The 56,109-nt window shown below is 36.4% G+C and carries 53 protein-coding genes (1 of these 53 cut by a window edge); 26 read left to right on the top strand and 27 right to left on the bottom strand.

Annotated features, from left to right (window positions below; translation table 11 throughout):
- Window positions 1–129: 129 nt before the first annotated feature.
- A complete protein-coding gene (locus J7604_RS13660) occupies window positions 130–381 on the bottom strand; it encodes a YtxH domain-containing protein (RefSeq protein ID WP_293896891.1) in 252 nt (83 codons plus the stop codon).
- 236 nt (window positions 382–617) lie between these two features.
- Here J7604_RS13660 and J7604_RS13655 point away from each other — a divergent pair, with 236 nt between their 5' ends.
- The 4 genes from J7604_RS13655 (at window position 618) to J7604_RS13640 (ending at window position 4,057) form a co-directional block, all read left to right on the top strand.
- The gene (locus J7604_RS13655; protein WP_293896890.1) at window positions 618–1,343 is read left to right on the top strand and encodes a hypothetical protein; all 726 of its coding nucleotides are present in this window, start codon (window positions 618–620) and stop codon (window positions 1,341–1,343) included.
- 148 nt (window positions 1,344–1,491) lie between these two features.
- Window positions 1,492–2,445, top strand: coding sequence for a methylenetetrahydrofolate reductase [NAD(P)H] (metF, locus tag J7604_RS13650; RefSeq protein ID WP_293896889.1), 954 nt, complete (start codon window positions 1,492–1,494; stop codon window positions 2,443–2,445).
- Window positions 2,446–2,454: 9 nt separating this feature from the next.
- Window positions 2,455–3,312: a hydroxymethylglutaryl-CoA lyase gene (locus tag J7604_RS13645; protein ID WP_293896888.1), complete on the top strand. Its 858-nt coding sequence runs from the start codon at window positions 2,455–2,457 to the stop codon at window positions 3,310–3,312.
- A 1-nt stretch (window position 3,313) separates the two neighbouring features.
- On the top strand, window positions 3,314–4,057 hold the full coding sequence (locus tag J7604_RS13640; protein ID WP_293896887.1) for a (Fe-S)-binding protein: 744 nt from the start codon (window positions 3,314–3,316) through the stop codon (window positions 4,055–4,057).
- On the opposite strand, the gene J7604_RS13635 is transcribed toward J7604_RS13640, so the two are convergent.
- The 7 genes from J7604_RS13635 to J7604_RS13605 all read right to left on the bottom strand — a co-directional run bounded on the left by J7604_RS13635 (window position 4,044) and on the right by J7604_RS13605 (window position 14,305).
- Window positions 4,044–4,850, bottom strand: coding sequence for a DUF4249 domain-containing protein (locus tag J7604_RS13635; RefSeq protein ID WP_293896886.1), 807 nt, complete (start codon window positions 4,848–4,850; stop codon window positions 4,044–4,046). The genes J7604_RS13640 and J7604_RS13635 overlap by 14 nt on opposite strands.
- 5 nt (window positions 4,851–4,855) lie before the next feature.
- Window positions 4,856–7,120, bottom strand: coding sequence for a TonB-dependent receptor (locus J7604_RS13630; RefSeq protein ID WP_293896885.1), 2,265 nt, complete (start codon window positions 7,118–7,120; stop codon window positions 4,856–4,858).
- Between the two features lie 135 nt (window positions 7,121–7,255).
- Window positions 7,256–10,492 (bottom strand): M1 family aminopeptidase, encoded by a 3,237-nt coding sequence (locus J7604_RS13625; RefSeq protein ID WP_293896884.1) that lies wholly within the window; start codon window positions 10,490–10,492, stop codon window positions 7,256–7,258.
- A gap of 52 nt (window positions 10,493–10,544) precedes the next feature.
- Complete coding sequence (locus J7604_RS13620; RefSeq protein WP_293896883.1) at window positions 10,545–11,639, bottom strand: DnaJ domain-containing protein; 1,095 nt, start codon at window positions 11,637–11,639, stop codon at window positions 10,545–10,547.
- A gap of 27 nt (window positions 11,640–11,666) precedes the next feature.
- A complete protein-coding gene (dprA, locus tag J7604_RS13615; protein WP_293896882.1) occupies window positions 11,667–12,770 on the bottom strand; it encodes a DNA-processing protein DprA in 1,104 nt (367 codons plus the stop codon).
- A 34-nt stretch (window positions 12,771–12,804) separates the two neighbouring features.
- The gene (locus J7604_RS13610; protein ID WP_293896881.1) at window positions 12,805–13,113 is read right to left on the bottom strand and encodes a MerR family transcriptional regulator; all 309 of its coding nucleotides are present in this window, start codon (window positions 13,111–13,113) and stop codon (window positions 12,805–12,807) included.
- A gap of 214 nt (window positions 13,114–13,327) precedes the next feature.
- Window positions 13,328–14,305, bottom strand: a complete 978-nt coding sequence (locus J7604_RS13605; RefSeq protein WP_293896880.1) for a M23 family metallopeptidase — start codon at window positions 14,303–14,305, stop codon at window positions 13,328–13,330.
- A 135-nt stretch (window positions 14,306–14,440) separates the two neighbouring features.
- On the opposite strand from J7604_RS13605, the gene alaS reads away from it, so the two are divergent.
- The 3 genes from alaS to J7604_RS13590 are packed head-to-tail and all read left to right on the top strand — an operon-like array spanning window position 14,441 to window position 19,723.
- Window positions 14,441–17,077 carry an alanine--tRNA ligase gene (alaS, locus tag J7604_RS13600; protein ID WP_293896879.1) on the top strand — a complete coding sequence of 879 codons (2,637 nt, stop codon included), beginning with the start codon at window positions 14,441–14,443 and terminating at the stop codon, window positions 17,075–17,077.
- Window positions 17,078–17,100: 23 nt separating this feature from the next.
- A complete protein-coding gene (gatB, locus tag J7604_RS13595; protein ID WP_293896878.1) occupies window positions 17,101–18,561 on the top strand; it encodes an Asp-tRNA(Asn)/Glu-tRNA(Gln) amidotransferase subunit GatB in 1,461 nt (486 codons plus the stop codon).
- 4 nt (window positions 18,562–18,565) lie between these two features.
- Complete coding sequence (locus J7604_RS13590; protein WP_293896877.1) at window positions 18,566–19,723, top strand: TlpA disulfide reductase family protein; 1,158 nt, start codon at window positions 18,566–18,568, stop codon at window positions 19,721–19,723.
- Between the two features lie 2 nt (window positions 19,724–19,725).
- Here J7604_RS13590 and J7604_RS13585 read toward each other — a convergent pair whose 3' ends face one another.
- Together J7604_RS13585 and J7604_RS13580 are read right to left on the bottom strand one after the other, a co-directional pair.
- Window positions 19,726–20,457 carry a DUF2807 domain-containing protein gene (locus tag J7604_RS13585; protein ID WP_293896876.1) on the bottom strand — a complete coding sequence of 244 codons (732 nt, stop codon included), beginning with the start codon at window positions 20,455–20,457 and terminating at the stop codon, window positions 19,726–19,728.
- Window positions 20,454–21,557, bottom strand: a complete 1,104-nt coding sequence (locus J7604_RS13580) for an acyloxyacyl hydrolase (protein ID WP_293896875.1) — start codon at window positions 21,555–21,557, stop codon at window positions 20,454–20,456. Before J7604_RS13580 ends, J7604_RS13585 begins: the two co-directional genes overlap by 4 nt.
- A 72-nt stretch (window positions 21,558–21,629) precedes the next feature.
- On the opposite strand from J7604_RS13580, the gene J7604_RS13575 reads away from it, so the two are divergent.
- The 7 genes from J7604_RS13575 (at window position 21,630) to dnaN (ending at window position 28,670) form a co-directional block, all read left to right on the top strand.
- On the top strand, window positions 21,630–22,214 hold the full coding sequence (locus J7604_RS13575) for a hypothetical protein (RefSeq protein ID WP_293896874.1): 585 nt from the start codon (window positions 21,630–21,632) through the stop codon (window positions 22,212–22,214).
- Window positions 22,215–22,230: 16 nt separating this feature from the next.
- Window positions 22,231–22,935: an SDR family oxidoreductase gene (locus J7604_RS13570; protein ID WP_293896873.1), complete on the top strand. Its 705-nt coding sequence runs from the start codon at window positions 22,231–22,233 to the stop codon at window positions 22,933–22,935.
- 224 nt (window positions 22,936–23,159) lie between these two features.
- A complete protein-coding gene (gene gldA / locus J7604_RS13565) occupies window positions 23,160–24,089 on the top strand; it encodes a gliding motility-associated ABC transporter ATP-binding subunit GldA (protein ID WP_293896872.1) in 930 nt (309 codons plus the stop codon).
- A gap of 24 nt (window positions 24,090–24,113) precedes the next feature.
- Window positions 24,114–24,842, top strand: coding sequence for a gliding motility-associated ABC transporter permease subunit GldF (gene gldF / locus J7604_RS13560; protein ID WP_293896871.1), 729 nt, complete (start codon window positions 24,114–24,116; stop codon window positions 24,840–24,842).
- 7 nt (window positions 24,843–24,849) lie between these two features.
- The gene (gene gldG / locus J7604_RS13555) at window positions 24,850–26,505 is read left to right on the top strand and encodes a gliding motility-associated ABC transporter substrate-binding protein GldG (protein WP_293896870.1); all 1,656 of its coding nucleotides are present in this window, start codon (window positions 24,850–24,852) and stop codon (window positions 26,503–26,505) included.
- Between the two features lies 1 nt (window position 26,506).
- The gene (locus J7604_RS13550) at window positions 26,507–27,466 is read left to right on the top strand and encodes a DUF4340 domain-containing protein (protein ID WP_293896869.1); all 960 of its coding nucleotides are present in this window, start codon (window positions 26,507–26,509) and stop codon (window positions 27,464–27,466) included.
- Between the two features lie 79 nt (window positions 27,467–27,545).
- On the top strand, window positions 27,546–28,670 hold the full coding sequence (dnaN, locus tag J7604_RS13545; RefSeq protein ID WP_028979481.1) for a DNA polymerase III subunit beta: 1,125 nt from the start codon (window positions 27,546–27,548) through the stop codon (window positions 28,668–28,670).
- 59 nt (window positions 28,671–28,729) lie between these two features.
- Here dnaN and J7604_RS13540 read toward each other — a convergent pair whose 3' ends face one another.
- The 4 genes from J7604_RS13540 to J7604_RS13525 form a co-directional block, all read right to left on the bottom strand.
- Entirely contained in the window at window positions 28,730–29,440 is a 711-nt protein-coding gene (locus J7604_RS13540) for a YebC/PmpR family DNA-binding transcriptional regulator (protein ID WP_293896868.1), read from the bottom strand.
- Between the two features lie 340 nt (window positions 29,441–29,780).
- The gene (murA, locus tag J7604_RS13535) at window positions 29,781–31,088 is read right to left on the bottom strand and encodes a UDP-N-acetylglucosamine 1-carboxyvinyltransferase (protein ID WP_293896867.1); all 1,308 of its coding nucleotides are present in this window, start codon (window positions 31,086–31,088) and stop codon (window positions 29,781–29,783) included.
- A 3-nt stretch (window positions 31,089–31,091) separates the two neighbouring features.
- Entirely contained in the window at window positions 31,092–31,841 is a 750-nt protein-coding gene (locus J7604_RS13530) for a DUF4290 domain-containing protein (RefSeq protein ID WP_293896866.1), read from the bottom strand.
- A 39-nt stretch (window positions 31,842–31,880) separates the two neighbouring features.
- Window positions 31,881–34,139 (bottom strand): ATP-dependent helicase, encoded by a 2,259-nt coding sequence (locus J7604_RS13525; protein WP_293896865.1) that lies wholly within the window; start codon window positions 34,137–34,139, stop codon window positions 31,881–31,883.
- 308 nt (window positions 34,140–34,447) lie between these two features.
- Between J7604_RS13525 and J7604_RS13520 the strand changes: the two genes are divergently transcribed.
- Both J7604_RS13520 and J7604_RS13515 read left to right on the top strand, forming a co-directional pair.
- Window positions 34,448–35,164, top strand: coding sequence for an HAD family hydrolase (locus J7604_RS13520; RefSeq protein WP_293896864.1), 717 nt, complete (start codon window positions 34,448–34,450; stop codon window positions 35,162–35,164).
- Window positions 35,165–35,278: 114 nt separating this feature from the next.
- Complete coding sequence (locus J7604_RS13515) at window positions 35,279–35,839, top strand: DUF3109 family protein (RefSeq protein WP_293896863.1); 561 nt, start codon at window positions 35,279–35,281, stop codon at window positions 35,837–35,839.
- Window positions 35,840–35,909: 70 nt separating this feature from the next.
- Here J7604_RS13515 and J7604_RS13510 read toward each other — a convergent pair whose 3' ends face one another.
- The 10 genes from J7604_RS13510 to J7604_RS13465 form a co-directional block, all read right to left on the bottom strand.
- Window positions 35,910–36,071: a hypothetical protein gene (locus J7604_RS13510; RefSeq protein ID WP_293896862.1), complete on the bottom strand. Its 162-nt coding sequence runs from the start codon at window positions 36,069–36,071 to the stop codon at window positions 35,910–35,912.
- Window positions 36,072–36,084: 13 nt separating this feature from the next.
- The gene (locus J7604_RS13505) at window positions 36,085–36,801 is read right to left on the bottom strand and encodes a hypothetical protein (RefSeq protein ID WP_293896861.1); all 717 of its coding nucleotides are present in this window, start codon (window positions 36,799–36,801) and stop codon (window positions 36,085–36,087) included.
- A gap of 94 nt (window positions 36,802–36,895) precedes the next feature.
- Entirely contained in the window at window positions 36,896–38,242 is a 1,347-nt protein-coding gene (gene accC / locus J7604_RS13500) for an acetyl-CoA carboxylase biotin carboxylase subunit (RefSeq protein WP_293896860.1), read from the bottom strand.
- Between the two features lie 79 nt (window positions 38,243–38,321).
- Window positions 38,322–38,810, bottom strand: a complete 489-nt coding sequence (accB, locus tag J7604_RS13495; protein ID WP_293896859.1) for an acetyl-CoA carboxylase biotin carboxyl carrier protein — start codon at window positions 38,808–38,810, stop codon at window positions 38,322–38,324.
- Between the two features lie 64 nt (window positions 38,811–38,874).
- Window positions 38,875–39,873 (bottom strand): beta-ketoacyl-ACP synthase III, encoded by a 999-nt coding sequence (locus J7604_RS13490; protein WP_293896858.1) that lies wholly within the window; start codon window positions 39,871–39,873, stop codon window positions 38,875–38,877.
- A 14-nt stretch (window positions 39,874–39,887) separates the two neighbouring features.
- On the bottom strand, window positions 39,888–40,829 hold the full coding sequence (gene plsX, locus J7604_RS13485; RefSeq protein ID WP_293896857.1) for a phosphate acyltransferase PlsX: 942 nt from the start codon (window positions 40,827–40,829) through the stop codon (window positions 39,888–39,890).
- A gap of 9 nt (window positions 40,830–40,838) precedes the next feature.
- Window positions 40,839–41,030 carry a 50S ribosomal protein L32 gene (gene rpmF, locus J7604_RS13480; protein WP_028979491.1) on the bottom strand — a complete coding sequence of 64 codons (192 nt, stop codon included), beginning with the start codon at window positions 41,028–41,030 and terminating at the stop codon, window positions 40,839–40,841.
- Between the two features lie 17 nt (window positions 41,031–41,047).
- Window positions 41,048–41,626 carry a DUF177 domain-containing protein gene (locus tag J7604_RS13475; protein WP_293896856.1) on the bottom strand — a complete coding sequence of 193 codons (579 nt, stop codon included), beginning with the start codon at window positions 41,624–41,626 and terminating at the stop codon, window positions 41,048–41,050.
- Window positions 41,627–41,727: 101 nt separating this feature from the next.
- A complete protein-coding gene (gene pdxA, locus J7604_RS13470; RefSeq protein WP_293896855.1) occupies window positions 41,728–42,756 on the bottom strand; it encodes a 4-hydroxythreonine-4-phosphate dehydrogenase PdxA in 1,029 nt (342 codons plus the stop codon).
- A gap of 2 nt (window positions 42,757–42,758) precedes the next feature.
- Entirely contained in the window at window positions 42,759–44,186 is a 1,428-nt protein-coding gene (locus J7604_RS13465; protein WP_293896854.1) for a M17 family metallopeptidase, read from the bottom strand.
- Between the two features lie 199 nt (window positions 44,187–44,385).
- On the opposite strand from J7604_RS13465, the gene rsmA reads away from it, so the two are divergent.
- From rsmA to J7604_RS13440, 5 genes are all read left to right on the top strand, one after another.
- A complete protein-coding gene (gene rsmA / locus J7604_RS13460) occupies window positions 44,386–45,162 on the top strand; it encodes a 16S rRNA (adenine(1518)-N(6)/adenine(1519)-N(6))-dimethyltransferase RsmA (protein WP_293896853.1) in 777 nt (258 codons plus the stop codon).
- 4 nt (window positions 45,163–45,166) lie between these two features.
- Window positions 45,167–46,519, top strand: a complete 1,353-nt coding sequence (mgtE, locus tag J7604_RS13455; RefSeq protein WP_293896852.1) for a magnesium transporter — start codon at window positions 45,167–45,169, stop codon at window positions 46,517–46,519.
- Window positions 46,520–46,527: 8 nt separating this feature from the next.
- Window positions 46,528–47,463, top strand: a complete 936-nt coding sequence (locus J7604_RS13450; protein WP_293896851.1) for an NAD(P)-dependent oxidoreductase — start codon at window positions 46,528–46,530, stop codon at window positions 47,461–47,463.
- A 93-nt stretch (window positions 47,464–47,556) separates the two neighbouring features.
- On the top strand, window positions 47,557–48,027 hold the full coding sequence (gene greA / locus J7604_RS13445; protein ID WP_293896850.1) for a transcription elongation factor GreA: 471 nt from the start codon (window positions 47,557–47,559) through the stop codon (window positions 48,025–48,027).
- Complete coding sequence (locus J7604_RS13440) at window positions 48,027–48,419, top strand: HIT family protein (RefSeq protein WP_028979500.1); 393 nt, start codon at window positions 48,027–48,029, stop codon at window positions 48,417–48,419. The genes greA and J7604_RS13440 overlap by 1 nt, the downstream gene beginning before the upstream one ends.
- A 76-nt stretch (window positions 48,420–48,495) precedes the next feature.
- On the opposite strand, the gene ruvC is transcribed toward J7604_RS13440, so the two are convergent.
- The gene (gene ruvC, locus J7604_RS13435; protein ID WP_293896849.1) at window positions 48,496–49,077 is read right to left on the bottom strand and encodes a crossover junction endodeoxyribonuclease RuvC; all 582 of its coding nucleotides are present in this window, start codon (window positions 49,075–49,077) and stop codon (window positions 48,496–48,498) included.
- An 84-nt stretch (window positions 49,078–49,161) separates the two neighbouring features.
- On the opposite strand from ruvC, the gene J7604_RS13430 reads away from it, so the two are divergent.
- The 5 genes from J7604_RS13430 to J7604_RS13410 are packed head-to-tail and all read left to right on the top strand — an operon-like array spanning window position 49,162 to window position 53,924.
- Window positions 49,162–50,070 (top strand): lysylphosphatidylglycerol synthase domain-containing protein, encoded by a 909-nt coding sequence (locus J7604_RS13430; protein WP_293896848.1) that lies wholly within the window; start codon window positions 49,162–49,164, stop codon window positions 50,068–50,070.
- Window positions 50,070–51,206, top strand: a complete 1,137-nt coding sequence (locus J7604_RS13425; RefSeq protein ID WP_293896847.1) for a glycosyltransferase — start codon at window positions 50,070–50,072, stop codon at window positions 51,204–51,206. The genes J7604_RS13430 and J7604_RS13425 overlap by 1 nt, the downstream gene beginning before the upstream one ends.
- Entirely contained in the window at window positions 51,175–51,465 is a 291-nt protein-coding gene (locus J7604_RS13420) for a transporter (protein ID WP_293896846.1), read from the top strand. Before J7604_RS13425 ends, J7604_RS13420 begins: the two co-directional genes overlap by 32 nt.
- A gap of 1 nt (window position 51,466) precedes the next feature.
- Entirely contained in the window at window positions 51,467–52,717 is a 1,251-nt protein-coding gene (locus tag J7604_RS13415; protein WP_293896845.1) for an ABC transporter permease, read from the top strand.
- A complete protein-coding gene (locus J7604_RS13410; protein WP_293896844.1) occupies window positions 52,689–53,924 on the top strand; it encodes a PP2C family protein-serine/threonine phosphatase in 1,236 nt (411 codons plus the stop codon). Before J7604_RS13415 ends, J7604_RS13410 begins: the two co-directional genes overlap by 29 nt.
- Here the strand turns inward: J7604_RS13410 and J7604_RS13405 are convergent.
- Window positions 53,911–55,026 carry an O-antigen ligase family protein gene (locus tag J7604_RS13405; protein ID WP_293896843.1) on the bottom strand — a complete coding sequence of 372 codons (1,116 nt, stop codon included), beginning with the start codon at window positions 55,024–55,026 and terminating at the stop codon, window positions 53,911–53,913. The genes J7604_RS13410 and J7604_RS13405 overlap by 14 nt on opposite strands.
- A gap of 332 nt (window positions 55,027–55,358) precedes the next feature.
- Window positions 55,359–56,109: the 3' portion of a hypothetical protein gene (locus J7604_RS13400; protein WP_293896842.1), read on the bottom strand. It continues 110 nt past the right edge of the window; 751 of the gene's 861 nt are visible here — the last part of the coding sequence; its start codon lies off the right edge, out of view; it ends in the stop codon at window positions 55,359–55,361.

Genomic DNA, 56,109 nt, shown 5'->3' with positions numbered 1-56,109 from the left:
TAATTCTAAACTTGCTTAAGTTGACGGCTATGTCCTTTAGGAGAAGGACATTAAATGAAGTCATTTATCTTTCAAAAAAAAGGCTGTCCCAAAATATGGAACAGCCTTTTTTTGATTTTTTAAAATCGATTATGGGTTTGTTTGAGCTTGAGCTTGCTGACTGTAGTCATTGATCAAAGAAAATGCAGATTGTTTCAAGTTGTTCAGTTTTTCAACTCCTTTCTGCACTTGACCATTCACATCGCTTTTTAACTGAGATGCTTTGTCAGAGATGTTTTTTCTGGTAACATCTCCTTTTTCTGGGGCTAATAAAATACCGGCAATCGCGCCCGTCGCAGCTCCGGCAAGGAAACCCAAGAATACTTTCACATTTTCATCCATAATTACATTCGGTTTTGGTTGTACATCCAGTTCCTTTATTAATATATAAAGTGATTTTGAGCGAAATATGTTTCCTGTAAGGGAAAAATTGACAATGAATTTATTTGAAAATTGTACTTTTTTTACCTTGTAAGGGATAGATGTTTGTATTTTATAGATGAAAATCCTATATTTTGTGTATCAAAAGTAGCACTGTTATACTTCCCATATAACAGTGGAAAACTAAACCGCCAAAAATGTTTTCCCAAAGTATTGATCATTTGCGACTTGAATGGCTCATTAATTTTTATAATAAATTAACGGAGCTAAAAGATTTACTGGTAATTTCAGATGAAGAGCTGAATTCTATCCGGAATGATCTGAAAATGTATCAGTTCTCTTTGAAAAGGATAGAGTTTTCGAAGAAGCAATTTCGAAGAAATAACCTTGTAAAAGATTTTTATGCTTATGGTGAAAAAGTTGAGGTGCAGGGCGCTTTAACCGATTTTGATGATATGGAGGTTCCACATAATGTAGAACCGGGCATTTTTAGAAGAATTTCGGATTATATAGAGTACTTGAAATCTAGGCCACAGTTTTGTCGTCAGATTGATCAAAGTCTGGCATTGTTCAGGTTTAAAGTCCTGTTTGACATATCTGTGACACTAGAGCCTCAGCTTCAAGTTTTCCTGGATGGTGGAAGGCCATTGATAAGATTGATGAATCGAAAAGCTGATTCCCTTGATTTATTTGTTGATAGAAAGGATGGAAGAGGCTTTGTTTTTTTAGCTAATTATACGCTTAAAGATTTTATAGATACTCATCCTATTCCTCCAAGTTCTTCCATGGTTGTATGGCAGTATATTGCCATATTCAAAATAGGAGAAGATCAGGTTGGGAATTTTTCTGATCCCATTTCCATAAACGTACAAAGAGAATATCCTCAAAATAAAGATGGGAACCTGGCGCCTGGCTTGTTTTAAAAAACTCATTTCCATCCTAAAATCATTGTAAAAACGCTAGGGTGTTAATTGATTTTTTAAAAATGATTAAAAGCTTAAACCTTTTGCTATTTATTGGTTAAACTCTTCGATAAAATAAGTATTTTTGAGCTATCACTTATCTAAGAAGATGAAAGTCGTAGAACACCTGAAAAACGCTAAAAAGACTCTTTTTTCTTTTGAAATCCTTCCGCCTTTAAAGGGTCAGGATATCCAGTCTCTTTTTGATGGAATTGATCCTTTGATGGAATTTAAACCTCCATTTATAGATGTTACCTATCATAGAGAAGAGTTTGTATTTAAGAAAAGAGAAAATGGGCTTCTTGAAAAAAAATCTATTAGAAAAAGACCCGGTACTGTAGGAATTTGCGCAGCTATCATGAATAAATACAAGGTAGATGCGGTACCTCACATTATCTGTGGCGGATTTTCAAGGGAAGAAACTGAAAATGCACTCATTGATCTAAACTTCCTTGGTATCGACAATGTACTGGCATTAAGAGGAGATGCTATAAAGTCAGAGGGTACATTTATTCCTGAAGCTGATGGACATCATTATGCCTCTGACCTAATTAAGCAAATAAAATGTATGAATCAAGGGGTATACCTTGATGATGATTTGCAAAATCCAGTTCCTTCAGATTTCTGTATTGGAATAGCAGGATATCCGGAAAAGCACTTTGAAGCACCCAACCTTCAGACAGATATTAAATATTTAAAGCAAAAAGTAGAGCTGGGGGCAGAGTATATTGTTACTCAGATGTTCTTTGATAATCAAAAGTTTTTTGATTTTGTGAAAAAATGCAGAGAAGAAGGAATCACCATTCCAATTCTTCCAGGGCTTAAACCAATAACTACCCAAAAACAAATCACGATTCTGCCAAGCATATTCCATATGGATATTCCAGTTGAATTGTCTGAAGCAATCAGCAAATGCAAAACTGCGGATCAAGTGAAAGAAGTTGGAATAGAATGGACAATTCAGCAATCCAAAGAGCTGATGGAGTTTGGCGTCCCTGTTTTGCATTATTATTCTATGGGGAAATCTGATAGCGTAAAACAAATAGCTTCTGCTTTATTTTAAGATAATTAGATGTCTGTGGTAAAAATTATAGAATGCCCCAGAGATGCGATGCAGGGCATTAAGGAGTTTATTCCTACTGAACTTAAGATAAAATATATAAACCAGCTTCTAAAAGCAGGGTTTGATACCATTGATTTTGGAAGTTTTGTTTCTCCTACTGCTGTCCCTCAGATGAGCGACACTGCAAAGGTACTTGAACAGCTTGATTTGTCAGGGTCTGTTTCAAGGTTGCTTGCAATCATTGCAAATGTTAGAGGAGCACAAGATGCTTCCACTCATAAGGAAATAAAATACCTGGGTTTTCCTCTTTCTCTTTCTGAAACTTTTCAAAAAAGAAATACTAATAAGAGTATAGAAGAAGCCTTTGCTCAGGTGAAAGAAATACAATCAATCTGTGAGATAAATAAGAAAGAGTTTGTGGTTTATCTTTCAATGGGCTTCGGAAATCCTTATGGAGACCCTTATGATGTAGAATATGTAAAAGATTTTACAGGAAAGCTTTTTGATATTGGGATAAGGATAGTATCATTATCCGACACAATTGGGATAGCAAAGAAAGAAGATCTTCAATATTTATTTACTTCTTTAATTCCTGCATTTCCAGAAGTGGAATTCGGTGCACATTTACACGCATCACCTTTTAATGCAGTTGACATGGTAAAAGAAGCCTATAAAGCTGGCTGCAGAAGATTTGATGGGGCTCTTAAAGGTTTTGGCGGATGCCCTATGGCAAAAGATGATCTGGTAGGTAACATTCCTACTGAAAAAATGCTTGAATATTTTTCCTCTCATAACATAGAAACAGGAGTTGATTTTAAAGCACTTGAAGATGCTATGGCAATAGCATCACAGGTTTTTCCACAATAGTATGCGCGCAGTTGAAGTAAATCTTTTTGTACCCTGTTCTGTTAATCACTTCTTCCCGAAAACCGGATTTAACACCATCCGATTGCTGGAACATCTGGGCTGTAAAGTCCATTACAAGGAAAATCAAAAATGCTGCGGTTTGCCCTTCCTTAATACAGGAGCCTTTGATGAAGCAATGGAGTTTGGAGTAAAGTTTCTGGAGGAAAATTCATCATCTGTCAACTATACTGTGATTCCATCCGGTGCCTGTCTCAATATGGTACGGAATAATTATAAACTATTCTTTGACAGCTCTTCTCATAGGAATGACTATAAAAATTCGAGAAAAAAGACATTTGAACTTAGTGAATTTATTATCAATGTTCTTAAAGTAGAAAATGTTAAAGGGGCCAATTTTTCTGCAAGAGCTGTATACCATGATTCTTGCACAGCACTTAATTTTTGTCAGATTAAAGATGCTCCCCGAAAATTGTTAAAGTGTATCAATGGTCTTGAGCTGCTGGAATTTAATGAGAGCAGCTGTTGTGGTTTTGGAGCAAACTATTCATTGTGCTCCAGCAAAGCTTCTCAGAATATAGTTGGTAAAAAGGTGGAGGAAGCCTTGGCTATGAAGGCAGATTATATCATCTCAACAGACTACTCATGTCTGAGTCATTATGCAGAATATGTCAGCAAGTATAAAAAATCACTGAAGGTGATTCATCTGGCAGATCTACTCGCTGAATCGTTGCTTATTTCACAATGAGTTCTTTCTGCGAGGGTTGCAATCCTGTAATTATTCCAATCCCTCCGGTTACATTTGACATGATTTTTGATGGTTGTGCAAAGGGATTTCCATTTGAGTCTGAAGCATTTTTGGTTGAAGTGACAAAGTCATAGTACTCTTTGCTGATATGAAAGAGTTGAATTATAACTTTGCTCCCCTGAAAGAATATATAATTTGAACCAATGCCTCCTTGTTCGGTTTGAATGGCGTCATCATTAAACACCAAATCCCATTTGCCTTCTCCATCTAAGGAATCCTGTATTCCAATTATTCTATAATAATCTTTAGTTGCAGGATCGTCCTGGAACTTTACTTGAATTGCTGCTTTATCCGGATCATCAGTAAGAAATGAAATCGTATCAATTTCAACCGGGTGCATAATGGTTGTTCTTCCTTCTATAATTCTGCCGTTTTTGTCTTTTATAGATACATAAAAATCACTATCAAAATCCAGTGGTACTACAGTATTTTCGTCAGTGGAATAATTGTAATATTTTTTATTTACCGGATTTAATCCAAATGGCTGTGGGGTAGGGTAGTATACTTTACCTGCGTGCACCACCTCCACTGTAGCACCTTCTATTGGAGTAACCTGAGGTGGATCAAAATAACCAGCAGATTCAGTGAGCAACAAGCGGAATGGCTTTCCTGGCACAAGATAAAATTCCACTACTGGCTGACTAGTATAAGTTGGCAGCTCAACAGTTATATTTTTCTCCCTGTTACAAGAAAATAATAATATACAAATGGTAAAGTAAGCAAGCAGTCTCATATAAATCAGAACTTAAAATTATATGTCAGACTTGGTATAATCGGAAATAATGAAACCTGTTTTGCCTGAAATTTTGTAGTGACTCCAAATTCATTTTGGATTTCATCAAAATATATGAAATAGGCATTTTTACGATTGTATACATTATAAATGCTGAAGGTAAGGTCTGACTCTCTTCCTTCTTTCTTTGGTTTAAACTTATAAATCAATCCTAGGTCCATCCTGTGATAAGAAGGCATTCTGAATCCGTTTCTTTTGGAATAAACAGGAATTACCTTTGGTGTAGTGCCTTCAATATCCTGCATAACGAATCGACCATTAGGCAATGAAACGGCGTTCCCGGTACCATATACCCAGGTGCCGCTAATATTCAACCTTTCTGTGAGTTTGTGGACGATTACTATAGAAACATCATGTCTTCTGTCATATCTCGCAAAGAATTTTTCTCCTTCATTAATATATGGAAATTGCTTCCATGTCCATGACAACGTATATCCAACCCACCCTGTTGTTTTTCCCTTTCTCTTTTCCAGGTATATTTCATTTCCATAAGCCCATCCTTTACCAAACACAAACTCCTGATCAAGATTAGGATTTGAATAAATCATAGCTCCGTCTTTAAAGTCTATCTGTCTCTTCATCCATTTATAGTAAACCTCATCTGTTAGATAGAACTTATCTCCAATAATTAATGAAAGACCTGTTGCGACCTGATCTGAACGCTGAGGTTTTACAGTACTATTGGATGGATACCAGATATCAGTTGGAAGACTTGCTCCTGAATTAGATATTAAATGGATGTATTGATACATTCTTGCAAAGCTTCCTTTCCATGAAACTTTTTCGCTTATAAGATATCTGAATGCAACTCTGGGTTCAATGCCCCCGAAATAATTAGATTTATTCTTAAATAAAGACAAGCGAAGTCCGGCGTTAAATTTCCATCTGACACCTACATCAAAATCATCGGATGCATAGATCGCTCCTTCCTGAGATGTAAACACAGAGCCAAGGCCTAGCTGAACTGTACCATCATCAGTACCGGCTCTTAGTCTTCCGACAATATATCGGTGGTAGCTTGTATACAGGCCGAATTTGATATTATGCTTTTCAGAATGTTTGTAAGTAAAATCACTCTGGATTGTATAATCTCTCACCATGGAGCTTAGTTTAAAGGAGAAATCCTTAAACCTGTTTTTGATATTGTATCGGTAGTCTGAATATATCACCGAAGTTGTCACTTTAAGTTTATCAGAAAAAATATGGTTCCAGCCTCCTACACCTACTGAATTACCCCAGTTGAACGTGAAGTCCAGACTATTTTGATTGTACTTAAAAACATCCCGTCCAAAATATCCTGTGAGGTAAAAAGAATTCTTTTTGTCTAATGTATAATTCACTTTTCCATTCAGATCATAAAAGTAATAGGCAGGGATTGGATCATAAGATTTATTGTTTTTATTCATTCTGTTGAGCTGACTTGTAAATACATCAAAGTAAGTACGTCTCGCAGAAATGATATAAGATGCTTTATCTTTTTTTATCGGTCCATCTACTGTAAGTCTGGATGCAATCAAACCGATGCCGCCTCTGACAGAAGTTTTAGTCTCACTACCTTCATTAAGCTTTACATCTACTACCGAGGATAATCTTCCTCCGTATTGTGCTGGAAAGTCGCCTTTGTATAAATCTATGCTTTTTACGGCGTCTGTATTAAATATACTAAACAAACCAAAAAGGTGATTAGGATTGTAGACGACAGCATTATCAACTACAAAAAGGTTCTGATCAGGTCCTCCACCTCTCACATATAGGCCTGAAGTTCCTTCACCACCTGATTGGACACCTGGTTTAAGCTGAAGAATTTTTAATAGATCAGGTTCTCCAAATAAAACCGGTACCTGCTTCGCATCTTTGGCAGTTAAGGTTATTTTACTCATTTGAGTGGAGTTGATAGCCTCTTTATGAGGATTTCCTTCGATTACTATTTCTTTTAGATGTTCATCATCATCAGCCAGCAGAAAATCTACAGACATATCCTGGCCAAGATTAATGATTATTACTTCTTTCTTGTATCCAAGTTGTTCAACAATAAGGGTAATAGTATCATAAGGAATTGAAATGCTGTAAAATCCGTTTTCATCTGTCATAGTACCTGCCTGGGCAGAAGGAGCAGAGACCACCACACCAATGATAGGTTCGTTGGTTAACTTATCTTTTATGGTTCCTGATACTGTATATACATTTTGAGCATACAAAGCATTCAGCATGCTGAAAAATAAAATCGTTAAAAGAAAAGTAAATTTGCAGAAATTATTCATCCCACTATACGATTACGGCCCTAATTACAAATAGTTAGCCATGTTTCATAAAACCCAAGGCTCTACTGATACATACTAAGTCTCTTAAAACGCTCTGTTAATGCCTATTACGTATCTGAATTTAAAGTAATCAGACACTGCAGGGGGCGTGTTTACAAAAAAGGGCATATCAAACCTTAGGGTAACAGGCTTCATATCATACGGCCCGAATTTGAATGTAACAGCAGACCCTATACCAGCATCTAACCTGAATTTTCCGAAATAGTTTTTCGAAGCAGAGCTTGTATTAAGAATACCCATATCGGAGAAAAGGTAAGTGTCTACCTTGAAATTTTTAGTGAGTCCTTTAGCCGGAATTTTTATGTATTTATCAAAGTCAATTTCTGCATTAAAGGCTGCTCCCGAATTTCCATAGTAGTTGTAAATCAGTACTTCTTGTCCGTTAATGGTATGAATTTCAGGTGCAAGATACCCAGCAAAACCTCTGAGGTTTAAACCTCCTCCCATTTGAAAGTGATTGTAATTCTGTCCATAACCTAACCAATCGTTTGGCACAAAGCCTCTTGCCTGGGTAAATCTGTTATCCAACATTTGTTCCTGATTAGCACTTGCCAAGTATAATGTTGATTCCAGAGGCAAATCGCCTAAGCCTATTTGTCCAAAAACTCTTGTTTTGAATTCAAATTTCTTAAGTGTGAATCTGTTAATGGAATTTAGCTGAGCATAAGAATAATTATAGTCAGATCCCACTGATGGTATTCTTACATTGAATGTATATTCTCCATTGCCTTTTTCATAAGTATAGTAATGAAAGTATCCCATATTCACCGTTGCATTTACAAGGCCAGATGTGAAATCTCCCTGAAAGCGTCCCCATTGTTCAGGATAAAGTCGGTATACAAAATAATTATCAGTGGTAATTAGATATTTCGTATTGATAAAGAGTTTTGAATACTTTGAAGCTCTCTGATCAGGCTCACGGATTACTTTTTCAAGTCCTGCATTCAAATTAGCAATGCCTGCATTATAGTATAAATTAGTATTGGCACTTAGGCCTTTCCAGATCAAAGAAAGGTTTCTTTTTAAATAAATATCAGCTGCAACCCATTGATGTTTAAGATCAAGATCTTTTTCGGATCTGCCCTGCGCTAATCCTGTATTAAACCAGGCTCCTGCCGAATACTGGAACTTTCCAAAGTAACTTCCTTTGAAGTATGGTCCTACCTGCAGACCATCAAAACTATTGTACCAGACATCAGGTCTCAATGTATTTTTCTGCACAGCCCAGCTTGTAACATTCGGAACTCTATGTTCAAATTCAAGTATTTTAATTCCGCCTTCTCCGGCTTTATTATCTGTAAGGTCAATATCCGCAAGATAATGTTTAGGATCTATCTCAATGGTTTTTATTGGTGCAGGAAGTTTTATGGAAGCCTTATAAGTAGGGTTTAATAAACCCCAACCATACCATTTCGGAAGAATAGTTGCATCGGTTTTTTTTACGAACCAGTTATTAGGTATATGGTAATTATGAATACTTCCGTCTGAAGCTTTAACCGTGAAGTCTAAGGGCATTTGCATACTTCCTTTTCTTCGGAATTTTATCTCATATTCATTGTCCTTACTGATTCTTTTTACATCATCAATGCCGTAATTTATATACTTGGTAGTCTCCATCCATTGATCAAAGAACCAATTGAGGTCAGTCTGTGTGTATTCAGTAATAGCATCACGGAAGTCTTCAGGGTAGGGATGCGCGAATTTCCATTTGTTAAAATAATGCTTCATTGCTCGTGAAAACAGATCCTCGCCCAGTACATAGCGAAGGTTGTAGAGCATGGTTCCTGTTTTGTAATATACAAGGCCATAGTTTCCTCCATGTCTTATTGCTCCATGGAAGTCAGAGCTATGTGTGTTAAGCGGATCATCATAGCCTTCCACAACATGGTTCAGATATGGATAGTATAGATTTTCATACCTTGTGTCGGAAGAGTCAACATGTTTGGTGATGTATTTATTCTTGCCGATCCTTGCTCTCTTTTCTCCAACAATTCTGTCTAATGACCATACTGTTAAGAATTGTGTAAACCCTTCATCCATCATTGCTCTATAGGTTTCGTTAGACCCTACCATTCCATAGAACCACATATGTCCAACCTCATGTGCCAATAGACTTTGATGTTGCGGATAAGTACCATTGTCCAGTGTAAGCATTGAATACTCCATACCATCTTTAGCGTCTGCTACAACTATTTTGGGCCATGCATACATTCCGAAATCCTGGGAATATACTTTGATTACATTAGCGGTGAAATAGGCGGATAGCTGCCAGCCGGAAGCATGAGGTTCCTGTGCAATGGCTATTACCCTGATTCCATTCCACACCAATTCTCCTATTCTATAAAGTGGGTCTGCTGTAAAAGCGAAATTGTGTACATTCTTTGCATGATAAACCCAAGTTTTGAATTTCCCTTTTTCTCTTGGAATCACAATAGAAGGGGCCTCATTCATAGGTTTTTTAGCAAAATTTTTCAGATCAAGCTTTTGTCTGAGCGTGTCTGGTAAAACTTCTTTTTCATTGAGAAGGGTGCCTGTAGCCTCTAGCACATAGTTGTTGGGGAGCGATAATTTTATATCGAATGCTCCGAAATCAGCGTAGAATTCTTTGTCAAGGTGCTGTTCTGTCTCCCATGCGAATTTATGGTCATATACTGCAATTGCAGGATACCAGTGGACAGCATCGAAGTGTTTGAAGCCAAACGTTTCATAAAGCTTCATCCTTCTTCTCATGGTGCCTGAAGGGTCAAAATATGTTTTGAAATTCATTGTCACAATAAGCGAATCACCTGATTTAAGGGGCTTATTGAGAGCTACTTTCATGATTGTATTATCAATGATAGTCTTTACTTCTTCTCCGTCAACTCTAACACTATCGACCACAGTTCCTAGTCCTTTGGTTTCAGTAGGCCCAAATTTTACCTTAATGTCATTTTCAATATTTAAAGCATGATAATAGGATCCGGGAATGAAGGCATTGTTATGTAAATGGAAATAAAGCTCTTTTAACTCGAATGGAGAGTTATTGTAATAAACAAGTTTATAATCGGGACAGACCAGTACATTATTGGAATCATCAAGAAAGACGTCCATGTAGTAATGTACATCTTGTTGCCAGTATCCGGGAGTTGGAGGGTTGTTTTTCCAGTAATAAGGATTTTGTTTACTTCTGTAGGGAACATTTGGAGATTGATGAGCAAAATCCTGGGAAAAACTAAGGGTAAATGAAAAGACCGAAAGAAGAGTTAGTAAAAAAACGCGCATAAACTTTAATTCAATTTGGAAAAGTTAAAAATAGGAAAAAGGACTAATTTGTTTAGTCCTCTTCATCATTTATCTTAAGACAATACCTGCGATGTAGTTTTTTGGCCTGTCGCACATCATATTCGAGAGCTTTGGTAAAATCGGAGCAGGCATTGGTGGAATCTACAATTCTTGAGTAAGCCAACCCTCGGTAATAATGAGCTATTCCGGGATTTTGCTGCTTTTTAATCATGTCAGTATAAATACTTATAGATTTTTGATGCTGATCAAGTTCCTGATAGCAGTTGGCCAAATTAAGGAGAGCCATTTCAGACTCTGGCTGATGTTTCAGGAATTTCAGATAATCAGGGTATGCGGATTGACAATCACCCTTGGCATATTGGAGTAACTCTCCTCTGTATAGATAACTACTATCTTTAGCAGGATTTCTTTTGATCGATTCATTAAAATCTTCAAGGGCAGCAGAATTTTTTTTGATTTTAGCATTAGCTTTTCCGCGTTCATAATACAGATCCCATGAAGGGTTTTCTGTATTTTCAATTGCTTTTGTAAGATCTAAAACAGCTCCTCGATAATCCCCCAGCATATGAAGCCTTAACAAAGCTCTTTTCTGAAAAGCAGGGGCATAGTCTTCGTCAAATGATATACTTTCTGTATAGGACTCTAAGGCTTTTAACCATTCTCCATCTTTTTCATATTGAATAGCTTCCTCATGCGTTTTTGCTGCCATTCTGTTATTCATATAATGATAAAAAAGAACAGAAGCAACAACCAGCAATATCAATGCCAGTCCGGTGTATAAATATATTCTTACTTCTTTATTTGAAACCTTAGATTCTTGAGTTGTGGCAGGTTTAGGACGTGGCTGTCTGCTGGTCCTTTGTTTTGAAGAACTGTTGGTAGGGGCTTTCGCAGGTTTTTGAGGTGGGGTAAAGTAATAATGAAGTTTTAAATCGTATAGTCTTCTTTTTTGTGGATCTGAAATGGTCTGATAAGCAGAATTGATCTTTTTGAACTGATCTTCATAGTATTTATCACCCTGATGTTTATCAGGGTGATATTTCTTTGCCAGACTTTTATATGCAGCTTTGATTTCTTCAAAAGAGGCAGAGTTTTTTACACCCAAAGTCTCGTAATAATTTTCCATCGGGAAAATATACGAAAGAAGACCATATCAGACTAATTTATATTTCTTCCCCGGTAATGATTTTACCTTATTACTGAATTCAAGATTGAGTAGGAGAGAGGCCATCTTACTTACAGGGATCTGACTTTTCCAACACAATTCATCTATATGAGTTTCGCCGTTATTGATTAACAGCTGAAATATTTTCTTTTCATCATCAGTAAGATCTTCAGGAATTTCAGGTGTTTTATATTTTGGTTTGGGTAAAATGGAGATATCCCAATTCATGAGCTCTATGATATCTGATGTCTTTGATAAGATTTGTGCTTTGTGTGATTTTATAAGGTTATTGCATCCAAGGGAATATTTGTTGTTGATATTTCCTGGTACAGCCATTACTTCTCTGTTATAACCATTGGCAAGGTCAGCGGTAATCAAGGCTCCTCCTGAGCTGGAAGCTTCAACGACTAATACAACATCACTCAGGCCCGCAATTATTCTGTTCCTCGCAGGAAAGTATCCGGGTTCAGGTTTTGTATCAAAAGGATATTCGGAAAGTATACCGCCGGACGACTGCATTCTATTTGCCATTTCTTTATGAACAGCGGGATAGACTATGTTTACTCCAGTTGCCATCACTCCGATGGTAGATAATCCATTGTCCAGAGCGGATTTATGTGCAAAGCTGTCAATGCCATAAGCTAACCCGCTAATGATTTGAACATTCTGTTCCTTCAATTCGGAAATGATTTTTTCTGTCATTTCCTTACCATATCCTGTTGCATTTCTAGTGCCTACAACTCCAACAGTTTTTGGAAAATTTAATGGTCCTTGACCTTTGTAATAAATGAGTGTAGGAGCGTCCAAAATGGTTTTCAGCCGTTCAGGATAATCCTGATTGGTGTAAAAAAGAATATTAGTTTCTGTTTTGATGGCAGTTTCTATTTGTTTCTCGGCTTTGGAAAAGATATCAGACTGAATGATAGATTGTGCAATATTTTCTCCTATGCCAGGAATCTTAAGCAATTTGCCCTTTTTTTCTCTGAATACTTGTTCAGGATCGCCACAGTAGCTTACCAATTGTCTGGTAAGTTGATTACCAATACCGGGAACGAGGCCTATAGCGACCTCATAAACATTTGCATGAGTCATTAAAAATTTCTTATAGCTGTTGAACTGAAAAATTTTAAGGCAGGCTTTTCTTCAATTCTATTAGAAAAGCTTTCACCTTTTGAAGAGACTCAATAATCTCTGTCTTTTCTTTGGCTTTTGTGCCATGAATTTTAATATAGTCTTTGGCCCCCTGTAGCGTATATCCTCGCTCTTTTACCAGATGAAAAACAAGCTTGATGTTTTCTATATCATCTTTGGTGTATTGCCGGTTTCCTTTTCTGTTTTTTCTGGGGGTAATAATGTCAAACTCTGTTTCCCAAAAGCGTATCAGAGAAGCTGCAACTCCAAACATCTCGGCAACCTCACCGATTGTGTAATACATCTTATCCAATTTTTTGTCCTGGTAAGTCAAATGCTTCTGGTTTTGAGTGGACTATTAAATTCAAAAGTAGAAATAAAATTTCACTTTTTTCAAAGAAAGCAAATACCTCTAATGATTAATTATTTCAGTTGTAAATTCTTATATGCAAGATATCCTAAAAAAATAGGGCATTGAGAGGATACTCCCAATGCCCTGAAATTTATAATATTTACAATTATGATAGTGATTGATTTTCAACAGAAGCAAGCTCCAATATTTTTTGATATTCAGCAGGTGAAAGATCTATATAGAAATAGTGAACCGGATTTACCTTTTTACCATTGTGAATGACTTCATAATGCAGGTGAGGGGCAGTGGAAGATCCCGTGTTACCTGAAAATCCGATCAATTCGCCTCTTTTTACTCTTTGACCAATTCTCACATTGAATCGGTCAAGGTGTGCATATTTAGTAACATACCCATATCCATGATCAACTTCAATTTCATTCCCATATCCACCTGGGTTAGAAGCTACTGTTTTTACAACCCCATCTCCGGTAGAATATATTGGTGTGCCTTTTGGTGTTGAAAAATCACAGCCAGTGTGAAGTTTCTTAACTTTATAAATTGGATGAATTCTATACCCAAAGCCTGATACTAGTCTAGTAAGCTCTTTATTGGAAAGAGGTTGAATTGCCGGGATGCTGGCCAGCATCAAAGCTTTATTTTTTGCCAGTTTTACGATTTCATCATAAGACTTAGTCTGGATATACATTTTCTTTTTAAGGTTATCCAGCTTGGCAACAGTTGAAATAATCAGCTCTTCCCTTTTTAAGCCTCTGTCCAGTAGTTGTTTATATTTTGTAATACCAGTCAATTCTGTATTTCTTACAGAATAAGGAATAGGTTCTGCTTCGAAAATAACCCTGTAAATATTGTCATCTCGTTCTTGCAGAGCGTTGAGCATTTTATTCGCCTGATCTATTTCCTGATTGAGGAGGTCATAGTAAAGAGAAAGCTCTTCATTCTCTCTTCGCAATAAAGTTTCATGCGGAGATTTGAAATATTTGGTGTACACATATACCAAAGCCACCGCAAAAATGAAAGAGACAAAGAGAAACCCCAATGTATTAAGTATTAAGTCCCAGGTAGATACCTTAAGACGCTCATACTTGCAGGTTTCCGTGTCGTAATAATATTTTATTCTGGCCATTACTGAACTTCTGAGATTTATACTAAATTTGCGCCTTCAGATAACGGTGAATCAGGTGAAAATTATGCCTGATTTGTCGACGAAAAGCTTAAAATTATAAAAAAAGTATAAATATTTAAAGGTCTTTCCTAATTAATGGATTCCAAAAGCATAAGACAGAAATTTCTTGATTTCTTTAAGGAAAGGGGACACCACATTGTTCCATCTGCTCCAATCGTTAATAAAAACGATCCAACCCTAATGTTTACTAATGCAGGTATGAATCAGTTCAAGGATATTTTCCTTGGAAATCAGCCTGCTAAATATAAAAGGATAGCCGATACTCAGAAATGCCTAAGAGTAAGCGGTAAGCACAATGACCTGGAAGAGGTTGGTATAGATACCTACCACCATACCATGTTTGAAATGCTTGGAAACTGGTCTTTTGGAGATTATTTTAAAGAAGAAGCTATTAAGTGGTCTTGGGAGCTACTTACAGTTGAGTATAAACTTCCTAAAGAAAGAATTTATGCAACTGTATTTGGAGGAGACAAAGGTGAGAATCTTGAGCCTGATAATGAGTCTCTTGAGCTGTGGTTGAAATACCTTCCCAAAGAAAGAATACTTTATGGTTCCAAGAAAGACAATTTCTGGGAAATGGGAGATCAGGGACCATGCGGACCTTGTACAGAAATCCATATAGATTTAAGGACTGAAGAAGAAATTAAAAAAGTGCCAGGACGGGACAGAGTTAACAACGATGATCCAAGAGTGGTTGAAATCTGGAATAACGTTTTTATTCAGTACAATAGAAAAGCTGATAAGAGCTTGGAGCCACTTCCTGAAAAGCATGTGGATACAGGTATGGGCTTTGAACGTCTTGTTATGGCCATTCAGGCAAAGACTTCGAACTACGATACTGACGTGTTTCAGCCAATGATCAAATTCATCGGGGATGCTTGTGGCAAAACCTATGGAAAAGATCTGAAGACTGATATTGCTATGAGAGTGCTTTCTGATCACATCAGAGCAATATCTTTCACAATTGCTGACGGTCAGTTGCCAGGTAATGCAAAAGCTGGTTATGTAATCAGAAGAATTTTGAGAAGAGCAGTCAGGTATGGATATACTTTCCTTGGTTTCAAAGAGCCGTTCCTTAACAAAATGGTGCCTGTGCTTGCAAACCAGTTTGCAGAGGTTTTCCCTGAGTTAAAAGCTCAGCAGGATTTTGTGCAGAAGGTAGTTCTTGAAGAAGAAATTTCATTCCTTAGAACGCTTGAAATTGGCTTGAAAAAGCTTGAGCAAATAAGAACAAACATAGAACAGTCCAAAGGTGAAAAAGTCATAGACGGAAAAACCGTATTTGAATTGTATGATACTTTCGGATTTCCAGTTGATCTTACTGCGCTTATTGCAAGAGAATATGGTCTTGAAATAGATGAGACCGGCTTTGAAAAGGAAATGGCAGTGCAGAAAGAAAGATCAAAGAAAGATGCCGTTAAAGAGACTACTGACTGGGTGCTTGTTAGGGACGAAGAAGGTGTTGAATTTGTTGGCTATGATCATTTGCATGCGAAATCAAAGATTGTAAAATACAGGAAAGTTACTGCCAAAGGTAAAGACCAATATCAGGTAGTACTTGATACTACACCTTTCTACGCGGAAAGCGGTGGACAAGCAGGAGATACGGGAGTGCTTCAATCTGGCAAAGAAAAGATTCAGGTCCTTGATACCAAAAAAGAAAATGACCTGATTATTCATATCATTGATAAGCTCCCTTTAGACGTTAAAGCAGACTTTGAAGCGAACGTTGACGAGAAGAAAAGGCTCCTTACTGAAAATAATCACTCTGCAACTCACCTGTTGCATGCGGCTTTGAGAGATGTACTTGGAACTCATGTTGCACAGAAGGGGTCATTGGTAAATGAGAAGGTATTAAGATTTGACTTTTCTCATTTCTCTAAAATGACTCCTGAAGAGATTGAGAAAGTTGAGAAGATAGTTAATGCCAAGATCAGAGAAAATATTCAGCTGAATGAAAGACGTAACGTTCCAATCAATGAAGCTAAGTCTCTTGGTGCAATGGCTTTGTTCGGTGAGAAATATGGAGAGTTTGTGAGAGTAATTACTTTCGATCCCTCTTATTCAGTTGAATTGTGCGGAGGTACTCACGTATCTGCCACTGGTAAAATTGGCTTGTTTAAGATTGTTTCTGAAAGTTCTGTAGCGGCAGGTGTAAGAAGAATAGAGGCAATTACTGCAGATGAAGCAGAAAACTTTGTAGATTCACAGCTTTCAATTATTGAGAAATTAAAAGAAGTACTCAAGAATCCTAAAGATATATTAAAAGCTGTCGAAGAGCTTTCTGCTGAAAAAACAAAGCTTCAGAAACAGATTGAAGAGTATGTCAGCAAAGAAGGTCAGGGAATTAAAGAGGAACTACTTAAAAAAGTGGAAACAGTTGATGGTATCAATGTCGTCATTTCCAGAGTAGACCTCTCTTCAGCTGATGCTTTAAAACAGTTGGCTTATGATGTGAAGGCTAAAGTAGATAATTTATTCCTAGTTCTTGCTGCCAAAATCGAAGATAAGCCTCAGATAGCAGTAATGATCTCTGAAAATCTTGTTGCAGATAAAAAGCTTCATGCAGGTAACCTTGTTAAAGAGCTTGCAAAAGAAATTCAAGGTGGAGGTGGAGGACAACCTTTCTTCGCGACAGCAGGAGGAAAAGACCTTGCTGGACTTGATAAAGTTTTAGTGAAAGCAAAAGGTGTCCTTAAAGAAAAAGTATAAGTAAAATTCAGTAGTGCTTTAAAATGGATAAATCAATCATAGAAAAATATCAACCGGTAATCGGTCTTGAAATACACGCACAGTTAAGTACTCAGAGTAAAATTTTCGCTTCGGACTCTACAGAGTTCGGAAGTATGCCAAATACAAACGTGAGCGTGATCACTCTGGGACACCCAGGAACATTACCATTGCTAAATAAAAAGGTTGTGGAATATGCAATCAAAATGGGTTTGGCTAGTGGCTGTGAAATCAACAGAGTAAATTTCTTTGATAGAAAAAATTATTTTTATCCAGATCTTCCGAAGGGGTATCAGACTACTCAGGATAAGGCACCTATCTGTAAAGGTGGGGAGGTTGTGATTCGTATGAAGGACGGAGAGAAAGTAATTCGTCTTAATAGAATCCACATGGAAGATGATGCTGGTAAAAACCTTCACCTTGCAGGAGAAACAGATACGCTTGTTGATTATAACAGAGCTGGGGTTCCTTTGATTGAGATCGTTACAGAGCCGGATATCCGTAGCTCGGAAGAAGCATTTCAGGTAGTAACAGAAATCAGGAAACTTGTTAGGTATCTTGAAGTTTGTGACGGTAACATGGAAGAAGGCTCAATGAGGTGTGATGCCAACGTTTCTGTGATGCTGAAAGGAGCAACTCAATATGGAAAGAAAGTGGAGATTAAAAATATGAACTCCATTAGAAACGTACAGAGAGCCATAGATCACGAAATCGAGCGTCAGATCGAGCTAATAGAAAAAGGCGAAGCAATTTTCTCTGAGACAAGAATGTTTGATGCTACTACTGGCAGCACTTATGGAATGAGAACAAAAGAGGAACTGAACGACTACAGATATTTCCCAGAACCAGATCTTCAGCCTTTGAATATATCAGATAAATGGTTAGCGGATATCAAGGCAACTATGCCTAGCTTACCAAATTATTTGTACAAGAAGTTTACAACTGAATTTGGCCTTCCTGAATATGATGCTCAGGTATTAACAGATGCTAAAGAAATAGCATTGTATTTTGAAGACCTATGTAAGCATACTAAAAACTATAAAGCAGCTTCTAACTGGATAATGGGGCCGGTGAAAGGTTATTTGAATGAATTAACTCTTCATATAAATGATTTCCCATTATCAACTCAAAAAGTTTCTGAGTTAATTGCAATGGTAGAATCAGGAAAAGTAAGTTTTGCAGTTGCTAGTCAAAAGATTTTCCCAGAAATGATTAATCAAAAGGGAGGGTCAGCTCAGCAAATAGCTGAAAAAATGAATTTGATTCAGGAGAGCGATACTGGAGCTTTACAACCTTTGATTGATGAAGCTATTGCAAAATATCCAAATAAAGTAGCAGAATATAAAGCAGGTAAAACAAACCTTTTAGCCATGTTTATGGGAGAGGTTATGAAACTTACCAAAGGTAAAGCTGATCCTAAAATTACAAGTGAATTATTGAAAAAGACACTGGATAATCTTAATTAATCTTATGAAGGTATTACGTTTTCTGATAATCATAGCGGTTGTTTTTGGGTGTTCAGAGAAGAAGGAATCTGAAAAAAAAGAAGGTGGTTTTTCTTTTGAACTATCAGGAACAATTAAAAATGGCGGTGGTAAGAAATTATACCTTGATAAACTTGAAAATCAAAGCTGGATCCATTTAGATTCGACAGAAATCGGATCTGATGGATCTTATAAATTTGAGGGTGCTCTTGCTGAGCCTGATTATGCTCTGTTGCAGGCGGATACTCAAAACGTTCTACTTATTATTGACGCTCCAGTTATAAAGTTTAATTCCGATTTGACAGATTTGCCAGGAAATGCATCTGTAGAAGGATCGAAAGCAACAGCGGAATATCTGACTTTTTTTAATCAGATGAGTGAGCTTCAAAAGTCACAGAACAAGTTACAGCAAAAGGGAATGTTATTTCAGATGAAGAAGCAGGAAGACTCTATTCCTGCTATTATGGCTGAATTGAAAGGCCTTCAAGAAAAGGTCCGTAAATTAACAATAACATCTATAGATTCAGTTCTACCTTCGCTATCTGTGTTTTCCATGGTTAACTATCTTGATTTTCAATCAGAACTTCCCTTCTTAAAAAAGGTAGCTGATGAAATGAATAAGGCTTATCCAAATTCAAAATACACAAAGCTCCTCTCTTCAGAAGTGCAAAAGGCTCTTGCTATGAAAAAGCAAGAGGAAGAAAAGGAAAAACTAAGTAAAGTTGGCGTTGGTAAAAAAGCTCCGGAAATCGCACTACCTAACCCAAATGGAAAAATTATCAAGCTTTCTGATTTTAAAGGTAAGTATGTAATGATAGATTTCTGGGCCTCCTGGTGTGGTCCTTGTCGTATGGAAAACCCACATGTCGTTGAGCTTTATAAAAAATATAAGGACAAAGGCTTTACTATACTTGGTGTTTCTTTGGATGAAGACAAAGAGAAATGGAAGAATGCAATTATGAAAGATGGTCTTGTATGGGAACAAGTTTCGGATCTTAAAGGTTGGGGCTCTTCGGTGAACCCTGTTTATGAAGTACAAGCAATTCCGTTAACTTATTTGATAGATAAAGAAGGTATTATCATTGCGAAGAACTTGCGAGGACAGGATCTGGCGAACAAGTTGGAAGAGCTATTCGGTAAGTGATTTTATTGTTTGATGAACTCCCCGGCTCCTTGTTTGTAAATTGTAACTATTTGGGGATTGCCACTATAGTAAACATTCCCTGTACCTTCAATTGTCGAGTAAAAAGCGCTATCTGAGTATACATAACTCATCCCCGGTCCCTTGTTTGACATTGAGACATATTTACAACCAGGAGTATTCACTTTTAGTTGACCCGATCCAAGATTGATAGCATGAAGTCGATGTAGCTTTCCATTAATAGTTATGTTCGCAAGCTTATCCATATCTATCCACAGGAACTCTAGGTCAACATTGAGGTTTACATCGGCATTGGAGTAATTGTGTAAAAACAATTTGTCTTTCTGTATAACACCTTCATTACTCACAGTGCCATATCCCATAACAAAAATATCTTTATATTTAACTGCATCAATATAGACCTTTATATCCTTCTTGTAGCTTCTAACCCAGTTACAGGTATTGGTATTTCTTATTCTAAGATTGATTCCGTCGTTGTCGCTGGTTATTTTTTTTAGCAAATTGTCACCTGCTTCAACTACTAACGTATCTCCAAGATTGTTCTTAAAAATGAGGTCTATATTATCTTCAACAAAGATGTAGTATACCCCTTTGACAATCCTTCTTTCCTGCACAATTTTGCCTGTGCTCTTTACACAGTCCCAGCTATCTTCTTTATTGCATGACAATAGAATAGCTGAAATGATTGCAATATATAGTAAGCCTGGTTTTTTCATTTTAATGTATAACCAACTGTCCATTCAACTATCTCTGCCTGGCCAAAGTGAGCTTTGAGTGCTACTCCGGCGCTGATAGCTTCAGTGAAATTATATTTGACAGTATAACGTTGATAAAAAGGTTTATATCTTTTTAATGGGTCAAAAACATAATAACCACACTGACCAACGAAGGATACCTGACTTATAAAATAATGAAATCCCAATGCAACCCCATGCCTCATATAATTTCCATTAACCAGTTTCTCATCAAAGGTACCTCTCTTAATTTCAGCTTTTGCAGAATAGTCATAGATGAAATCATAGCCAAGGTTGAGACATGTGCGTGAATTGATACCAAGATCATAATAAGCAGAAAATACTCCTGCAAAATACCTTGATCCTCCGATAGGTTTTATCTCTTTAAATCCTCCACCAATTGAAAGATTTAAAGAATTAAATCTTCTTTTTCGTTCTGACTCAGGAGCATCAAATGTTACTTTCTTTTTAGAAGTGAAGCCTAGCCCTGCATAAACTGCAGGTATATTCATTCCAAGGTTAGGGATCTTCATTGACCCATTACTTAAATGAAACAAGCCAATTCCAGCATTGAAGATTAATCTTTTAGAGAGTGTTGTACTGAAGTTTATGGCTCCATTAAGGCAATAATTAAAGGTACTTCCCGTGATATTGTTTTTATTATTTGTTATGATGTCAAACTTCCGGAATACGATTCCCGGACCTATACCTATCCTCCATCTGAGCTCACTTTTGGGTGATCTGAAAAATGCTTTCCCATAATATATTATTAAACCCAAAGCATCACCTACAGGCTTTTTCGGATCGAAATGCAGGTAGTTTAATGAATATCCTACCACAGGATAATTATTGGTTACCTGCCAGCCCTTGCTTCCATCTGTTTGAATTTTGAAATCCAGTTCAAGTTTTAATGGTCTTTGATTGGCCAGATGGCCGATATCATCACCATGCTGCATGAGAAATCCATAATGATAATTTAATGAAAGCGCATATTTTGAAGCAGGTGCTTTATCTTGAGCAGACGCAACGAAATAATGGAGGGAAAAAATGATGAGCAAAAAGTGAAATTTCAATAAATGCATTCTATTTTCGCAAAATTAATAATCCAAAATTATCATAAATTCATATTACTTTAGAAGAATAATCTAAATAAAATGAAAGCTGTAGCATCTGATAAACCTGAAAAAGCAATAGTTGTTTTGGTTGCCATGACCTTTGTGCTATCAATCATTTTGAATGAAAGCAAAAGGTTTGAGTATATTACCTGGGCTCCATTGCTTGCTGAAATTTTGTTGCTGGGGTATTATATATTTATTATCAATGATTTAAAGATCAAGGCACTCATGTTTGGTATGGCCGTTTTCCAGGCTGGATTTGCATTGGCACTTCTTCAAATCGAAACTGCAAAAATCCTTTTATATATTGGTTTGATTACCTATTTGATTTTGTCAGGTATGTTTATTTTCAAGGCAATTAAAGATAGCCTGAAATTCAAGAACTTTGAGATGATGGTCTTCCTTATGGGCTTATTCTTATTATTTCCTGTGGCTTTAATTTTTTTTATGGAAGTTCAGAATTTGCTCCTGATACTTTGTTTCGGACTTGCTTTTGTTTCTGCCACTATCATATATAATGATAATCTCTGGGAGCGGTTTTCAGAAGGTGAAAGAAAGATCGTCATATTTCAGTTGTTAAATTCGGTTGTAATCATTTCAGGAATATCATTGAAGAATTTCTAAGCAAAAAAAGTTTAATATGAATTTAAAAGATAAAGTTGCTATTGTAACGGGAGCGAGCAAAGGTGTTGGTCTTGAGGTAGTAAAGGTTTTGTTAGAGGAAGGAATGAAGGTTGCCGGATGGAGTAGAACAGCTCCGGATTTTAAACATGATCATTTCAAATTTTATGCTACCGACGTTGGAAACATAGATTCTGTAAATGGATCATACAATGCAACTATAAAAGATTTTGGAGAAAATATAAGTGTTCTGATTAATAATGCAGGATTGGGATACGCTGGTCTGATTGAAGAAATGCCTGTTGAAGAATGGAAAGAAATGTTTGATACCAATGTGCATGGAGTCTTTTTCTGTTCTCAAATGGTAGTTCAAAAAATGAAAGAAATGGGAGAAGGGCACATCGTGAATATTGCATCCATCGCGGGTAAAGAAGGAATAGAAAAGTTTGCCGGGTATTGCGGGACTAAATTTGCCGTCAGAGGTATCTCACAAGCTATGTATAAAGAACTAAGGGATTACGGTGTGAAAGTAACTTGTATTGTTCCAGGCTCTATTCATACCAATTTCTTCGATACAATAGATTCCATTAATGTGCATCCGAATATGATGAGGCCTGAGGATATTGCCGAAGCTGTTCTTTATTCTTTGGAAACATCAGAAAATTTCCATCCTGTTGAACTGGAATTCAGACCATTAATGCCAAAAGGCAGGAAGTCCATTTAAGGAGCGGGAGAACGAAAGACTTAAAGCATAAAGTGAAAAGTTGAAAGTCAAAAGTTTGAGGCCTCTATAAATTTCGGTGTCATATTTTGATTGAAAAAAGTTGTCATCTTAAAACTTAAATCTATTATGTATTCGTTCTTAAAAGAAATCCAAACTTTAAGCTTTGTGCTTTCCGCTTTAAGCTTGAATTCAATAAATTTGCAAAAAGATAACATACAGTCATAGTGAGTTTAAAGGTACAGGAGTTAACTAAAATTTACGGCGAGCAGAAAGCTGTAGACCATATCAGTTTCGAGGCCGGTAAAGGAGAAATACTTGGATTTCTTGGGCCGAACGGAGCAGGTAAATCTACTACAATGAAAATTGCCACTTGTTATATACCTCCGACCTCAGGAGTTGTGACGGTGGCAGGATATGACGTTGTGGAATCTCCTTTGGAGGTGCGAAAAAATGTGGGGTATCTGCCGGAGCACAATCCTCTTTACCTGGACATGTATGTACACGAATATCTTGAATTCATAGGTTCGCTTCATTCTTTAAAAGGAAGTAAGCTTAAAGGAAGGGTACAGGAGATGGTAGAAATGACGGGGCTTACTTTAGAACAGAATAAGAAACTTGGAGCTTTATCAAAGGGCTATCGCCAAAGAGTTGGACTTGCTCAAGCTATGATTCACGAGCCACAGGTGCTTATACTGGATGAGCCTACCACCGGTCTGGATCCTAACCAGATTCTTGAAATCAGAAATCTTATTAAGAATATAGGTAAAGAAAAAACGGTTTTGTTTTCTACACACATTATGCAAGAGGTGCAGGCTCTATGTGATAGAGTGGTGATCATCAATAGAGGGAAAATTGTTGCCGATAACCGTGTTAGTGAATTGAAAGGACTTCAGGCTTCTGGTAAGAAGATTATCGTTGAATTTTCAGGTGAAATAGAAGTCGAATATTTAAAGTCTTTATCCGGTGTGAATGAGGTGAAACAAACAGCTGGAGGGAAATATGAATTGCTCTCCTCCGGTGAAAATGATGTAAGAGGAGCTATTTTTAAACTTGCATCTGAAAGGAATTGGACTCTGATTGGCTTAAATCAAGAGGAACATTCTCTTGAAAATATCTTCAGAGACCTTACTGGGAAGAAAAATGATTCCATATAATTTAAATTTTAACCTACAGGTTTTGTGTTAAGTATCTTTAGAAAAGAAATAAACAGTTTTTTTAACTCACTGATAGCCTACCTTGTCATCAGTGTGTTTCTTACATTAATAGGATTGTTTCTCTGGGTTTTTCCGGAAAGCAGTGTCTTTGAATTTGGCTTTGCAGATTTGGAAAGCCTTTTTGCATATGGGCCTATTGCCTTTCTGTTACTAATCCCTGCAATTACCATGAGAACTTTTGCTGAAGAAAAAAGAGAAGGAACCATGGAGTTATTGTTGACCAGACCTGTAAAAGATTGGGAGATTATCTTGGGTAAGTATTTGTCAAGTCTGGCTTTGGTATTGTTTAGCTTAATACCAACATTAATATATTATTACTCAGTTTATAATCTTGGAAATCCGGTTGGCAATATTGATTCAGCAGCTGTTTTTACTTCTTATATAGGGCTATTTTTGCTAGGTGCAGTGTTTACTTCAATAGGGATATTTGCGTCGGCTATCACTAGAAATCAGATTGTAGCCTTTATAATTGCGGTATTACTTTGCTATACTCTCTATGATGGAATGGCCAGGGCTGCATCGGTGAACTTCTGGGGAGCACAAGCTAATATCCTTGTAAAGCTTGGATTAAGCTATCACTATGAAGCATTAAGCAGAGGATTGATAGATTCCAGAAATGTTCTGTATTTTCTAAGTATAATTTTTATTATGCTTCTTTCAACGAGATTGGTTTTAGGCAGCAGAAAATGGTAAGCAGGTTATGAATTTAAAGAAGTTTGATATTATACGGTTCCTGTTGCTTATAGGAACTGTCGTATTTATAAATATAATTTTTTCAGAGCATTTCTTCAGGCTGGATCTTACTCAGGATAAGAGGTACACTATTAGTCCATCCACAAAAGAAAAACTTAAGAATCTTAATGAACAGGTATTTGTTGATGTCTTTCTAGATGGAGACTTGAACCCTGATTATTCTAGACTTAAAAGGTCAATAAAAGAAACGCTTGAAGAGTTCAAAGCTTATTCAGGTGACAAGATTGTATACAGGTTTACAGATCCGAATGCCATTGAAGATAAAAGATTACGTGAGCAGTTCTATTCTCAGTTGATTCAGAAAGGTATACAATATAAGTATGACCTGGTGCAGCAGGGCGGTGCAAGAGAAGAAAAGATAGTATTTCCTTCTGCTCTTATTTCAATGGGAGATAAAGAAACTCCGGTAATGTTTCTGAAAGGAAGCAAGATATTGCCCATGGATCAGCAACTGAATCAGTCTGTGGAAGGAGTGGAGTATGAGTTGATGGCAGCTATCAGAAAGCTTAACAATGAAGTTACCAAATCAGTGGCTTTCACTGAAGGTCATGGTGAGCTTTCAGCAGGGGAGACAGGTGATATTTCTACTGCCTTAAGTGAATATTATAATGTAGAAAGAACTGCTATTACAGATTCAACAAAATTGAGTAATTACAAAGCTTTGGTAATTGCAGGACCAACCAAACCTTTTTCTGAAAAGGAAAAATTTATACTTGATCAATATGTAGTAAAGGGAGGAAGAATATTATTCTTTATAGATCAACTAAATCTGAATAGAGATAGTCTCGTGTCTGGAGTTACTTATGGTTTTTCTTACAATCTAGGCCTGGAAGATTTGTTATTCAAATATGGAGTAAGGATTAATGATGATCTGATACAAGATCTTAATTGTGCATTGCTGAAAGTTGAAGTTCCGGGAGGACAATCAGAAATGGTATCCTGGCCATATTTTCCTATCTTTTATAATTTCGGTAAACATCCTGTTGTTAAAAACCTAGATGCTGTTATAGGCAGATATGTGAGCTCTATGGACACTGTAAAAGCACATGGAATAACAAAAACTCCATTGATTTTTACTTCGAAAAATTCAAGGCTTATTAAAGCGCCACTTCCTGTTGATTTAAATGAGGCAAGAAAAAATCTTGATCCGAAAGACTTTAATGCAGGAATGTTACCAGTCGCATACCTTTTAGAAGGTAACTTTGAATCAGTTTATAAAAACAGACCTTCGCCTATAGCTGGAGTGCAGGTAGTTAAACAGGATAGCTCTAGTAAAATCATAGTAGTGTCTGATGCGGATTTTATCAGAAACGAAATTGAGAAAACGAGGAATCAGCCTATACCATTGGGATATGATCCTGATTTGAAATATTTGTTTTCGAATAAGGAGTTTATAATGAACGCAGTAGACTATCTTATGGATGAGCCTATTGTTGCTGCAAAAGGCAAAGAGATACAGCTTAGGCCACTTGATAAAAATAAACTCGCTGAAGAAAAGACTTACTGGCAGATTGTAAATCTTGTGGCGCCTATTGTGCTTCTTGTCGTTTTTGGAATCAGCAGATATTATTTGAGAAAGAGAAAATATACAAGCTTTAGATAAAATGAGGGAGTTGAAGAAGTTAAGTCCATATATCTTTTTATTTGTAATAACCGGATTGACAGCCTTGTATACATTGCTGGGAGAAAGAGGTTCGGATTCTTTTAATAAAGAGAAGCAATCTGTTGGGATAGCTGATACTACGGCTATTACATCCGTTACACTGCAGGCAAATAACAAGACTACAAAATTGAAAAAGGAACCGAATGGTAAGTGGTTGGTAAATAACAAATATGAGGCAAGAGAAAAATTGATAAGCTTATTATTTTTCGGATTGAATAAAATTGAAGTAAAGAGGCCTGTAGCAGATAATAAAAAGGAGGGAGTAGTTAAAAACCTTAAGCAAGACGGTGTGAAGGTTTCGGTAGAATCTTCAGACAATAGAGATGTGTTTTATGTATTGTCCAATGAAAATGATGTGAACAGTACTTACTTCCTTGCAGAAGGCTCTTCTGATCCGGTAATTGTGTTTGTGCCTGGAGTAAAGGGAGATCTTTCTGAGTTGGCAAGTCTGCAAGAACAGGACTGGAGATCCAGGGTTTTATTTAACAGCAGTCCAAGAAGTCTTCAAAAAGTATCAGTAAGTTTTCCCGCAGCTCCTTCAGAAAATTTTACAATAGTTTCTAAAGGAAATAAGTTCGAAGTCGAAAATCTTCCAGCACAGGATAGCTCTAAAATCCACAGGTATTTGATGTTGTATGGTGTAACAAATGTGGATAAGTACATAGTGGATGGTAAAGATACTATTGTAAATCAGCTTCATAATGGCAAGCCGTTTTCAACAATACAAGTGGATGATATTGTGGATAACCTAAGTAAAACTGTTGATATTTATCTTGACCCATGGAAACAAGGTAAGATTTATGCCATTATCAGAAATACAGGAGAGTTGGTAACGTTGAATCCTGAGCTGACAAACTATCTGCTTGTAAAAAAATCTTTCTTTGCTCCTTCAAATAAGTAAGAGGGTTTTTTTAGAATTTGGTTTTTTATAATTAACTTTATCCCCTTCATATTTTACTAGAATAGGATAAAAGAGCTATATGAAATTTGTTGTTTCTTCAACTGCCCTTCTTAAACAATTGACTGCGATCAATGGGGTTATCACTACTAATCCGGTAGTGCCGATTTTGGAAAATTTCCTGTTTGAGGTTTCTGTGGGCAAACTTACAGTGTATGCTTCAGATCTTCAGACTTCCATGATTACAGAAATTGTAGTGGAATCTAAAGAAAAAGGAAATATTGCGGTACCTGCCAAAATACTTCTTGATACGCTTAAGAATCTTCCGGAGCAGCCAGTAACTTTCACAATTGACGAAGAAACTTATAGCATTGAGATCAGCTCTGATAATGGAAGATATAAGTTGTCAGGTGAAAATGCCACTGATTTTCCAAGAGTACCGGCCGTTAAAAACGGATATGCAGTAGATGTACCATCTGATATTTTAACCAGAGCTATTGCAAGCACTATTTTCGCAGCCAGCAATGACGAGCTAAAGCCTCAAATGACTGGTGTTTTCATCAATATTTCAGATGCGAATACAACATTTGTTGCTACAGACGGACATAGACTAATCAGATACAGAAGATCAGACATTGCTTCTGAAAGTCAAAATACTCTATTAATACCAAAGAAAGCCCTTAACCTTCTTAAAGCATCTCTTCCAACTGACAATACTCTTGTTAAGATGGAGTTCAATGCATCTAATGCTTTCTTCAGCTTTGCGAATATCAAGATGATTTGCCGTCTAATTGACGAGCGTTTCCCTGATTATGAAAATGCAATTCCTGCTAATAACCCAAATAAGTTGACAATCAACAGACAGGATTTGCTTAACTCTTTAAAACGTATCTCTATTTATGCAAATAAGACTACACATCAGGTACGTCTTAAGATTGCAGGTAGTGAGCTTCAAATTTCTGCAGAAGATCTCGATTTCAGTAACGAGGCAAATGAAAGACTGTCTTGCGAATATGAAGGAGATGATATGGAAATCGGATTTAATGCGAAGTTCCTTATCGAGATGCTGAACAACCTTGATTGCGAAGCTATTGATATTAATCTTTCTGCACCAAATAGAGCAGGTATCCTGAATCCGGCTAAAAAGGATAAGAACGAAGATGTGCTTATGCTTGTGATGCCAGTGATGCTTAACAACTATGTATAAATTGTGAGTTAATAGTGTTATAAAAGAAAAGGCTGGTCAATCTGATCAGCCTTTTTTATTTATTTCATGTTGTGAAAAACATTTTGAACATCATCGTCCTCTTCAAACTTTCCAAGGAGTTTTTCGATTTCTGCTTCCTGTTCTTCATTTAATTCTTTTGTGTCAGTGGGTATTCTTTCAAAGTCTGAACTGATTACCTCATATCCTTTTTCCTCAAGAAATTGCTGGATTTTTCCATAAGCATCAAATGCTCCGTAGATTACAATTTCATTCTCATCAGCTCCTATTTCATCCGCGCCAAAATCTATCAGCTCTAGCTCCAGCTCTTCAATATCGATGTCTTCTCTGCTTTTGATTTTAAAGATACATTTTCTTTCAAAAAGGAAATCAAGAGAACCTGAAGTGCCAAGGGATCCGCCGCTTCTTGTGAAATAGCTTCTGACACTGGCAACTGTCCTTGTAGGGTTATCTGTAGCAGTTTCAACTACAATTGCAATTCCATAAGGCCCATAACCTTCATAAACTACTTCTTTGTAATCTTCCTGTTCTTTAGAAGAAGCTTTTTTTATAGCCCTTTCGACATTGTCTTTAGGCATGTTCGCAGCTTTGGCGTTCTGGATCAAAGCACGGAGTCTTGAGTTGGTAGTAGGGTCGGGACCGCCAGATTTAACGGCCATGGCAATGTCCTTACCTATTCTGGTAAATGTCTTAGCCATTTGTCCCCATCTTTTCATTTTTCGGGCTTTCCGGAATTCAAATGCTCTTCCCATCGTAATATACTTTTAAAATAATATCAGTTATTGCTATAATTCTTCTGTAAAAAAGGTAAAGATAAAAATCAAAGAAACCAGAACAAAGGTTAAACCATATAAAATTCCAATAGTGACGTCGCGTCTCTTTGATATAAAGGCAATTAAGATCGAAACTAAGATGAGTGCAAAATAAAGTACGTATGATATAGTGGTTGGAAGAAAGGTGATGAATCTAAAGTAAACGTAAGAAACAAGAATTAAGATTATGGCTATTAAGATTCTTAGTTTATTGCTTTTGATTTCCATATCATTATTAAAAAGGAGCCGATATAACGGCTCCTTTGTACAAAAAGATTATTTAAGAAATTCTTCTTATATCAGCTCCAAGTGCATTTAGTCTGGTATCAATGTTCTGATACCCTCGGTCTATCTGTTCTATGTTGTGGATGGTACTTTTACCATTCGCAGATAATGCTGCAATCAACAAAGCTACTCCAGCTCTGATATCTGGTGATGTCATCTGTATTCCTCTAAGAGGAATTTGTTTATTCAGACCTATCACTGTTGCTCTATGTGGGTCGCAAAGTATTATCTGAGCACCCATGTCTATCAGTTTGTCAACAAAGAAAAGACGACTTTCGAACATTTTCTGGTGTATCAATGCTGAACCTTTTGCCTGTGTTGCTACAACCAAAGCAATACTCATAAGGTCAGGCGTAAATCCTGGCCATATAGCATCTGATATTGTAAGGATCGAACCGTCAATGAACGTTTCTATTTCATAACTATCCTGAGAAGGAATGTAAATATCATCTCCTCTGAATTCCATTTTAATACCCAGTCTTCTGAAGATAGTCGGGATAATTCCCAACATATCGATTCTACAATTTTTAATTGTAACCTCTGAACTGGTCATTCCGGCCATACCAATAAAACTTCCTATTTCAATCATGTCAGGAAGTATAGTATGTGTGGTGCCTCCTAAAGAATCAACTCCTTCTATGGTAAGAAGATTAGATCCGATACCGCTAATTTTTGCTCCCATGCGGTTGAGCATGGAGCAAAGTTGCTGCAGATATGGTTCGCAAGCTGCATTATAAATTGTGGTTTTACCTTTTGCAAGAACAGCAGCCATTACTACATTGGCAGTTCCGGTTACTGATGCCTCGTCAAGAAGCATATAGCATCCTTTAAGATTACTTGCATCGATTTGATAAAAACTATCTCCGGAATCATAGGAGAATTTAGCTCCCAATTGTTCAAGACCGAGAAAGTGGGTATCAAGTCTTCGACGTCCGATTTTATCTCCTCCTGGCTTGGGCATTTTAGCCTTTCCGAATCTGGCGAGTAGCGGACCAAGGATCATTATAGAGCCTCTTAGTGCTGCTGCTTTTTTCTTAAAAGTATCAGTTTCTAAAAAGTCAATATTGACATTTTGGGCTTCGAACAAATAGGTAGACTCCCCAGTCTTATCTATTTTTACACCAAAATCTTTTAGTAATTCAATGAGTTTGTTAACATCAATAATGTCCGGTACATTATGAATAGTAACAGGTTCCGGAGTTAATAAAACAGCACAAAGGATTTGAAGCGCTTCGTTTTTAGCTCCCTGAGGGTAAATGTCTCCTTTAAGACGTTTACCACCAATAATTTCAAATGAAGCCATTCCTTAATTTTTTCTTCTTTTATCCTTAGAGTATTTGTTGTCTCTGTTATCCCTATCTCTATCCCCTCTGTCTCCTCTATTGTCTCTGTATTCTCTATTGTTGTCTCTACTGTTATCTCTGCCACGGAATTCTCTTTTGTATCCATTGCCATTTGAACTGCCACCACTCTGGTTGCTGTTCTTTGGCTCACGCATTTCTTTTACGTGGGAGTCGAAAAGATTATTAGCTTTGATTTTTTCAGCATTGATTGGCAGCTTGTTTTTAGACATTGTAATAAGCTGCTCTATGATAATATCGTCTGTAATGTTTTCTTTATTCCAGGTTTGATAAAATCTTTTCATAAGCTTACCTATATAGATTATAGCAGCTTCCTGATCATCTTTATCCTCCAGTTGCAATGCTTTTGCAATTAGCAATTCTATATTCTTTCCGTAATGTTTATAATAAAGGAGGTTGTTATTATAGCCAACGGTCATTGGTCTTTTCCCAAGCAAAGATTTTTCAGGCATTGGAAAAGGAGTTTCTACATCGAGTTTGAAATCAGACATGATGTAAAGATGGTCCCAAAGCTTTCCGAAATCCTGGGTATCTCTCATGTTTGGATTTATCTGTTTCATTAGCTCGATAAGCGTTTTGGCATATCGTCCTCTCTCTTCGCGGTCTGGTATGCTTATCACATAATCAACAAGCTTTTGAATATTTCTTCCGTATTCTTTTAAAACAATGCCTGTTGAAGGATCTGGTATCTCCATAATGTAGTGTTAGATTGCGTGCTTAAAAATATATTTATACTATGTAGTGTGAATTTTTAGTTTAGCGAAACTTAAAATAAGTGTCTTTTCACCATGGTCGTTAAATTCAATGATGGCTTTTCGGTCAGTTCCTGATACATCCATCGCTTTTACCGTACCATATCCAAATTTGAGGTGTTCTACTCTCATTCCCGCCTTTAACTGTGAAGTATCACTAGGTTTAAAATCCGGAGAAGGGACGTAGTTACTCTTTGGTTTACTTAAAACCGGTGAAGCGGTTTTTGGTTTAGCTTTTATAACCTGAGAGGAAGATGTTGTTGCTGCAGTTGGTGCTGCACTCGGCTCCGGTCTTGCTCTTCTGCTGATATTCAGGTATTGAGGGTCTAATTCATTTAAGAATCTGCTAGGCTCACATTCTTTCAATCTGCCGAAACGATATCTCGTAGCTGCAAAAGAAAGACAAAGATTACTTTGCGCACGTGTAATTGCTACGTAGAATAACCTTCTTTCTTCTTCCAGATCAGCTCTGCTGCTTAACATCATCTGGGAAGGGAACAGTTCTTCCTCCATCCCCACTATGTAAACACTCTTAAACTCCAGTCCTTTTGCTGAGTGAATGGTCATAAGAACAATAAAGTCATTGTCTTTGTCCTTTTCCTCTTCGATATCTGTCAAAAGAGATATTTCCTGAAGGAAAGAACCTAACTTTTTATCCTCAATATTTGGGTTGTCTACAAATTCCTTAATACCATTCAAAAGCTCTTGAACGTTTTCATACCTGCTTAGTCCTTCAACAGTTTTATCTTCGTATAATTCTTTCAGGATTCCTGAAGACTGAGCCACTTCAATTGCCGTTTCAAAGGCATCCTTGTTTTCTGCAAGGCGCATGTAATTTTTAATCTGTACTACAAATCCTTCAATGGCTGCTGCAGCTCTTCCGGGTATAACTGAATGTACATTATTCAATACATCCCAAAGTGAGGCTCCTTGCTCTTCAGCTGTAACCAATAGTTTAGATACCGTAGTATCACCAATTCCTCTCTTAGGATAGTTGATAATTCTTCTTAAAGCTTGTTCGTCATTAGGGTTAAGGGTAAACCTTAAATATGCAACAAGGTCTTTAATCTCCTTTCTTTGATAGAAAGACAAACCGCCAACCACTTTGTATTTAAGATTCATTCTCCTCAAAGCCTCTTCAAATGCTCTTGATTGAGAATTAGTCCTGTAAAGGATTGCAAAATCTTTATTCTTAAGCTGGTGAGCCATTTTTTCTTCAAAAATGGCGGTAGCGACCATTCGTCCTTCTTCATTGTCAGACGTAGCTTTGATGATTTCTATCAGCTTACCTGTTTCGTTTTCTGTAAAAACGTTTTTCTTTAGCTGGGCTTTATTTTTACCTATTACAGAGTTAGCTGCGTTAACAATAACTTTAGTAGACCTGTAGTTTTGTTCCAGTTTGTATACCTGTAATTCAGGATAATCTTTTTCAAAGTTCAGAATATTTTGAATGTCAGCTCCACGAAACGCGTAAATACTCTGAGCATCATCACCAACTACACAAATATTACGATTTTTTGCTGAAAGCTTTTTGGTTATACTATACTGACTTAGGTTTGTATCCTGAAACTCATCTACCAGCACATATTTGAAAATATTCTGGTATTTATTAACCACATCGATATGGTTTTTAAACAGAATATTTGTGTTAAAAAGCAAGTCATCAAAATCCATTGCTCCTGCTTTGAAGCATCTGTCTTGGTATAGTTTGTACAATTTCCCCATCTCTGGTCTCATAGCTGAAGCATCATCCGCCATAAAATGAGGATTGTTAAGATATTCCTGAGCTGAGATCAGACGGTTTTTGGCTCCTGAAATCCGGGCTAAAACGGTACTTGGTTTATAAAGCTTCTCGTCAAGATATTGCTCTTTGACGATTTGCTTAATTAGCGTTTTTGAATCGTCCGAATCGTAAATTGTAAAATTACTTGTATATCCTATTTTCTCTGCTTCTGCTCTTAAAATTCTGGCGAATACTGAGTGAAAGGTTCCCATCCAAAGTCCCCTGGCTTCCGGACCTACAACCTTTTCAATTCTCTCTCGCATTTCCTTTGCGGCCTTATTGGTAAAGGTCAAAGAGAGGATATTAAACGGATCTACCCCTTTTTGTATAAGGTTTGCGATCCTGAAGGTTAATACTCTGGTTTTACCAGAACCAGCACCAGCAATAATCATGCTTGGGCCTTCAGTATTTATAACAGCGTCTTTTTGGGAGGGATTAAGGCTTTCTATATAATCCATTTGGGCTTGCTAATCTAGTTTGCAATTTACAATATATTTCTCTTCAAATCCCATTTAAAGTTTGAATTCTGAAAAACTTATATTTTTGAATCCGGAGAGGGAGTAGGATGTAAGGAGTTGATAATTTTTTAATTTAAGGGATAGATTAATATTTTCCCTAATAAAATTATTTATTCCAGACTTTTCAGTACCTAATAGAAAACATCTTCTGAAATAGATTGGTTTCTCTGCTTTTATAGTCAAATTGACAGGAGATATTTTTATTTAATTTGTTTAATTGTTTGATTTTCAATATTATATTGTTGTTTATGGAATTGAAGTCTTTCCCCAAAAAAGAAAATTTATTGATTTTTGATATTGATGGCACGTTAACCGATTCTGTATTTATACACCAGGCAGGGTTTAGGAAAGCACTGAAAAATTCCGGAATTACAAAATATGACAATAATTTTTCAGGATATCAACACCATACCGATTCATTTATCTTTAAGACAATTTTTGAATCCAATCAGAACTGTCCCTGCACAGAAACTGATATTATGAATTTTAATCATGCTTTATACCAGGAAATTCAAAAAGAGATTGATGGTAAATCTATTGCGGAGATAGATGGGGCATTAAAATTTGTAAATTATATTTTATTTGAGACTGATTTTGCATTGGTTTATGCAACAGGGTCTTTGGAAAAGCCTGCTTTGCTAAAACTGGAACATACTGGTTTCCCTTTAAAAGATTCCCTACTTGTTTGTTCTGATAAACTCCAAACCAGAGAGGAAATAGTAGAGGCTTCGATGAAAAAGGCAATGGGATATTTTGGAAATGAAAGGTTTAATAAGGTTATAGCATTGGGCGATGGCTTATGGGATTTGCAGACAGCTAAAAGTGCAAATCTTGGTTTTATAGGCATTGGTGCAAAAAATAAGCAAATATTATATGATCATGGGGCATCAGTTGTATTTGATAATTTTATTGATTTCAAAGCTGTTGTAAGTTGTTTAAATACAACCTGTGCGATTTCCAGCTAGTTCTAATCCAGTAAAATATTAGGATAAGTGAATTTGATCCGGATATTTGGGGAATAATTATTTAATTTTGAATTCTTCAGTTGAAAAAACAGTTGGAGGTAAAAAGCAAATCAAGTGATAGTACAGGGAAATACGGTAATTAGCGACGATATCGCAGAGAAATATTTTGTTTGTGATCTCATTAAATGTAAGGGGGCTTGCTGTGTGGAGGGCGATGCCGGTGCCCCACTGGAAGTGGAAGAAGGAGCAATCCTGGAGCAGATTTATGATAAAGTAAAACCATATTTGTCAGCAGAAGGAATAAAGGCAATTGAAGGGCAAGGGTTAACTGTGCTTGACAGTGATGGAGATCTGACTACGCCAACTATTAAAAACAGGGAGTGTGCCTATGCTATTTATGAAAAAGGTATTTTGAAATGTGGAATTGAAAAGGCATATCTGATGGGGAAGGTTGATTATAAAAAACCAATTTCATGTCATCTGTATCCTATAAGAATTACCAAATATGATCATTATGATGCATTGAACTATGACAGATGGAATATCTGCAGTCCGGCATGCAGCAATGGGGAATCATTACAGGTACCAATATATAAATTTTTAAAAGATCCCCTGATCAGAAAATATGGAGAAGATTGGTATAATTCTCTGGTTAAAACAATAGAGAAAATTTAACGTGCTTCGGATTTCTTATTCACTTTTGATTTTACAAGATTAAAAAGTGCAACTGCTGTCCATATAATATTTATAGGTATATGGTGTTTATGATCAAGAATACAGCGCCTGTAGCATTGAGCAACTGATACGAAATTGTTTCCGGTGTAACTCTGTTAGTGGAAATAAGAAAATAAGCAATCAATACTTCTATGGCACCGATCCACCCGGTTAAATTTAATATATATTCCAACTTTTCAATTTTATTATTTTGAAGTAGCCGGAGAAGTTCCGGATTTGTTTGAATTTAACGGAATAAATACGCTTAACTTTATCGTGAGGATATTGTCTTTTTTCTTCCTTACTCCCCAATTACTGATGTTATCAAGATAATCAGATGTAGGGTTCAGGTAACCGGCTTGTAAACTAATGGCATACCAGGATGGAAGAAAAAACATAGCTCCTATTTTTGTCGGAAATACGAAGGTCATGTTGTTGTAATCTTCACCTTTTGCCCTTGTGCTGAGTTTATTTTGCAGTTTGTCGTTATTCTGATCTTTTGGAGTAAAGCGCATAAGACCAATACCTTGACTTATGAAAATGCATCCCCATTTTCTTTTTATCAAGTTGAGCTGCAAATCATAATTAACACCTATAACAGTAGTTTTGAAATAAGTATTTGGAGTAGGGGAGGGATTAAGGTCCGGATTAAATTCATACCTACCATTTTGGCCCGTGATATTTCCGGCAAAGAGATTTAAACTACCATTGAATCTTTTTTTCTTATAGAATTTAATACCTGCATTATATATCGCAGTCCATTGCTGGAAAGAGTTGTTCAGATCTCCTCTATAGGAACTTGGGCTGATGCCTGCCTCAATAAAATGCTTGGGAGAATCCTGAGATTGGGCATTAAAAGCAATAATAATCAAAGAAAGTAAAAAAAAAGGTCTTAAGAATTTGAAGCTTTGAGTGATCTTCATCAGGGGCAAATTTTATTGTAAATACCTTCTTAAGAATGAATGTAACCAAAAAAGGAGAAGCTGCTATTAGAGCAGCTTCCTTTTAAGATAATTTTTATTTCAATTTTGAAAAGTCAAAAGTTTCAAGGAAAGCAGTGTTGAATTTCCCTGATTGGAACTGAGGGTCTTCCATTAACTTTATATGAAATGGAATTGTTGTTTTAACACCTTCAATGACAAACTCTTCCAAAGCCCTTTTCATTCTTGCCAAAGCCTCTTCTCTTGTTGAGCCGCTTGCAATAAGCTTTCCAATCATCGAGTCATAGTTTGGAGGAATTGTATATCCATTGTAGCAATGTGTATCAACCCTTACACCATATCCGCCAGGAAGGTGAAAGTTTGTGATCTTACCTGGGTTCGGTCTGAAGCCATTAGCAGGATCTTCCGCATTGATACGACATTCTATTGAATATCTACCAGGGATAAAGTTTTTATTTGGGATAGCACCACCAGCAGCTACTTTAATTTGCTCTTTTACCAAGTCAACACCAGTTACCTCTTCAGTAATAGTATGTTCTACCTGGATACGGGTATTCATTTCCATAAAATAGAAATCACCGTTTTTATCTACTAGGAATTCAATAGTTCCGGCACCTTCATATTTTATAGCTTTGGCGCCTTTTACAGCAGCCTCACCCATTTTAGTTCTTAGTCTTTCAGTGATAACCGGTGATGGTGTTTCTTCCACCAGTTTCTGATGTCTTCTTTGGATAGAACAATCTCTTTCAGAAAGGTGGATAGCTTTGCCGTATCTGTCGCCAAGTATTTGAATTTCTATGTGTCTTGGTTCTTCAATAAATTTTTCAAGATACAGGCCATCATTACCGAAAGCAGCACCTGCTTCGGTTTTTGCATCTACCCATGCTTTTTTGAAATCAGCATCATTACGCACGATACGCATACCTTTTCCGCCACCACCAGCAGTTGCTTTAAGTATAACTGGGTATTTTATTTTGTTGGCAAGTTTGATACCCTCATCCATTGATTCCAGCAAACCTTCTGATCCAGGAATAGTAGGTACGCCAGCTTTTTTCATGGTTGCTTTAGCTGAGGATTTATCACCCATAGCATTGATCATGGCTGCGCTGGCACCGATAAATTTAATGCCATAGTCTTCACATATTTTAGAAAATTCTGCATTTTCAGAAAGGAAGCCATAGCCTGGGTGTATTGCGTCTGCGTTTGTAATTTCAGCAGCAGCAATGATATTGGGAATACTTAAATATGATTTGGATGAAGGTGCAGCACCAATACAAACCGCCTCATCAGCGAAACGCACATGAAGGCTGTCTTTGTCAGCGGTTGAGTATATAGCAACAGTTTTAATTTTCATTTCCTTGCAAGCGCGGATAACACGCATAGCAATTTCGCCTCTGTTTGCTATTAATATTTTATTAAACATAGATATGGTTAATTAAAATTGAAAATTTGGTCATAAAAAAAAGGGATAGGAAATCCCTTTTCAAAATGCTGTTCTGCCTTTATTTAGGTTCTACCAGGAATAGTGGCTGATCGTATTCTACTGGAGAAGCGTTTTCTACGAGAATTTTTACAATTTTACCAGAAACTTCTGATTCGATTTCATTGAATAATTTCATTGCTTCAATGATACAAACAGTCTGACCTTGTTTGACCTCATCACCTACATTAACAAATGATGGAGAATCAGGATTAGCTGATCTATAGAAAGTTCCGATCATTGGTGATTTGATGGTAATTAGATTTTTGTTTGATGATTCTGCAGGAGTAGAAGGAGTTTCTACTTTTTGTTGAGCTGCTGGTTGTGCAACTGGTGCATGCACCGGAGCTACAGGTTGAGCAATAGCCTGAGGAACCTGAGTTACTGTTAGAGTCTGAGGTTCTGAATATTTTTTTACGGCAATTTTAAATTGCTCCGTTTCGATGTTAACCTCAGCAAGACCTGAACTTGCGATAAAGTCCAGCAACTCCTGAATTTCTTTAGCTTTCATATTCTGCTTGTAAATGTTTTTTCAAATATCGAAATTTTCCTGGTTAAAATACTGAAGGATAGCATTATTTAGGGTCATATGCCCATTTTAGATATACTGATCCCCAGGTAAAGCCTCCGCCAAATGCAGCCATTACTACATTGTCACCTTTCTTGAATTTCTTCTCATAGTCCCATAGGAGAAGAGGAATGGTACCATTGGTAGTATTGCCGTAGCGGTCTATATTGATGAGTACTTTTTTGTCGTCGAGCCCCATTCGATCGGCCGTAGCATCTATGATTCTTTTATTGGCCTGATGGGATACAAGCCATGCAACGTCGCTTGAAGTGAGGTTATTTCTGCGCATAATTTCTGCAGAAACATCAGCCATATTGGTTACAGCGAATTTGAAAACTGTCGCGCCTTCTTGATAAGCATAGTGTTCCTTGGCAGCTATAGTTTCCAGACTTGCTGGTTTTCTGCTTCCGCCTGCTTTCATACATAAGTATTTAGCGCCGGAACCATCAGTTTTTAATACGCTGTCCATTACACCATGACCACTGGTATCTGGTTCTAAAAGCACAGCTCCGGCACCATCTCCGAAGATTATACAAGTAGTACGGTCTTTATAGTTGATGATAGAAGACATTTTATCTCCACCAACTACAATTACTTTTTTGAATTTTCCACTTTCAATAAACTGACTTCCTGTTACTAGGCCATAAATAAAACCTGAACAAGCCGCATTGAGGTCATAGCTAAAGGCGTTTTTCAACCCAGCCATATCGCAAAGCAAATTGCCTGTTGCAGGGAATACATAGTCTGGCGTTGTAGTGCAGCAAATTAATAGGTCGATTTCATCAGGATTGGTATTAGTCTTTTTTAATAACTCATTTACTGCATGAATCGCAATATTGGAAGTTCCTTCTCCCGGGTTCTTAAGCAGCCTTCTTTCCCTGATTCCTGTTCTGGTCAATATCCATTCGTCAGTGGTGTCAACCAGTTTTTCGAGCTCTTTATTGGTTAGAATATAATCTGGAACATAACCTCCAACCCCTGTAATAGCAGCTCTTAATTTGCTCATCTGCCTGATAAGATTTAATTGTATGCGTTTTTAATTTTGTCTACTATTCCGGATTCGGTAAGTTGAACCGCAAGATTTAGCATATTTTTAATAGCAATAGGTGTGGATACTCCGTGGCCAATAATAACATTTCCATTAACACCAAGGATTGGGCTACCGCCAACACCGGCATAATTAAACAATTCTATGAACGGATCCATGAAATTTCTTTTTTCCATTAATTCATAAAATGTTTCCGCCAGCTTAAGGACAACATTTCCCGTAAAGCCGTCCGTAACAATTACATCGGCTCTATCATTGAAAGCATCTCTGCCTTCTATGTTTCCTATAAAGTTAATTTTGGGGTTATTTTTCAGTAGCTGATGAGTTGCCTGAGTCAGGATTGTACCTTTCTGCTCTTCTTCTCCCAGGTTCATTAAACCTACTTTGGGATTTTCTATATTAAAAATATACTTTGAATATAGAGAGCCGAGTACTGCGAATTGATCCAGAAATTCAGGTTTACAATCTGCATTAGCTCCTACATCCAGAAGAATCCCGTATCTACCGTCTTCTTTGGGTATAAAACCAGCAATTCCGGGCCTGTCTATTCCTGGTATTGCTTTTATTGTAAAAAGTGAGCCGACAAGCATTGCTCCTGTATTGCCGGCACTGCAAAAGGCGTCTACTGACTTTTCCTTAAGCATTTTGAAACCTAACATTATGCTGGAGTTTGGCTTTTGGCCAATAGCTTTAGTCGGGTGTTCACCCATTCCTATTACATCTTCAGTATGTATAATTTCAAAAGCATTTTTATCAGCTCCCAACTTTTCGAGATGGGAGTGAATGATAGCCTGATCTCCAATTAAAACAATTTCTTTGCTTTCCTTAGAAAAAGACTCCTTTGCCATTAAAGCACCCTGAAGGACAGCCTGGGGGGCGTAATCACCACCCATTGCATCCAATGCAATTCTCATAGAGTTATTTTATGCCAGGATCTCTTTTTCCATTACAACTTGGCCTTTGTAATATAATTTACCTTCAGACCAATGTGCTCTGTGTCTCAAGTGCGCTTCACCGGTAGTTGGACAAATTGATAATGTTGGAGCACTTGCTTTATAGTGAGTTCTTCTTTTGTCTCTTCTGGTTTTCGAAATTTTTCTCTTAGGATGAGCCATTGTATTTAATTAATTTATTATTTTTTTAGTTTATTTAATATATCCCATCTGGGATCTATTTCATCGTCTTTTAATTCATCTTCATCAAGGTCAATTGGCGTTGAATAAATATGAAGAGTTTCTTCTTCATCATTTTCTTCTTCACCTTCCTTTATGAATTTTGGATGAAGTTTTTTCATTGGGACAGCCAGTCCTATGAATTCATATATAAATTGAGACAGATTTAATTTTTGAGTTTCAAAGGGAATAGTGATAATTTCTTCACTGATTTCCGCATACTCTTTTCCATATTTGAATATAATCTGATCATTTGTATTGATTTGATATTCAAACGGATCGAGACTTCTGTCGCAAATTAATTCTACCCAGCCTTCTACAGCAATTGTTGCTTGGATCATCGTCTCCGATTTATTAAGCATCACCGCTGCTTTCAGCTGACCTTTTTCTAACAGGCTGTCTTCAAAATTCTCAAAAAACGTACTGTCCAGAGTGTAGTCATAGTAGTGTTTAGCATTACTTAGACTTACTATATCGATGTCAAAAGTTCTTAATCCTTTCATACAAGTCATAGCTCCGCCCTGAAATCTAGGGCGCAAAGTTAATATATTATTTTAATTAACAAAAATGTTAATTTTAAGTAACCAATTTGTAAGATATTCCACTTGAAAATCAGTGTATTTGATTTGCTTCTTGCTTGCTAAACTGTTACAGGTTTACGATTTTTTACAATATCACATGCCAAAAACACTGCTTCCCTGAACGAAGATTCATTCGCAATATTTTTTCCGGCTATGTCATAACCCGTGCCGTGGTCCGGAGAAGTTCTGATTACAGGAAGTCCTGAAGTATAGTTTACCCCCGAATCAAATGCCAACGCTTTAAATGGTATAAGTCCTTGATCATGATACATTCCTAAAACAGCATCAAATTTTTTGTACTGTTTTGTTCCAAAAAATCCATCTGCTGGAAATGGGCCAAATATTAAAACGCCTTTAGCTTTTAATTCTTCAACGAGTGGAGTAAGTAATTCTATTTCATCTTTTCCTAATAATCCTTCCTCTCCTGCATGTGGATTTAACCCTAATAAGGCTATTTTTGGTTTCAATATTCCAAAATCATTTTTCAATGCTTTATATAATACATTGATTTTGGATAAGAGTCTTTCCTTCGTCAAAGATTTTTTAACTTCAGAAAGTGGAATATGTCCTGTAACTACTCCAACCCTAAGGTCTTCGCTAACCAATAGCATTAAACTATCATTTACGCCACTTTTGTGAGTGAAAAATTCAGTATGTCCGGGGAACTTAAACTCCTCAGATTGAATGTTTTTCTTATTAATAGGGGCAGTTACTACAGCATCGAGTTTTCCGGAAAATAAATCTTCAGATGCTCTAGAAAGAGAAATATATGCTGATTGTCCTGATTCTGTAGTAGGCTTACCAGGATTAATTTCGTGATCTTCTTCCCAGCAATTAATGATGTTAATTTTCTTGGGGTTAATTCCTTCAGTATTTTTTGTCTGATGGAAATGCAATTCTTCAGATGTTTCTATCAGTTTTTTATATCTGCTGAAAATTTTAACAGAACCATAAACAATGGGTACACAGATTTTGGTAATTCTGCTGTCTGACAATGTTTTAATAATTACCTCCGGACCTACCCCGTTAAAATCTCCCAGTGTAATTCCGATTACAGGTTTTTCTGAATTATTTGTTAAGTATCCCATTTTTAGTTTTGTTGACTTATTTTTTTGAAAAAATCATAAAATAACCGAACGCCTGCTCCGGTGCCGTTTTTTCCTCTATAGCTATCTTCAGAAGTTAAAAATGCACTTCCCGCAATGTCCAGGTGCACCCAGTCATATTTTACGAAATGTTGCATAAATTTCCCTGCAGTAATAGCACCGGCATCCCCGGATCCTATATTTTTTAAATCAGCTATGTCAGATTGTAATTGTTTTCCATATTCTTCCCAAAGAGGAAATTCTACCAGACGTTCATAAACCTCTTTTCCTGAATTTTCCAGCATGGTTTTATAATCTTGTTTTGCCGTCCCCATATATACAATCCCTTCTTTCCCAATAGCTCTGGCAGCAGCTCCGGTTAATGTTGCAAGGTCTGCCACAAAAAGAGGATCATATTGGGCTGCATAAGCCAATGCATCAGCCAGTATTAGTCTGCCCTCGGCATCAGTGTTCAAAACTTCGACAGTGGTGCCATCATACATTTTAATTACATCTCCTGGAGTCATGGCATTACCGTCAGGTCGATTTTCCGTAGCTGGCACCAGACCTATAATATATAACGGAAGTTTAGTTTTGGCTATAGCATATAATATTCCTGCAACTGCTGCTCCTCCAGCCATGTCAGACTTCATGAGGTCCATGGAATTGGGGGTTGGCTTTAGTGATAAGCCTCCAGTGTCATAGACAACGCCTTTTCCGATAAGGACATAAGGCCTGGTATTTATGGCATTTGCCGGTTTGTATTCAGAAATGATAAATGTCGGTGGATTAGGGCTGCCTAAGTTAACACTGATCAGGCCTCCCATTTTTAACTCCGTAATCTTTTGTTTGTCAAATACTTCAACTTTAAATCCGGCTTTATTACCCAAAGATTTAAATTCATCCCCAAATTGCTCTGCTGTCAAAAAATTGACCGGTTCATTAACAAGGTTTCTTGTATGGTAAACTCCTTCTATAAGATTTTGCAGATCGAGAATATCAGATTCTTTTAAGTCTTCAGAATAGATATTGATATTTTCAGGATAGGGGGTAGATGCTGTAGATTTGTATTTGCTGAAATTATAAGCACTCAAGGCCATACCTTCTGTTAAGGCAAGCAAGCCTTCATGGAAAGAGCCTGCAATCTGAATTGTTTTTAGTTTTTCTTTTTTTAACAAAGAGCATAATTCGGCTCCAGTTTTTCTTAATTTTTCTTTGCCGGAATAATCAAGAACCTTGCTGCTGAAATTAATGATATAGACGTTTCTATAGAGTTGATTGACTGCTATTATGGACGTTGATTCCATCCTTTTTTCAACATATTCAATTTCCTCGGCTTTAGTTAGGTATTGTTTTACTTCAGCGATTGATTCTGCCAGAATAGCCAGATTTTCTTTTTCAGAAATGTTTCCTTCAAAATTTAACCGAATCATACTTTCATTATTCTGTGAACGGCAAATTTATCATTTCCCTTTTAAAACAAAAACAGCATACTTCAATAGAAATATGCTGCCTTTGAAAATTTACGAAACAGGTACGAAAAAGAAAAAACTAAAATATTACCATATAATTGCTATTTAATCTGAATACCTGTAATGTGAAAAAGGTAACCTTAAATGATTACTTTTGGGGATGAAATCTGTAAAACCTAAAAAATTTCTTGGTCAGCATTTTCTTAATGACCTAAGTATTGCGAAAGATATTGTAGACGGACTGACTGGTTATAAGGGATATACAAATGTTCTGGAAATTGGTCCTGGGATGGGTGTGCTGACTGATTTTTTATTACAGGAAAAAAAATACTCTTTGTATGTCAGCGAGATAGACAAGGAATCTGTTCAATATCTGAAAATAAAATATCCTGAATTAAATAATAATATCATAGAAGGAGATTTTTTGAGACTTCCTTTAGAAAAATATTTTGAAGGTCAATTCGCCATTATTGGAAATTTCCCATATAACATTTCTTCTCAAATCTTTTTTAAAGTTCTAGATTACAAAGAACAGGTTGTGGAAGTAGTCGGAATGCTTCAGAAAGAAGTTGCTAAAAGATTAACTTCTGGTCCTGGAAATAAAGATTATGGAATCCTTAGTGTATTGCTTCAAGCATACTACAATATGGAATACTTATTTACTGTTGATGAACATGTATTTAACCCTCCTCCCAAAGTTAAATCTGGTGTAATACGGATTCGTCGTAATGAGCGTACTACAATGCCGTGTTCTGATGAGGACTTCAAAAAAATAGTCAAACAAAGTTTTAGTAGCAGAAGGAAGACCTTGAGAAATGCCCTAAAAAGTCTAAATTTGCCAGAATCTGTACTTACCAATCCTATCATGGAGAAGCGTGCAGAACAATTATCCGTAGAGGATTTTATTAATCTAACCTGTATGATAATCAAAGAGTAGAGCGATGCAGTTTGAGTTGACAGAGGAATATTTGGATTCATTCATTCAGGCGGTCGATGCCAGAAAGAATTCATGGATCAGGGAGCAATTGGATGAATTGCATCCTCAGGATATATCTTCTGTAGTGCATGAACTAGATCCAGATCATTCTACATATGTAATAAAACTGCTTGAGAATGAAACCGGAGCTCAAGTCATTAGAGAGTTGGATTCTGACTATAGAAAAAAGCTTCTAAAGGAATTTACTCCCGATGAAATAGGCGCATACATTAGTTTCATAGATTCAGATGATGCTGTTGATATAATCAATGAGTTACCTGTTAAAACCAAGGAAGAAGTAATTTCCCTTGTTGATAACAAAGAGAAAGCTGATCACATCAGAGACCTGATTCACTATGATGAAGATTGCGCAGGTGGTTTGATGGCTAAAGAGTTGATTCGCGCGAACCTTAACTGGACTGTAACCCAATGCATAGAGGAAATAAGAAGACAGTCAAGAAATGTTTCCAGAATATATTCAGTATATGTGGTAGATAATCTTGATAAACTTCTCGGAATAGTATCTCTAAAAAAAATGCTGCTTGCAGATGATAATACATTGATCGCCGATATATATGAACCTGAGATTATTGCAGTAGAAACATTTATCAGCGCGGAAGAGGTATCTCAGATCATGGAAAAGTATGACCTTGAAGCTATTCCTGTTGTAAATGTTCATGGAAAGCTTCTTGGCCGAATTACCATTGACGACGTTGTAGACGTTATCAAAGAAAGGGCTGAACAGGATATTCAGATGATGGCAGGTATCAGTGGTCCTGCAGAAGATGATGACAGTGTTTGGACTTTATCTAAGGTAAGATTACCCTGGCTTATTATTGGTATGTCTGGCGGTATGCTGGGTGCAAAATTTATAGGACTATTTGAAAAAGATATAAGTCTGATACCTGCAATGGCATTTTTCATTCCGTTGATTACAGCAACAGGAGGAAACGTGGGTATACAGACAAGTTCCGTTGTTGTTCAGTCACTGGCAAAAGAGTCTGGATATGGAGCATTCAACTTCGCTAGTTTTTTGAAAGTATTGATTGTGGCGTTAATTAATGGAATCGCATTGAGTTCTCTTGTATTCGGTCTGAATATGGTTTTAGGGGAAGATATGAAATTGGCGATTATCGTTTCAACTGCACTTATGAGTGTTGTTTTACTTGCCACAGTGATGGGAACCATAACACCTTTGGTGTTAGATAAATTAGGCTTTAATCCTGCCCTTGCTGCCGGTCCTTTCATTACTACAGCCAATGACCTTCTTGGCCTTGCAATTTATTTTCTTGTGGCGCAGTCGCTTTATCATTTATAAAAGAAATCATGAAATTTATTATTGTAGATGAAATGCATCCTTCAATAGTCTCTATGTTGGAAGGAATTGGCATTGTACCTGATTACAGACCCTCTGTCACCAGAGTTGATCTTCTAAAGATTATAATGAACTATGATGGACTGATGGTGCGAAGCAAAGTAAGGATTGATAAGGAGTTACTAGATATTGCAACTAATTTAAAGATAATAGCAAGAGCAGGTGCTGGGCTTGATCAAATTGATATTGAAGAAGTCGAACATAGAAAAATAAAAGTTGTAAATGCTCCTGAAGGAAACAGGGATGCAGTTGGTGAACATGCTGTAGGAATGCTTCTTTCACTAATGAATAAGATGCAGACAGGAGATAAGGAAGTGAGGAATGGAATATGGAAGAGAGAAAAAAACAGAGGATATGAAGTAGGTGGACTCACCATTGGAATAATAGGTTATGGCAACATGGGTAAAGCGTTTGCTAAAAGGATCAAAGGTTTCGGATGCAGGGTGATAGCATATGATAAATATTTATCAGGATATGGGGATGAATTTGCTGAAGAAGTTTCAATGGAAGAGATATTTAAAGATGCTGACGTTTTAAGCTTACATATCCCATTGACAGAAGTTTCAAGAAGAATGGTTGATAAAAAATTTATAGAAAACTTTAAAAAGGATTTCTGGTTAGTAAATACCGCCAGAGGAGAAGTTGTGCTACAGGCAGATTTAATAGATGCGTTAAATTCTGGTAAGATAAGGGGAGCAGCATTAGATGTTCTTGAAAACGAAAAATTTGAAACATTAACATCAATACAAAAACTTAATCTTGAAAATCTGGTTGAAAGAGAAAATGTGCTGTTCACCCCGCATGTAGCAGGGTGGACCTATGAATCATTGGTTAAAATTAATGAGGTGTTAGTTGAAAAGCTCAGAGAATCAATAGCTAAGATTTGAGGGTTTGGAATTGGTTAAAAAAATCTTAATTTTGATTCCTGAACGGTTGAGGAAGCCGTTTTTTTTATTGTACCTAAGCAATTGCAAAGAGATATGGCATACACATATTACACAGAAGAAGGACTTAGAAAGTTAAAGGATGAGCTTGCTATGCTCAAAACTAGAGGGCGTGCCGATATGGCTAAGCAAATAGCGGAAGCTCGTGATAAAGGAGATTTAAGTGAGAACGCAGAGTATGATGCAGCGAAAGATGCTCAGGGATTGCTTGAATTAAAAATCAGTAAACTGGAAGATGTAGTTGCCAATGCTCGTATTATCGATGAGAGTAGCATTGATACTTCCAAAGTATCAATCTTATCTAACGTTAAAATAAAAAATAAAAAGACGAATGCCATCGTCAATTATATACTAGTATCTGAAGAAGAGGCGGATCTTAAGAGTGGGAAGATCTCTGTAAAATCACCAATTGGCAAAGGTTTGCTTGGGAAAAAAATTGGAGATTCCGCATATATAGATGTACCTGCAGGAAAACTTGAGTTTGAAATCTTAGATATCAGCAGATAATGGCAAGCATCTTTACAAAAATTATAAACGGTGAAATTCCAGGTTATACAATAGCTGAGGATGATCGCTGTTATGCATTTTTGGATATTTCTCCTTTAGTAGTAGGGCATACGCTTGTAGTGCCTAAAACAGAAATCGATTATATTTTTGATATGGATGATGAGCTGCTGGCTCACCTTCACGTGTTCAGCAAAAAAGTTGCAAAGGCTGTGCAAAAGGCTGTTCCTTGCAAGCGTATTGGTATTGCAGTCATTGGACTTGAAGTACCGCATACCCACATTCATCTTGTGCCTATGAATTCTGCAAACGATCTCAACTTTACAAGACCTAAACTTACTGTTGCAAAAGAGGTGATGGAGGAAACTCAGAAAAAAATAAAGAGTTATCTTTAATTACCTGTTATTAAAAATAAAAAGAGGCTGTCTTGCTATGAAGACAGCCTCTTTTTATTGAATTGATTATTCTCGATTATTTTTTTTTGCCAGATACAATTCTGTCCGGATTGTCTTTGAGAAAGGAAGACCAGTTGCCAGACGCCACCTTCAATGCTCCACCCTGGAAATGGTGGCATAATGCAACAGCAAGAGCATCAGTTGCATCAAATAATTTAGGGGCTTCTTGAATTTTAAGCAAATTACAAAGCATACTAGATACTTGCTCTTTTGACGCATTTCCATTGCCAGTAACGGATTGTTTAACTTTCTTAGGTGCATATTCACAAATAGGAACTTCTCTGGATATAGCAGCTGCAATCGCTACACCTTGAGCTCTTCCTAATTTGAGCATAGACTGAACATTTTTTCCGTAAAAAGGAGATTCAATTGCCATTTCGTCTGGATGGTATTCATCTATCAGCTGAACAACCCTTTCAAAAATTTTACTTAATTTTATTCCATGGTTGCTATATTTACTCAGGTGAATTACCCCAAATTGAAGAAGGCTAATCTTGCTTTTCTGGATATGAATAAGGCCGTATCCCATGATAGTAGTACCAGGATCCACACCTAAAATTATTTTATCCTTCTCTATTTCTTTTCCTTTAGAAATCATTCAATGCAAGTTAACCACATCCTTTCGGCTTTAAAAGAGAAAATTAATCCCAATTTTTCCCTTTTAATTAAGTCATTGGTATTTATGCTTTCCTTATTTATTATTTTTTATACAGTAAATAAAAAAGATGAACTTACCGGAAATTACTTTTTCGAAATTATAAATTCCTGGAAAAATAATTCGTGGATGATCTGCTTTGCAATTTTATTAATGCCAATAAACTGGGGACTTGAAGGTTTAAAATGGAAGTTTCTAGCTTCTAAAGTAGAGAAAACTTCATTTTGTAGTGCCTTGGAAGGAGTTATATGTGGAACTACTTTTGGGTTTATTACTCCTCATGGACTGGGAGATTATATTGGTCGAATTTTAAATATGAAAAGTTCTGAGAGGTCTAAGGCTTTAGGTGCAATATTTCTGAGCAGGATCGCACAATTTTATTCTACTATCTATTTTGGCAGTATTTCAGTCTTCTTTTTACTCTTCTCGTGGTTTTCATTTTCCGGATCTCAGAAAAAAGTCATTATAATTACCTTGCTTCTATTTCATATATTACTTCCAGCTTTAATTTTTTTTCGAGAAAATATTTTAAGGTATCTGGAAAAAAGCAAAAGATTGAAGCACGTTGCCAGTTATTTTTTAATTATTAAAAATTATGATCTGAGAGAAATATTTTTGGTGATTGCATTATCAGCTTCCCGTTATCTCATTTTCCTATTTCAATTTATTTTGATATTCAATTACTTTCATATTAAAACCGACTTGTTTTTTCAATTTCTCGCCGTACCATTTGTCTTTCTAATTAAATCTTTAATACCTACGATATTCGATTTAGGTGTAAGGGAAGCGGCTGTGGTATTTATTTTTAAGGAAGAAGCGGTTGATTTACAAATGGTATTGTACTCAAGTCTCACAGTTTGGCTATTGAATGTATTGACGCCTTCAATAGTGGGATTATTTCTTATTTTCAGGCTAAAAATTAAAGGACCCTTTTGATGCTGATAGTTATTGCTCTATTTTTTTTGATTTATACAGTTGCACTTATATGGGCTATCAGTAAATGGAGAAAAATGCAATTATGGTCCAAAAATTTAGATGTGTCGCCGCTAGGTAAGTTTGTGTCAGTTATTATTCCTGTAAGAAATGAAGAACTGAATATTTTAAGTTTGCTTACCGATTTGTCTAAGCAACGATATCCAAAGAGTCAATATGAAGTCATTGTTATTGACGATGGATCTGAGGATTTTACAGTTTCCTTAGTTCATGAGTATCGAGAGATGACAGATATCCAGTTGGGAATTCTTATTTCTATTGATTATCAATCAAATGCTGCTCCAAAGAAAAAAGCGATTGAATATGGAATTTCAAGAGCCCAAGGAGATTTAATATTGACGATAGACGGCGACTGTCGATGCGGTGAAAATTGGATTGCAACAATGGCGGGGATGCTTGAAGTATCAGAATCTAAGATGGTTTGTGGGCCGGTAGGATTCTATACTAAGGGGACATTGTTTGAGAAAATGCAGCAAATTGAATTCAGTGCGGTAATGGGCACAGGAGGGGTTTGCTTGGCTTCAGGATTTCCAACAATGGCCAATGGGGCAAACCTTTGTTATGAAAAAAAAGCATTTTATGAAGTAGGTGGATTTAATGGATTTGAAAAGATAGCTTCGGGAGATGATGAATTTCTTTTGCATAAAATTTATGAGAGATATCCGGGAAAAGTATTATTTGCATGTAGGCCAGAGGCATTGGTGATGACTTATCCTAAAGATTCAGTCAAAGAATTTTTGGAACAAAGGAAACGATGGGCAGGCAAGTGGAAAATGCATAAGAACAAAAGAAATCAGTATTTGGCACTATTTATTTTTTTAGTGAATTTTTTATTTTTAGTTTCGGGCGCATATTCATTAGTGGATAAAATGGGTGTGCTTGTTTTTGCAGGTTTTGCCATTGTAAAATTCGTTACAGAATTTTTATTTCTGAAACAGGTTTCTCGGCTTTTAAATCATCAATTTAATCTGATAGAATTTGCAATTACATGGGCCTTTTATCCGTTTTATGTTATAACTATTGGATTATTAAGTAATTCTGGTAGTTTTGTTTGGAAAGGAAGAGATATTAAAAACTGAGAAATTGACACCACAAGAATACGACATTCTGGATGAGCTTTATTTTATTTGCACCTTGGACCAATTGTTGAAAAATTTAACAATGGATGATTCAGAATTAAGGAATCATTTGGAGCAACTTTTCCGTAAAGGGTGGGTGAAAGTTTTTTACAAAGGCACAGAAGATGAAGTCGAATCCGATGAAGTTTCAAAGGGACAATTCGAAAGTTACCATTTTCTAGCTACCAAAGCAGGATTAAAAGCTCATAACACCTTATAAAGTGGTTAAGTCGAAAGAGAATACCGTTAAAACACCTTCTTATTATGTTCGCAAGCGGCTATGGAAAAATAAGCCAGCAATTGCCGGATTTATAGTTATTGTTCTTGCTCACATCATTGCAATTCTTGGTTATTTAATAATGCCTGATCATACTCCTAATGCGAATGACGGCTCCGCTCTTATTAAAAAGAAACATATAGGGTTTGAATGTACCTTGTTGAAATTCAGGAAAAATAGAGAAATTGAGAGGGGGAATTTTCTGGAGAAGATGTATATGGGACAAGAAAGTGATTTTATTATTCAACCTGTCAGTTCTTATCAGATTAAAAACCTTAAGGTTTATTATTCCCTTTTTGGAAAAGAAGATGAAACAGAATCTGCCGATATCGTTGCTGTTACTAAGAACCTTTTTGTAGGTACTTCCCCGAAACTTAAGCCTGATTCTGTCTACAACTATTCTGTAAAAGATGATGTCATTACTTACCTTGATTTAAATGAAAAGACGGTTCAAATCACAAAAGAGGAACTGTTAAGAGATTTTCTGGACCATAATATTGAAAAAAGAAAGTATCTGTTGGGAACAGATAAGGCAGGTCGGGATATCCTAAGCAGGTTATTGTTTGGGACACGTATTTCACTTTCTATAGGATTTATTTCTGTATTAATTTCCATTTTGGTGGGCGTTACTCTCGGTGCCTTGAGTGGTTTTTTTGGCGGAACAACTGATAAGTTTATAATGTGGCTAATGACAGTAGTGTGGTCTATTCCAAGTATCATGCTTGTTATTGCCATAAGCCTTGCTTTACAAAGCAGAGGAGTTTGGGTTGCATTTGTAGCAGTAGGATTAACGATGTGGGTTGAAGTAGCAAGGGTTGTGAGAGGCCAGATTTTAAGCTTAAAGGAAAAACTTTACGTTGAAGCTGCAAAAGCGCTGGGAGTTGGTGATCTCAGAATAATATTTGTGCATATCCTTCCCAATATTGTTGGGCCTTTGATTGTAATTGCTACCGCGAACTTTGCATCTGCTATCTTAATTGAGGCAGGGTTAAGTTTTCTTGGTCTTGGAGTACAACCTCCAATGCCTTCTTGGGGGATGATGGTTAATGAAGGTTATGGATCAATGCTCGCAAAAGATTCTGGTTATCTGGTGGTACTTCCTAGTTTATGTATTTGTATTCTTGTTTTGGCTTTTAACTTATTCGGAAACGGCTTAAGAGACGCATATGATCCCCAAAGCGCCGTCAAATGGTGAAAAAGAAAGTGGTTTGGAAAACTCGCTGCAACTAAAGCAGCTGGAGTTAAACTCTCTACTTGAAGTAACTCAGGCAATTAATTTTAACTTGCCTGAAGAATCTTTATATAAGATATTTTACTTCACTTTAATAGCCAACCTTAAAATCAAGAAATTTGCCCTTTATGTTTTTGATTCTGGATGGAGTTGTAAGGTCAACTATGGTACTAAAACGAATTTTAAATCAATTGAATTAGATCAATCTTTTTTTAACGTTAGCAAAATATCGAAACTGGAAGAGACAGCTAATCAGTTTTCAGAATTTGATTTGCTGATTCCCGTTGCGCATAAATCACAATTGCTTGCTATTGTCTTTATTGGAGGTCTTGAACTTGGTGAAGAAAATACAGATGTATCTTTCGTTCAGACTTTTGCCAATATTATTACTGTGGCAATTGAAAATAAAAAGCTTGCCAGAAAAGAACTTCAACAGGAAGCCTTCCGGAAGGAGCTTGAAATTGCCCGAGATGTACAATCACATCTTTTTCCAACCTCTCTTCCAGATAATACAAGAGTTGTAATAGAAGCTGATTACTTACCACATCAGTCTATAGGAGGGGATTATTACGATTATGTACAATTAACAGAGGATGAATTTTTTATTTGTGTAGCTGATGTATCTGGCAAGGGGATACCTGCTGCACTTTTAATGTCCAATTTTCAGGCCTGTTTGAGAACGATGTTAAGGCAAACATCAGATCTTAAAAAGATTATCACAGAGCTTAATTACATTACTCGTCTGAATGCAAGAGGGGAAAGGTTTATTACTTTTTTTGCCATGATTGTAGATCTGAAACACAAGAAGGCAAGATATATTAATGCCGGTCATAATCCTGCTATTATTATTCAGGACGGAAATCCTGAAACCCTGGACAGTGGCACAACTATCTTAGGCATTTTTGAAGATCTCCCATTCCTTAGTGAGGAAATCCTGGAAATAAAAGAAAACTCGTTGTTATTTTTGTATACGGATGGTGTGACGGAAACATCAAATATAGATGAAGAAGAGTTTGGTATGGAACGATTTGTTCAATTGTTAAGAGAAAACACAACTCATGAAAATCAGGTCATACATAAAAAGCTTATGGAAGAACTGAATGCATTCAAAGGAAAAATAGCATTCCCTGATGATATTACCTTTGTGTCTTGTAAAATCAGAGGCTTTTAACCTGACCTTCTTTATTCCACTGATTGATTTTTGCAAGAATGGTGATTGAAACAAGGAAGAATGAACCTACCTTATCACTTTCCGTAAAATCCGAAAAAATCATACATATTACTATGGAAGTAAATGCTAGGTAAAACCCTGCAGTTAGATGTTTTAGATCAGGGTCTGAAGTTTCATTATAAATTTTACTTCCTCTAATGAAAACCATGATCACAAGAGATGCAAAAAGGAAAAATCCAACTAACCCTTGTTCTGTAAGAAATAAAAGAAAATTATTATGTGTAGTTGATTGTTCCGGATTGTCACTTACATAAGTCCTGAATCGATCAATGGCAAATTTTTTATATTCAGGATAGAAAGTGCCAGGTCCGGATCCCATAATAGGTTTCTCCTTTACCATATTTGCACCCGCCACCCATCTGTATACTCTTTCCATACCTGAAACATCTTTCATTGAATAAGTAGCTGCAAGATGTCCTTCAATATCACCTTCATGAAATATTGTAGTAGTATAATCAGATGCAAAATCAAGGTAATTGTCATTAGTAAATAAATAAGCAACCGAGCTAATGACTAAAATTACTGACATGGCTATAACCAAGGTTACTTTTCTGTAATTCATTAATTGATAAAAAATAATGCAAATAATCAATGCCAACCAGGAGCCTCTTGTATAGGAAGTGATAAGAGCAAATAAAAACAGAAACAGGATGAATTTCAGATAGAGTGTTTGTTTAATAGAAAACTTTGGAGTTGTTTTCATTAAAAACCAAGTTAACGGTATTCCAATCCCTATTACAGTAGCATAATAAACGTGGTTGACAAAAATAATTGAAGATATGTAATTAATATTTTCAAATGAAAAACCATCTATTGCATGGAGAATGATAGTGAAAAAAACACCTATAAATAAACCTCCTGTATATGCATATATAAATTTTTTGAGATCTCTTTTTGATCTGATAATTGAAAAAGTTAAAAACAGAAAGACTAGATAATAAACAGTTTTGGCTATGATGTATTTGATCGTTTTTAATTTGTCAATGGAGAATGGATACTCAAAAACTGCCCAGCAATAAAGAAGTAAAAGAATTATTATCATTGGATCTTTAAGTAGTCCAAGGTCATAATTTTTCTGAAATAGAAGGGAGATAATATAGATGAACGCAAGAACAAGTATTAAACCTTCAGAAGGAAGGCTTAGATTGCTGTTTCCGATAATAGGAAATTCTTTAGATAAAGGGAGAAAAAATATTAATACATAATAAACTAGCTCATAATCATAAAAGCAGAAGAGTCCAAAGGCACATAGCACTGGAATTAACAATACTAAGACGTTTTGAAAGCAAATTGCTGATATCCCACACAGTAATATTAGGATGGAGAATGAAATCAGAAGGGGCCTTGCTAATGTAGGTAATGAGTTCAATTGAATTAACCTTCTCTTTTTGAAAATGATTCAGCAATTGAGATAATAATAAATATTATTATCATAGAACCAACCACCCCAATTAAAATAACAAGAGCTTTTATTGGTTTTGCTTTGTCTAAAGCTGGTTTAGCAGGCTCCAGAATATAAAGTGTTTCGATTTTTTCATCCAAAACTTTTAATTCTTGCTGTACATCAGAGAGCTTAGTATAGTTGTAAATGTATTCGTTCGCAAGAAAGTCAGTATTGAATGCTGTATAATTTTGATTAGGTTTAAGGTTTTCAATTAGTTTTTGAATATCTTTTACTTTCTCCTCCTGACTTTTCAAATATCCTCTTAGAATTTGGTTGTTGATGATAGAAATAGGCTCTCTGTTTTTTTTATCTATAAACTTAATGATTTCATTTGCCATATCCGCTGCGATTTTCGCATCCTTGTCAAATACAATTACTTCTAGTCCACCGGCTAAAGGCGTTTTTTTGATTGTTACTTGATTCATAAATTCATCAAATACCCTTTTTTCTGCCTTTGCTTCAGATTTTTTGATATTGTATCTCTGATATAGATTAAACTTTTCAATCATATAAAAAGCCAATTCCCTGGATTCCCCAACTGCAAGTATTCTCTCAACCTCTTGTTCTCCTGCATATATACCAAATCCTGGACTCTTAACTAATGCAAATCTTGGATCGTAAGAACGTGGATCAAATGGATAGAAAATTACTACTGATTTGTAATATACGGGAAGTAAAAAG

This window comes from Sporocytophaga sp., assembly GCF_017745095.1.
Classification (GTDB): Bacteria; Bacteroidota; Bacteroidia; order Cytophagales; family Cytophagaceae; genus Sporocytophaga.
The sequence above is the reverse complement of the archived record's forward strand: the minus strand, read 5'-3'. Positions and strand labels throughout refer to the sequence as shown.

Excerpts from the sequence above, each read along its gene's own strand:
- dnaN (WP_028979481.1), top strand. The coding sequence starts at position 27,546 with ATGAAATTTGTTGTTTCTTCAACTGCCCTTCTTAAACAATTGACTGCG.
- J7604_RS13540 (WP_293896868.1), bottom strand. The coding sequence starts at position 29,440 with ATGGGAAGAGCATTTGAATTCCGGAAAGCCCGAAAAATGAAAAGATGG.
- gldG (WP_293896870.1), top strand. The coding sequence starts at position 24,850 with ATGAATTTAAAGAAGTTTGATATTATACGGTTCCTGTTGCTTATAGGA.
- J7604_RS13405 (WP_293896843.1), bottom strand. The coding sequence starts at position 55,026 with ATGATAATAATTCTTTTACTTCTTTATTGCTGGGCAGTTTTTGAGTAT.
- J7604_RS13605 (WP_293896880.1), bottom strand. The coding sequence starts at position 14,305 with ATGGCCAGAATAAAATATTATTACGACACGGAAACCTGCAAGTATGAG.
- murA (WP_293896867.1), bottom strand. The coding sequence starts at position 31,088 with ATGGCTTCATTTGAAATTATTGGTGGTAAACGTCTTAAAGGAGACATT.
- rsmA (WP_293896853.1), top strand. The coding sequence starts at position 44,386 with ATGAAATCTGTAAAACCTAAAAAATTTCTTGGTCAGCATTTTCTTAAT.
- accC (WP_293896860.1), bottom strand. The coding sequence starts at position 38,242 with ATGTTTAATAAAATATTAATAGCAAACAGAGGCGAAATTGCTATGCGT.
- J7604_RS13590 (WP_293896877.1), top strand. The coding sequence starts at position 18,566 with ATGAAGGTATTACGTTTTCTGATAATCATAGCGGTTGTTTTTGGGTGT.
- greA (WP_293896850.1), top strand. The coding sequence starts at position 47,557 with ATGGCATACACATATTACACAGAAGAAGGACTTAGAAAGTTAAAGGAT.
- J7604_RS13575 (WP_293896874.1), top strand. The coding sequence starts at position 21,630 with ATGAAAGCTGTAGCATCTGATAAACCTGAAAAAGCAATAGTTGTTTTG.
- ruvC (WP_293896849.1), bottom strand. The coding sequence starts at position 49,077 with ATGATTTCTAAAGGAAAAGAAATAGAGAAGGATAAAATAATTTTAGGT.
- rpmF (WP_028979491.1), bottom strand. The coding sequence starts at position 41,030 with ATGGCTCATCCTAAGAGAAAAATTTCGAAAACCAGAAGAGACAAAAGA.
- dprA (WP_293896882.1), bottom strand. The coding sequence starts at position 12,770 with ATGACTCATGCAAATGTTTATGAGGTCGCTATAGGCCTCGTTCCCGGT.
- J7604_RS13630 (WP_293896885.1), bottom strand. The coding sequence starts at position 7,120 with ATGCTGAATGCTTTGTATGCTCAAAATGTATATACAGTATCAGGAACC.
- J7604_RS13620 (WP_293896883.1), bottom strand. The coding sequence starts at position 11,639 with ATGGAAAATTATTACGAGACTTTGGGTGTAAAAAACTCTGCCTCTTTT.
- J7604_RS13610 (WP_293896881.1), bottom strand. The coding sequence starts at position 13,113 with ATGTATTACACAATCGGTGAGGTTGCCGAGATGTTTGGAGTTGCAGCT.
- metF (WP_293896889.1), top strand. The coding sequence starts at position 1,492 with ATGAAAGTCGTAGAACACCTGAAAAACGCTAAAAAGACTCTTTTTTCT.
- J7604_RS13570 (WP_293896873.1), top strand. The coding sequence starts at position 22,231 with ATGAATTTAAAAGATAAAGTTGCTATTGTAACGGGAGCGAGCAAAGGT.
- J7604_RS13585 (WP_293896876.1), bottom strand. The coding sequence starts at position 20,457 with ATGAAAAAACCAGGCTTACTATATATTGCAATCATTTCAGCTATTCTA.
- J7604_RS13530 (WP_293896866.1), bottom strand. The coding sequence starts at position 31,841 with ATGGAGATACCAGATCCTTCAACAGGCATTGTTTTAAAAGAATACGGA.
- J7604_RS13660 (WP_293896891.1), bottom strand. The coding sequence starts at position 381 with ATGGATGAAAATGTGAAAGTATTCTTGGGTTTCCTTGCCGGAGCTGCG.
- plsX (WP_293896857.1), bottom strand. The coding sequence starts at position 40,829 with ATGAGAATTGCATTGGATGCAATGGGTGGTGATTACGCCCCCCAGGCT.
- accB (WP_293896859.1), bottom strand. The coding sequence starts at position 38,810 with ATGAAAGCTAAAGAAATTCAGGAGTTGCTGGACTTTATCGCAAGTTCA.
- J7604_RS13450 (WP_293896851.1), top strand. The coding sequence starts at position 46,528 with ATGAAATTTATTATTGTAGATGAAATGCATCCTTCAATAGTCTCTATG.
- J7604_RS13430 (WP_293896848.1), top strand. The coding sequence starts at position 49,162 with ATGCTTTCCTTATTTATTATTTTTTATACAGTAAATAAAAAAGATGAA.
- gatB (WP_293896878.1), top strand. The coding sequence starts at position 17,101 with ATGGATAAATCAATCATAGAAAAATATCAACCGGTAATCGGTCTTGAA.
- J7604_RS13580 (WP_293896875.1), bottom strand. The coding sequence starts at position 21,557 with ATGCATTTATTGAAATTTCACTTTTTGCTCATCATTTTTTCCCTCCAT.
- J7604_RS13465 (WP_293896854.1), bottom strand. The coding sequence starts at position 44,186 with ATGATTCGGTTAAATTTTGAAGGAAACATTTCTGAAAAAGAAAATCTG.
- J7604_RS13550 (WP_293896869.1), top strand. The coding sequence starts at position 26,507 with ATGAGGGAGTTGAAGAAGTTAAGTCCATATATCTTTTTATTTGTAATA.
- J7604_RS13640 (WP_293896887.1), top strand. The coding sequence starts at position 3,314 with ATGCGCGCAGTTGAAGTAAATCTTTTTGTACCCTGTTCTGTTAATCAC.
- mgtE (WP_293896852.1), top strand. The coding sequence starts at position 45,167 with ATGCAGTTTGAGTTGACAGAGGAATATTTGGATTCATTCATTCAGGCG.
- J7604_RS13410 (WP_293896844.1), top strand. The coding sequence starts at position 52,689 with ATGATCCCCAAAGCGCCGTCAAATGGTGAAAAAGAAAGTGGTTTGGAA.
- alaS (WP_293896879.1), top strand. The coding sequence starts at position 14,441 with ATGGATTCCAAAAGCATAAGACAGAAATTTCTTGATTTCTTTAAGGAA.
- J7604_RS13645 (WP_293896888.1), top strand. The coding sequence starts at position 2,455 with ATGTCTGTGGTAAAAATTATAGAATGCCCCAGAGATGCGATGCAGGGC.
- J7604_RS13625 (WP_293896884.1), bottom strand. The coding sequence starts at position 10,492 with ATGCGCGTTTTTTTACTAACTCTTCTTTCGGTCTTTTCATTTACCCTT.
- J7604_RS13425 (WP_293896847.1), top strand. The coding sequence starts at position 50,070 with ATGCTGATAGTTATTGCTCTATTTTTTTTGATTTATACAGTTGCACTT.
- J7604_RS13525 (WP_293896865.1), bottom strand. The coding sequence starts at position 34,139 with ATGGATTATATAGAAAGCCTTAATCCCTCCCAAAAAGACGCTGTTATA.
- J7604_RS13635 (WP_293896886.1), bottom strand. The coding sequence starts at position 4,850 with ATGAGACTGCTTGCTTACTTTACCATTTGTATATTATTATTTTCTTGT.
- J7604_RS13490 (WP_293896858.1), bottom strand. The coding sequence starts at position 39,873 with ATGAGCAAATTAAGAGCTGCTATTACAGGGGTTGGAGGTTATGTTCCA.
- J7604_RS13505 (WP_293896861.1), bottom strand. The coding sequence starts at position 36,801 with ATGAAGATCACTCAAAGCTTCAAATTCTTAAGACCTTTTTTTTTACTT.
- pdxA (WP_293896855.1), bottom strand. The coding sequence starts at position 42,756 with ATGGGATACTTAACAAATAATTCAGAAAAACCTGTAATCGGAATTACA.
- J7604_RS13440 (WP_028979500.1), top strand. The coding sequence starts at position 48,027 with ATGGCAAGCATCTTTACAAAAATTATAAACGGTGAAATTCCAGGTTAT.
- J7604_RS13520 (WP_293896864.1), top strand. The coding sequence starts at position 34,448 with ATGGAATTGAAGTCTTTCCCCAAAAAAGAAAATTTATTGATTTTTGAT.
- J7604_RS13655 (WP_293896890.1), top strand. The coding sequence starts at position 618 with ATGTTTTCCCAAAGTATTGATCATTTGCGACTTGAATGGCTCATTAAT.